This window comes from Cellulosimicrobium sp. BMG9.22, from assembly GCF_059159975.1.
Map to the genome: position 1 here is coordinate 57039 of NZ_JBZGBY010000001.1, position 56514 is coordinate 113552.

Below are 56514 nucleotides of genomic sequence, written 5' to 3' on the forward strand. Positions count from 1 at the left end.
GTCACCGGTGCGTCGGCGCCGGGAGTGGTCCCCGCCGTCGAGAGCGAGCCGTCCCCGGTGACGGTGGCGCCCACGTCGACCGCGCCGCCGCTCGGCAGCGTCGAGCCGACCGTCACGCTCGTCCCGGCCGCGATCTCGAGCCCGCCCCCGACGGCGAGCATCACGGCGCCGTCGGGCGGTGTGATCTGCGACCCCCCACCGACGGTCCCGACGCTGAAGTTCCCGGGGTGGTCGATGAGCGCGTCACCGGCCACGACCAGCAGGCCCTCCGACTCCGCGGCGCTCGCCGTGGCGTGGTAGTCGCCGCCCGAGTACACCGTGACGTTCTGGTCGGTGAACAGCGGCGGAAGAGGGCCGATGTCGGGGAAGTCGTCCGGGTCGGGGCAGAACCCGATCGCCGCAGCCGCCGGCCGTGCCTGCGGCCCGGCGACGAGCACCACCGCGCCGACGAGCGCGAGCGCCGCGGCGAGGAGCGCGGCGACCAGCCGCCGCGAGCGGTCCAGGGCGACGGTGCGGGCGGGCGGGCGAGGGGTCATGCCGTGCTCCAGGGTCGGACGACGTCGGGCCGACGCGCCGGGCGGCGCGCCTCTCACAGTACGAGACACCCCCCTGCGGGCAGCATGACGCGACACGCCGGGAAGTGCCCGTCGTGGCCCCGGCGCAGGAAGGTTCGGCGACGGCCGCGGTCGGGCTACGGTGGCGGTCGGAGGTGTCTCCTTGTCCACCCGCGCCCGCACCACCTGGATCGTCGTCGCTCTCGTCGCGACCCTCGTCGCGGTCGCCGCAGTGGCCTGGTACGCCACGCGTCCGGCCTCGGCCCCTACGCCCACCCCCGGCGCGTCGACCGCCTCGCCCGACCCGTCGCCGTCGGGCACGCCCCCGACACCCTCCACGCCGCCCGCGGACCCGCTCGCCGGGTGGACGCTCGAGCAGAAGGTGGGGCAGCTCTTCATGGTCGGGGTCGACGTGCGCGCGCCGCAGCAGGTGAGCTACGACGCCGTGACGCAGCTGCACGTCGGCAACGTGTTCCTCGCGGGGCGCTCGCAGGCGGGCATTGGCCCGACGGCGGACCTCGTCGCGGGCTTCACGTCGCTCGTGTCCGAGGAGACGACGCGCGGCACGCCGCTGTTCGTCGCGACGGACCAGGAGGGCGGCCTCGTGCAGGTGCTGCGCGGCCCGGGCTTCTCCGACATCCCGACGGCGCTCGACCAGTCGCGCGTCGATCCCGCCACCCTGCAGGGACAGGCGACGACGTGGGGCTCCGAGCTTGCCGCGACGGGCATCAACCTCAACCTCGCCCCCGTCCTGGACCTCGTGCCCGAGGGCTCGGCGGCCCAGAACCCGCCGATCGGCGCGTTCGACCGCAGCTACGGCTTCACGCCCGAGTCGGTGACCGCCCACGCGAACGCGTTCACCGCGGGGATGGTCGCCTCGGGCGTGGACGTGACGATCAAGCACTTCCCGGGCCTCGGCCGCGTCACCGCGAACACCGACACGGACGCGTGGGTCACCGACGACGTGACGACGCGCGACGACCCGTCCGTCGCCGTGTTCGCGTCAGGGATCGAGGCGGGCGCGGCGTTCGTCATGACGTCCACGGCGATCTACACACGGATCGACCCGGCCCTCCCCGCGGCGTTCTCGCCCGTCGTCGTCGACGGGATGCTGCGCGGCGACCTCGGCTACGACGGCGTCGTCATCACCGACGACGTCTCGGCCGCCGCGCAGGTGCAGCAGTGGTCGCCCGCCGACCGCGCCGTCCTGACGATCGACGCCGGCGGGGACATGGTGCTCGCCTCGGCCGACCCGGGCGTCGTCGCCGAGATGGTGGGGGCCGTCGTCGAGCGCGCGTCGAGCGACCCGGCGTTCGCGGAGAAGGTCGACGCGGCCGTGCTGCGCGTGCTCGCGGCGAAGGTGCGGCTCGGCTGAGCGCCCGACGACGCGAGGCACCGGTATAACTGACGGCATGGCAGCCCGACGCCCCGAGACCCGCCCGACCCTCGAAGCGGTCGCGGCCGTCGCGGGCGTCTCCCGCGCGACGGTGTCACGCGTCATCAACGGCGTGGCGACCGTCGACCCGGCGATCGTCGCGGTCGTCGAGAAGGCGATCGAGGAGACCGGGTACGTCCCGAACCTCGCCGCACGGACGCTCGTCACGCGACGCACGGGCTCCGTCGCCCTCGTCGTCTCGGAGCCGACCGAGCAGCACTCGACGAGCCCGTTCCTCGAGCGGCTCTTCACGGACCCGTACGTCGGCCGGGTGACGGCGGGCGCCCAGCAGGTGCTGCGCCCGCGCGACATCCACCTCGCGATCCTGCCCGCCGACCCGCCCGCCCACGACCAGGTCGTACGGTACGTCCGCCAGGGGCACGTCGACGGCGTCCTGCTCATCACGTCGAGCACGGGCGACCCCCTGCCCCGGCGGCTCGCCGCGCTGTCCACTCCGGTCGTCATCTCGACGCACGTCGAGGGCGCCGACGAGTCCGCCGGGGTCAGCCGCATCGACCTCGACCAGGCCGCCGGCGGGCGGCTCGCCGCGGAGCGCCTCGTGACCACGGGACGCACGCGCCTCGCCACGGTCGCCGGGCCGTCGGACGTGCCCTTCGCGCGCGAACGGCTCGACGGCTTCCTCGAGGTCGTGCGCGCCGCCGGACTCGCGGAACCCCTCGTCGTCGTGGGGGACTTCACGCGCGCGGGCGGCGAGGCGGCCGCGCGCGAGCTGCTCGCGGCCCGGGCCGACGTGGACGGCGTGTTCGCGGCGAGCGACCTCATGGCCGACGGCGCGTCGATCGTCCTGCAGGAGGCCGGCCGGCGCGTGCCCGACGACGTCGCGGTCGTCGGGTTCGACGACTCGACCGTCGCGGTGCAGGCGCACCCGCCGCTCACGACGGTCCGCCAGCCGGTCGAGGAGATGGCGAGCGAGATGGCCAGGCTCCTGCTCGCGGCGATCGACGACCCCGACGCCGAGGCGCGCTCGACGCTCTTCACGCCGACCCTCGTGGTGCGCGACTCCGCGTGACCCCCGCCCTCGCTGAGTGCATGAAATAGTCGCGGTCGAACCGTTTCGACCGCGACTATTTCATGCACTCAGCGGGTGGGGGCGGTGTCAGTGGCCCCCGCCGGCGACGAACGCGATGCCGACCGCGATGGCGATGACGACGATCGCGAAGCACACGGCCGCCCCGATCTGGCGGCCCCGGGACGCGCGCTCGACGCGCACGGTCCGGCCGTCCGAGGTGAAGCGGCCGTCGGCCGTGCCGACCTCGACGGGCGCGGTGCGGCCCGCCGCGAGGCGGACCCCGAGTGCGAACAGGGCGGGCAGCCCGGCCCCGACGACGAGGCCGGCGACGACGACCTTGAGCAGCGAGTCGATCTCGACGAGCACGGTTTCTCCTTGGTCTCGGAACAGCCCGGGTCAGACGCCCGCGCGCTGGCGCGAGGCGTGGGGTGCGGTGCCGGACGAGGTGACGGGCGGGGTGACCGACGGGGCGGCGGCCGGCGGGGCGGCGGCCGGCGGCGCGGGCTCCGCGAAGGGGTCGGCGTCGTCGATGCGACGCTCGAGCCGGGCCTCGCGGGCCTCGACGGCCTCGGGCTCGAGGCCGGTGTCCACGGCGCCCTCCTCCCAGGCGTCGTTGACGTTGCTGTGGTCGACGGGCTTGCGGCGCGAGGCCACCCAGATGGCGACCGAGGCCGAGACGAGGATCGCGAGCACGGCGAGGGTCCCGCCCGTCCCGCCGATCCAGTGCTGCACGCCGTAGCACGCGGCACCGACGAGGCCCGCCGCCGGGAGGGTGAGCCCCCACGCGGCGAGCATGCGGCCCGCGACGCCCCAGCGGACCTTGGCGCCCGGCATCCCGACGCCGGAGCCGAGGATCGAGCCCGTGGCGACGTGCGTCGTCGAGAGCGAGTAGCCGAAGAGGCCGGACATGAGGATGACGGCGGCCGACGACGTCTCCGCGGCCATGCCCTGGCGGGTGTCGATCTCGACGAGGCCCTTGCCGAGCGTGCGGATGATGCGCCACCCACCGAGGTACGTGCCGAGCGCCATGAAGAGCGCGCACGAGAGGATCACCCAGAACGGCACGCCCGAGTCGGCGGGGACGGCCCCGGCCGCGATGAGCGCGAGCAGGATGATGCCCATCGACTTCTGTGCGTCGTTGGTGCCGTGCGCGAGGGAGACGAGCGAGGCGGAGCCGACCTGGCCCCAGCGGAACGCGCGGGTCGAGACGTCCTCGGGGACGTCGCGGGTCAGCCGGGCGACAGCCCACGTACCGACGCTCGCGACGCCGACCGCGACGAGCGGGGCGAGCAGCGCCGGGATGAGCACCTTCGCGGCGACGCCGCTCCAGATGACGCCCTGCGTGCCGACGGCGGCGAGGACCGAGCCCACGACGCCGCCGATGAGGGCGTGCGACGAGCTCGACGGGATGCCGAACAGCCACGTCAGCAGGTTCCAGGTGATGCCGCCCACCAGACCGGCGAGGACCACCTCGAGCGTGATGACGTTCGCGTCGACCAGGCCCTTGGCGATGGTCGCGGCGACAGCCAGGGACAGGAATGCCCCGACCATGTTGAGGACGGCCGACAGGGCGACGGCGGTCTTGGGCTTGAGGGCCTTGGTGGCGATGGACGTGGCCATCGCGTTGCCCGTGTCGTGGAAGCCGTTGGTGAAGTCGAAGGCCAGTGCGGTCACGACGACGAGCACCAGCAGGAGCGTCTCGGTCACGTACTCCATGGTGGGGTCACCATCGACGGGTCCACGACCATCCTGTGGATTCTTCGGCCACTGTTCACCGACAGTTCATCCGGCGTTCGAAGCGTCCGTTCGAACGACGGGCGAAGGTCCCGAGCGGGGACGGGCGAAGGTCCCGCGAGCCGCGGGATCCCGGCCCTGACGCGGCGTCAGACCGCCAGCTCCGCGAGCGTGTCGTCGAGGTCCCCGACGACCGTCGCGACGGCCTCGCGGCGCGCGCGCGCCCGCTCGTCGTCGGCGGCGACCGCGGCCCGTGCGGCGGCGAGGTCGCGGTCGAACCGCTCCGCCTGCGCCTGGGCGTCGACGCGCTGCGCGCGGGCCCGCCGGTCGCCCGTGAACCATTGCCACCCGGCGACGAGCGCGGCGCCGATCCCGACCACGAGCCACGCGGGCGCGACGGCGATCCCGAGCACGACGCCGAGAAGGGCCACGGCCCCGACCCCGCCGACGACCCCCCACGAGACGCCGTCGACCGGGCGCGAGAGGTGCTCCGCCCGCGCCGTAGCGGCGAGCGCGGCGCCGTCGTCGGCCGGGGTGACGGTCACCGTGCGCCCTGCGAGGCGCAGCGACCGGGACGGTGCCGGCGCGGCGGCGAGCTCGGCGGCGCGCCCGTTGATGGCGGCCCGCAGGTCGCCTCCCAGGAGCGGGGCGACGAGCGCGACCCGGCCCGCGGCGTCGCTCCGCGCGTCCGCGACGACGAGGTCCACGACGCTGCCGGCCGGGGCGCCCCAGGCCGGGCCGTCGTCGTCCGGCGCGCGCCCGACACGCTCATCGAGCACCTCGGCACGCCGCAGGAGGTCGCGCTCGACGGGAGCGCCCTCGTCGACCAGGGACGTGACGACGCGCAGCAGCGCGTCCCGCACGGAGACCGGTGCGCCCGCGGTGCCCGGGCCGGTCTCCGGCCCGGCCGACGGCGTCGGCACGACGAGCTCACCCGCGACGACGGCGCGCGACCAGCCGGCCCAGGCGCGCAAGGTGTCGAGCGGGTCCCGCCCGCCCGCGGGCGTGCCCCACTCCGAGCTGTCGCCGGGCAGCGTGGGCGGCTCGACGAGCAGGACCGTGCGCAGCCGCGTCCGCGCGGCGTCGTCGAGCAGGGCGAGCCGCTCCGCGAGGCCGGTCCGCACGACGTCGGCGCCCTCGCCCCCGAGGAACCCGTCGGCGGCCGCGACCCACAGCGCCCGCTCCGCGCCCGTGACGAGCACCTCGGCCGGGGTGCCCCCGGAGGCCGCGCTCCCGTTCGCGCCCGCACCGCCGTCGGCGCTCCCCCAGCCCGCGCCGGGCTGGACGGGCGCGTCGAGGACGGACGCCGTCCACGCCGCCGCGAGCGCCGGCTGGCCCACGAGCGTGCAGACCGCGACGAGGAACGTCGCCGCACGGCGCCGGTCGCGCAGGAGCGCCTCCTGCGCGGCGTCGGCGTCGAGACGCCCGGACGCGACGTCGGCGACGGCGAGCGCCGCGGGGACGAGCCAGTAGCCGTGGACGTCGACGAGGTCGGGCGAGCGGCGCAGGTGCGAGACGTCGCCCTCGCCCGTGACGACGGCGCGCGTGAGGGCGCGGGCCGCGTCGCGTGCGCGACGGGCCGGAGTGAACAGCGCCAGTTCTTCACGCACCTCGCCGAGCTCGATGAGCGCGTTGACGAGCCGCGTGAGGACCTCGACGCGGCTCGAGAGGTCGCCCTCGAGGGAGCGCAGCCGCCGGTTGAGCGCCGACTCGCGCGAGCGCGCCATCGCCGTCTGTGCGGCGAGCTCCTCGGACAGTGCCGTGAGGTTGCCGTGATCGCTGCGCCACACGCTGTAGGTCGACATGCGCGCGAGCGTAGTGCCCGTCGCACCGCTGTCGAGGGGGAGAACTCCCCCGCCCGATCCCGCCGAACCCGGGGTTACCGCTAGATCGGGTGGCCGATCGACCGGTAACCCCGGGTTCGGCACGGCGGGCCGTCAGGGCCGGGGACGCATGAGCGGCGGGTCGAGGACAGCGGGGACGCTCGCGGGCGCGTCGTCCGGATCGCTCGCCGAGCCCGGGGTTACGGGTCGTTCGTGTCCCCAATCCGCCCGTAACCCCGGGTTCGGCGTCGTCCCGGCCGTGCGGTAGAGGGCCGCGGGGCGGCCCGTGCCGCCGGACGTCGTCCGGCCCGTGTCCTCGAGGAACCCCGAGGTGCTCGTGGCCTTGCGCGAGAAGTTGCGTGGGTCGAGCGGCACGCCCCACACGGCCTCGTAGACGCGGCGCAGGTCCGCGATCGTGAACGCGGGCGGGCAGAACGCCGTCGCGAGCGCGGAGTACTCGAGCTTGGCGCGGGCGCGCTCGACGCCGTCGGCGAGGATCCGGTCGTGGTCGAACGCGAGGCGCGTGCCCGACGGCGTCCGCCCGCCCGACGGCGTCGGCCCGCCACGACCCGGTCCTGCCGCGAGCAGCGGCTCGACGGGGTGCCAGTCCGCGGCCCCGGCGTCCGACCCGGCACGGACGACGCCGAACTCGGGCGCGAGCAGGAGGTACGCGACGGACAGCACGGGCCCGCGCGGGTCGCGGTCGAGCGGGCCGTAGGTCCGCAGCTGTTCGAGGTGGCCCGGGGGCGCGACGCCGGTCTCCTCCTCGAGCTCGCGACGGGCCGCCTGCGCGAGCCGCTCCCCCGGCAGGACGAAGCCGCCGGGGAGTGCGAGCGCACCACGGTACGGCTCGACGCCGCGCTCGACGAGGAGCACGTGCAGCGCGCCGGCGCGCACGGTCAGCGCGACGACGTCGGCGGTGACGGGCAGCGACGCCGCGTCGGGCGGGACCGTGCTCGCAGGGCCAGGCGGGACCGCAGGGACCGGGCACGTGGAAGTCGGGGCCATCCGTTCATGCTGCCACATTTCGCGTCAGGTTGACGAGAACACCGGCCGGGCCTAGCCTGTTCTTATCGTCACAGTGACGATAACGAGAGGAGGGCCTGACATGGCCACCATCCGCAGCTACCCCTGGACCCGGCACTTCCTCGGCAGCCCGACGGGGCACGTCGTGCACCTGCGGCGCGGCCGCGTCGTGCACGAGGGCGTCGGGCAGGCGTTCTGGTTCCGTCCCACCACCTCCGTGCTCTCGGAGATCCCCGTCGACGACCAGGAGCTGCCCGTCTTCTTCCACGCCGTGACCGCCGACCACCAGGACGTCACCGTCCAGGCCGGCGTCACCTACCGGTTCGTCGAGCCGGTGACCGTGTCGCAGCGCCTCGACTTCGCCGTCGACCCGCGCACCGGCGAGACGAGCACCGCGGGTCGTGACCAGGTGACGAGCATGGTCGGTCGCCTCGCGCAGAGCCGGGCCGCCGACGCGCTCGCCGCGATGCCGCTCGCCGACGCCCTCACGACCGGCGTGCCGCGCGTGCGCGACGTGCTCACCGAGGCGCTGACCACGGACCCGCGCCTCGACGCGACGGGCATCGTCGTCGTCGGGGTCCAGGTGCTCGCGGTCCGGCCCGAGAAGGACGTCGAGCGCGCGCTCCAGACGCCGGCCCGCGAGCACGTCCAGGCCGAGGCCGACCGCGCGACGTACGAGCGGCGGGCGCTGGCCGTCGAGCGCGAGCGCGCCATCTCGGAGAACGAGCTCGCCAGCAAGATCGAGCTCGCGACCCGCCGCGAACGCCTCGTCGCCCAGGAGGGCGCGAACGCCCGGCGCGAGGCCGAGGAGAAGGCCGCCGCCGCGCTCGTCGACGCCCGCGCGACGGCCGAGCGCGCGCAGCTCACGACCGCGGCCAGGGCCGAGCAGGTGCGCGTCGTCGGAGCGGCCGAGGCCGCGGCCGAGCAGGACCGCATGGACGTCTACGCGACGGCGGGCCAGGGCACGCTCCTCGCGATCGCGCTGCGCGAGGCCGCCGGGTCGCTCCCCGCCGTCCAGAACCTCACCATCACCCCCGACCTGCTCACCGGCGTCCTGTCGACCCTCGTGCGCGGGATCGGGCCCGACGACGGCCCGGGCGCGGCCGGGAAGGCAGCCTGACGATGCTGCGGCGACGCGCCGTCGTCGTGCACCGGCGGACCGAGCTCGACGACCTCCTCGACCGGCACGGCACGCGCGGGCAGGCGGAGTTCTTCCTCCGCTCGCGCGGCCGGTCGCTCGCCGAGGTCCAGGCGCGGCACGACGCGCTCGCGGCGGCGCGCGACGCCGTCGTCGCCGCGCTGCCCACGGGCTGGGCACGGGCGGACGTCGAGCGTGCCGACCTGTCGCGGTTCCTCGTCGCGCCGGAGGACGTGGTGGTGGTCGTCGGGCAGGACGGCCTCGTCGCGAACGTCGCGAAGTACCTGCACGGGCAGCCGGTGCTCGGCGTCGACCCCGAGCCGGGCGTCAACGCCGGGGTGCTCGTGCGGCACTCGGTGCCGTCGGCGGCCGCCCTGCTGCGCGGCCTCACGCCCGACGACGGCGGTGCCGCGGGAGGCGCACCCGACCCGGCGGCCCTGCTGCCCGTCGACGCGCTCACCATGGTCCGCGCCGACCTCGACGACGGCCAGCACCTCACGGCGCTGAACGAGGTGTTCGTCGGGCACCCGAGCCACCAGAGCGCGCGCTACACGCTGCGGTGCGCAGCGGGCGAGGAGCGGCAGTCGTCGTCGGGCGTGCTCGTCGCCACGGGGACCGGCGCGACCGGCTGGTGGGCGTCGCTCGCGCACGACCGCGGCGGACGTCCCGCGCCGGCGCCCACCGAGCACCGGCTCGGCTGGTTCGTGCGCGAGGCGTGGCCGTCCCCCGCGACGGGTGCGAGCCTCACGGAGGGCTACGTCGAGGACGGTGCCGACGTCGCGCTCACCGTCGCGTCCGACCGGCTCGTCGTGTTCGGCGACGGCGTCGAGGACGACCGCCTCGTCGCCTCGTGGGGCCAGACCGTCACCGTGCGCACCGCCGCCGAGCCGTTGCGGCTCATCCGTCCCTGAGCGCTCGGCGCCTCTCGTCGCGGTCGTCGGTCCGAGCGTCGTCCCGGGCATCGCGTAGGAGGTGAAGGAGAGCTTCGCGCCCCGGTACGCCGGACGCAGCGCGCGCACCACGTAGACGAACGACAGCGCGGCGAGCGGCCACGACGCGCACCCGAGGAACCACGCGGCCGGTCCCGCGATGGGTGCGAGGCACACGACCAGCAGGGCCACCACGCCCCCGCTCACCGTCTCGCCGTCGACCTCCCACATGGGCGGCACCTCGGTCCCCCGGACGACCTGCACGACCCCGAGCCCGGCGTACGCCGCGAGCAGGAACAGCCCGATCGCGGTCCACACCAGACCGATCGTCAGGTAGCCCAACGGGCGGAGCACCAGCGCCGCCGCGCCCGGGGGCGTCGCGTCGCGGGCCACGTCAGCGGGCCGCCAGGCCGAGCACGTCGAGCACCCACGCGTCCTCGTACGCGACCTCGCGCCAGCCCTCGTACCGGCCGGAGACGCCGCCGTGCCCGGCGTGCATCTCGATCTTCAGCAGTGCGGGCGCGCCGGCGGCGCGCAGGCGCGCGACCCACTTGGCGGGCTCGACGTAGAGCACGCGCGTGTCGTGCAGCGACGTCACGGCGAGGATGCGCGGGTAGTGCGCGGCGTCGTCGGGCACGTTCTCGTACGGCGTGTACGTGCGCATGTACCGGTACACCTCGGGGTCGTGCAGGGGGTCGCCCCACTCGTCCCACTCGACGATGGTCAGCGGGAGCGACGGGTCGAGGATCGACGTGAGCGCGTCGACGAACGGGACCTGGGCGAGCACGCCTGCGAACAGCTCAGGGGCGAGGTTCGTGACCGCGCCCATGAGCAGCCCGCCCGCGGAGCCGCCCTGGGCCACCATCCGTTCCGGGCTCGTCCACCCCGTGCCGACGAGGTGCCGCGCCGCGGCGACGAAGTCCGTGAACGTGTTCCGCTTGGCGAGCGTCTTGCCGTCGTCGTACCAGCGCCGCCCCATCTCGCCGCCGCCCCGCACGTGCGCGACGGCGAACACCACGCCCCGGTCGAGCAGCGACAGCCGCGAGACCGAGAACGCCGGGTCGATGCTGATCTCGTACGACCCGTACCCGTACAGCAGCAGCGGCGCCGGCTCCGCGCCCGTCCCCATGGCGTCGAGCCCGACGGCGGCGCGCCGCCACACGAGCGACACCGGCACCTGCGTGCCGTCCTCGGCCGTGGCCCACTCGCGGCGCTGCACGTAGTCCGCGGCGTCGTACCCGCCGAGCACGGGCTGCTGCTTGAGCAGCGTGAGCTCGCCGGTCTCCACGCGCAGGTCGTACACCGTCGACGGCGTGACGAAGCTCGAGTACGACAGCCGCACGTTCGGCTGGTCCCACTCGGGGTTGCCGCCGAGCGCGGCCGTGAAGAGGGGCTCGTCGAACGCGACCTCGTGCACGTGCCAGGGGGCGGCCGGCACGGGGGTGTCACCGGTGCGGATCGGCGACGGGAGACCGGCCGGGCGTGGCGGCTCGGCCGCGGCGAGGTCGAACACACCGACCCGGGACAGCGCGTCGCGCCGGTAGGACACGACGAGGTGGCCGGCGAACGCGTCGACGGCCTCCAGCCGCGTCTCCGGGTCGTGCGGCAGGACGACGGTCGCCTCCCCCGGGCCGCGCGTCCCGCCCGGGTGCGCCCCGCCGTCGGGCAGGCCACCCTCGGCGCCGCCAGAACCCGGCACCTCCGTGACGACGAGCTCGAAGTTCTCCGCGCCGTCGTTGTGCAGCACGAGCAGCACGTCGCGCCGGTCCCCCGCCGAACCCGAGGTTACTGTCGTCGTGTCGGCCTTTCCGGCACTTTCCTCGTGCTCGGCGGCGTCCAACCACGTGTTCGGCAGGACGGCGTGCTCGACGGTGTACTCCACGCCCTCGCGGCGCGGCCACACGACGCGCGGCGCGCCCGTCGGGTCGTCGGCGTCGATGAGCCACGTCTCGGACGTGATCTTCGACCCCACGTCGATCTGCACGAACCTCTGCGAGCGCGAGACGCCCACACCGACCCAGTACCGCTCGTCGGGCTCCTCGAACACGACGACGTCCTGCGTCGCGGGCGTGCCGACCTCGTGGCGCCACACGCGCCAGGGCCGCCACGCGTCGTCGACCGTCGGGTAGAACACGTACCGGCCGTCCGGGGAGAAGACGGCGCCGGGGAACGTCCTGGGGACCTCGTCGGGGAGGTCGGTGCCCGAGTCCAGGTCGCGGATGCGCAGCATGAACCGCTCGTCGCCGACGACGTCGACCGCGTACGCGAGCCGCGACCCGTCCACGGACACGTCGAACGAGCCCAGCGAGAAGAACTCGTGCCCCTCGGCCTCGACGTTGTCGTCGAGCAGCACCTGCTCGCCCGGCACGGGGACGCCCGGCTCCAGCACGGGCGGCACCCACGACGACGGCGCGTCGCTGCCGAGGCTCGCGTCGATCGGCGCGCGCGCCCGGATCGGGTACTGCGACCCCTCGACGGTGCGCGCGTAGTACCAGTACGCGCCCTGGCGCACCGGGACGGACAGGTCGGTCTCGAGCGTGCGGGCCTTGATCTCGTCGAAGATCCGCTCGCGCAGGTCGGCGAGGTGCGCGAGCCGCGCCTCGGTGTACGCGTTCTCGGCCTCGAGGTGCGCGACGACCTCGGGGGACTCCTTCTCGCGCAGCCACTCGTAGTCGTCGACCACGGTCTCGCCGTGGTGCGTGCGCTCGGCGGGGCGGCGGGGTGCGACGGGCGGCTCGGGCGCCGCCGGGGCCTTCGTGGTGACGGGCTCGGACGGGTGCGTGACGTCGTCGGGCATGCTCGCCAGGGTAGTGCGGCCCGACGGCGCGCGGTCACGCCCGGGCCGCCGTCCCGCCCGTCCGGACGGCGTGGCTCGGTACGCTCGGGCCGTGACGGACGAGCACGCGCACCCGACGCTCACGAGCGGGGAGATGGTCCGCGCGTCCGGCCTGTCGATCAAGGCGCTGCGGCTCTACGACGCGAACGGTCTGCTCGTCCCGGCAGCCGTGGACCCGCGCACCGGATACCGCGCCTACGCGCCCGAGCAGGTCGAGCGGGGCCGCACGATCGCACTGCTCCGCCGGCTCGACGTCCCCCTCGCGCGCGTGCCCGAGATGCTCGACGCCGACCCGCGCGACGTGCGCGACGTCCTCCTCGGGTGGTGGGACGAGCGGCGGCGAGAGCTCGCCGACCAGCGAGCGACCGCCGAGGAGCTCGCCCGTCGGCTCGCCGCGGGTTCCACCGGGACCACGCGCGCAGGCGCGGTGGGCGACGCACCCGTCGCTGCGGGCTCCGCCGACGCCGCGCACGGGCAGGCCGAGGTCCGCCGGCGCGACGTCCCGGCGTGCACGGTCGCGACCATCACCTCGTCCACGACGCAGGCCGACCTCGTCCCGACGTTCACGGCGGACGTGCTCACGCTCCGCGCGCACCTCGTGGCGGCGGGCGCCGACGCGGGCGCCGGGCACTTCGTGGTCTACCACGAGCCCGTCGGACGCGACGTCCCCGGGCGGGTCGAGACGTGCGTCCCGTACCGGGGAGCCGTCGTCCCGGCCGGTCCCGTCGTGCTCCGCGAGGACCCGGCGCGCTCGGAGGCGTACGTCGAGGTGCCGTCGCGCGACTGCCGGTTCCCGCAGATCGTCGGCTACCACGACGCGCTGCGCGCCGCGACGGGACAGGTTCACGTCCCCGCCCGCGAGGTGTACGCGGTCCCGTGGTCCGACGAGCCCGACGTGATCGTCGCGGAGGTCGCGATCCTCGTCCCGGCCGCACCTGTCAGCACCCCACGGGCCCCCAGGTCCGCCCAGCGCTGACAGCTGCGGGCACGGTGCTTGACCCTGCCCCAAGGGCGGGCCCGAGGGTCGACCCATGGACCTCTCCCGCTACGCCTTCCACAGCCCGTACTCCGACCCGCGGCACCACGCGACACTCCTCGCCGCCGTGCCGCCCGACGCGGCGAGCCTGCACGCCGCGTTGACGCGCGCCGTCGTGCACTACCGCGCGGGCGCGACGGCGCCCACGCCGGACCAGCTCGCCGACGTCGACCGGCGCTGGGTACCTGACATCCTCGACGCAGCGGTCCGGCGGGCGCCCGGACCCCTCGACGAGCCCCGGTCCGCGGACGCCCAGGTCGGCGGGTGCTGCCGCGACCACTCGCTCCTCGCGGTCGCGATCCTGCGCGAGCACGGCATCCCGGCCCGCACCAGGCTCGGCTTCGCGGACTACCTCGGTGCGGACGCCTTCCGCCACGACCACGTCGTCGTCGAGCGGCACGACGGCGAGCGCTGGGTGCGCTCCGACCCGGAGCTCGAACCCGGCTCGCGCCCGTTCGACCTGAGCGACATGCCGACCGGCGAGAGCGCGCCGTTCGAGACCGCCGCGGAGGCCTGGCTCGCGTACCGGGCCGGCCGCCGGGACCTGTCCGACCACGGCGCCGGGCCGGACCTCGGTTGGCTCGGCGGGCCGGGGTTCGTGCAGCGCTACGTCCTCGGCGACCTCGCCCACCGGCAGCGGACCGAGCTGCTGCTGTGGGACCTGTGGGGCGCGTCGACGCCGCCCGGCGCCACGCCCGACGAGGCGACCGTCGCGCTCACCGACCGCGTCGCGGACCTCACCGTGCGGGCCGACGGCGGCGACGCGTCCGCCGAGGACGAGCTCGCCGCGCTGTGGGCGGGCGACGAGCGGGTGCGCCCGGCGCGCTACGTGAGCACGTGGTCGCCGTCGGGACGGCTCGGCTGGACCGACCTCGAGACGCGTACGACGGCCTGGGCGATCCTCCCGCCGGGCATGGTGCCGGGCCTCGGCTGACGCCACCGGGTGGACGCGGCCGGTCAGCCGAGCCGCGTCACCGTCGCACCGTCCCAGCTGAGCAGACGACCCTGCACCGGGACGAGCGACGCGTGGTCGAGCCCGACGGCGCTCTCCCAGACAACCGCGCCGGACGAGAGCTCGAGCGCGACGGCGCGATGGCTCTGCCCGGTCGTCGTGTCGACGAGGACGAGGATCGCGCACCGGCCGTCCGTGAAGGCCTGCGTCACCATCGCCGACCGCCCGGGGTTCTCGCTCCCGAGCTCGTCGACGAACCGCGACCAGAGGCGCTCACCGGTCATCGAGTCGAGCCCCACGACGGTGTTCCCCGTGCCGACGACGGCCGTCCCCGCCGCGAGCACGTGCACCGCCTCGGGGACGCGGGCGCCGTCGTAGGTCCACAGGCGGGCACCGCTCCCGTCGTAGGCCCGCAGCTCGAGGCCCTCCCGGACGAACAGCACGCCGGGCGCGGGGTCGTCCGTGGACCGGGGGTCGAGCACCTCGCCGGGTGCGTCGAGCACGAGGGTCCCGTCGGGCGCGAGGACCCGGTCGGCCCGGAGCGCGCCCGACGAACCCTGCCGGTCGGCGTCGACGAGGACGCGGCCTCCCGCGAGCGGCACGGCGCCGTCGGTCGGCAGGTCCGGGTCGTCGAGGCGGGTCCCGTCCGGGGCGAACGACGCCGCGATCCCGCAGCCGGCGACGTCGACGACGCCTTCGGTGCTGAAGACCCCGAGACGCTCCGCGTCCACGGTCTCGTTCCCGGTCTCCTCGTCCCACGCCGTGCAGGACCAGGGCACGTCCTGGAACGGGAGGTCGCGCCGCCAGCGTCCGGCGCCCGTCACCGCGTCCTCGAGCGTCACCACGACGTCGCGCCCGCGGACCCCGTCGACGGTCTCGCCCGCGCCAGGGTCGACCGCGATCGGGGCACCCGTCGGCTCGCCCGGTTCACCGACGCGCTCGACGCGCACCAGGCCGCCGTCGGGTCCGGGCGCGAGGACCGTGTCGGGGTCCGTCGCGACGGATCGCGCCCGGACGACGCCGCCCGCGGCGTCGAGCACCGTGACCGTCGCGGACCCGTCGGGGCGCGGAGGCGTCGGGCCGGCGTCGAACCAGAACGGCACGAGCGCGACCCCGGCGACGCACACGACCGAGCGCGAGGCGGCGGTCGTGAGGTCCCACGGGCTCCACGAGCCGCACACCGCGTCGTCTCCGACAGGCGTGCGCCACGCCTCCTCGCCGGTGTCGAGGTCGAGCGCGACCGCGTCGTCCCCCTCGACCGTGACGAGCAGGCCGGGCAGCACCACGACCCCCCGGTCCGTGGACGCGGTCGTCGTCCACAGCTCCGCGGGCGCGCGGTCGAGCTGGTGGAGTGCTCCGCGCGCCGTGTCGAGGCGGTGCTGCGCGTCCCGGCCCGTCACGGCGTCCACGACGAGCATCCCGGCGACCAGCACGACCACCGTGCCCGCCGTCGCGGCGACGAGCCGTCGGCGACGGCCCCGCGGGGAGCCCGACGGGCCGGACGCCGGTGGTTCGCCGACCGGTCCGCCCGACGGCGGTCGGTCGGTCGGCGGTCCGTCGGGCAGCGGGGGCTCACGGAGCAGCACGGTGCGCGGCGCGTCGAGGACGTCCGGGTCGTCGTCGAACCCGGCCGACTCGACGAGCTCGAACGTGCGGCGGTCGTCGCCGCCGTCTCGTCGTCGGAGCGGCACACCCCCAGCGTAGGACCCGCGCGGCTCACCCCAACCGCGTGAGCGTCGTCTCGTCGAGGCTGAACAGGCGGCCCTGGAGCGGCAGGAGCCACGCCTCGTCGTACGGCTCCCCCTGCTCCGTGTGCCAGCCCACGCTGCCGTCGACGAGGTCGACGGCGACGAGCGTCGTCGCCTCGGACTCCCAGTCGGACACGACGACGAGCGCGCGCTCCCCGTCGGTGTACACCGTGTCCATCGACCACCCCGCACCCTCGCTGGCCGGCATGCCGGTGCTCTCGCGCAGCACCTCGTCCTCGAGCGTCCACCGCGTGCGCCCCGTGACGACGTCGAGCCCGACGAGGTCGGAGCCCGGCTGCGGGACGACCACGACCCCGCCCGCGACGACGGCGACGCGGTCCGGGTTGCCGGCGTCCGTCGTCCGCCACAGCTCCTCGCCGGAGGTGTCGAACGCGACCAGCTCGATGCCGTCGCGAACCAGGACCACGCTGTCGCTCGCGTCCGTGGACTGCGGGACGTACGCCGGCCCGGGGAGCTCCCAGCGGAGGGTGCCGTCGGGGTCGAGGATCGCGGGCGCGAACGCCCCCTCGGGGTCGAACGCGGTGGGCCAGCCCGTGCCGGCGGACGTCGGGTCGCGGTAGAGCGAGCCGTCGGCGAGGGGCGTGATGCCGTCCGCGGGGTTGTCCGGGTCGTCGAGGCGCGTCCCGTCCGCGGTGAACCACGCCGAGACCCCGCACCCCTCGACGCGGACGATCCCGCCCGCGGTCACGGCCCAGACGTTCTCGAGGTCGGCGTACGCGTCGTCCATCGTCCCGCTGTCACCCCAGCGCACGCACCCGCCCGTGCCCGGCGCGAACTCGAGCTCGTGCTGCCACCGGTCCTCGCCCGTGAGGGCGTCCTGCACCGTGACGACGACGCCGCGACCGGTGGGCAGGTCCGTCGCCATCCCCGTGCCCGGGTCGATCTCGACCTGGCGTCCGTCCCCCGAGGGGGGCTCGCCCACCCGTTCGACGAGGACCAGGCCGCCCGCCGGCCCGGCGGCCGCCAGCGCACCGCCGCCCGCGAGGTCGCGGCGACCGAGGACGTCGCCGGACGCGTCGAGGACGGTGACGCCCCACGACTCGGGCACGACGTCCGTCGCGCCGCCGACCTCCGGAGCGGGCGGCTCGGGGTCGGTCGTCCCGTCGTCGGTGCGCGGCGCCAGGCAGACGAGCGTCGGGTCCGGCTCGCCGCTCGGCAGCGTCCAGTACGCGAACCCGCCGCACGAGGTACCGTCCTCGACCGCGGTACGCCACCGGACGTCCCCCGTGTCGAGGTCGCGCGCCACCACCGCGCCGTCCTCGACCGTCGCGAACGCGCCCGGGAGCAGCGCGAAGCCCGCCGTCAGCTCCGCGTCCACCGTCCAGAGCGCGTCGGGCGCGCCGGAGAGTGGCTCGACGGCGCCCGGCGCGGCGCGCAGCCGTGCGAGGTCCGCGCGTGCGCGCACCGCGTCGACGCCGAGCATGCCGACCGCCACCACGGCGAGCGCCACGACGCCCGCGACCACCGTGCGACGGCGTATCGGCCGGACGCCCGCTCGCCGGGGCGAGGGCTCCGGCTCGCCGTCCGGGCCGTCGTCGTCCGCATGGGAGGCGGTGCCCGTGCCAGCGCCGTCCGGCGGTCGGGTCGCGCGCGGAGGGCCCGCCCCGAGGTCCGGGGCGTCGTCGTCGGACTCCACGAGCTCGAACGTGAGCCGTCGGTCGCGGGCGTCTCCTCGTCGGAGCGGCACCCTCACAGCCTAGGACCTTGCGGCCTCAGCCGAGACGCGCCATCTTCGCGTCGTCTATCCGCAGCAGGCGCCCCTGGAGCGGCACCGTCCAGGTCCGGCCCTCCTCGGACGTGGGCTCGGTCTGCCACGCGACGTGGCCGTCCGCGAGGTCGAGCGCGACGCGCGTCGACCGGCTCCCCTCCCAGTCCGAGAGCGTGACCATCACCCGCGCACCGTCGGTGAAGGCGGCACCGCCGATCCATCCCGCACTCGTCTCGCCGGCGGCACCCTCCACCTCCTCGCCGCCGAAGGACCAGCGCTCCCGACCGGTCGCCGCGTCGAGGCCCAGGATCACGCCGCCGATGCCGTTCGCGACGACGACCGTCTCGCCTGCGACCGCGAGCACGGCCTCCGGGGTGCCCACCTCGGACGTGCGCCACAGCTCGGTTCCCGCGTCGTCGAGCGCGACGAGGTCCAGGCCGTCCCGGACGAGGACCGGCGCCGGGCGGCCGTCCGTCGCCGTCGGCACGAGCACCGGCCCGGGCGGCTCCCAGCGCACCGACCCGTCGGCGTCGAGGATCGCCGGCGGGTCGGTCGCGTCGTCCGTCGGCGCGTACCCCCAGCCGTACCCGCCGTTCGTCGGGTCCCGGTAGTAGCTGCCGTCCGGCAGCGCGACCACCCCGTCGCGCGGGTTGTCGACCTCGTCCAGGCGCGTGCCGTCGGGGGTGAACCACGCGGCCACGCCGCACCCCTGGACCACGACGAGCCGCGGCTGGCTCACCGCCCACAGGTTCTCGAGCTCGGCGCGGACCGACGGGGCGGTCCCGTCGGACTCGTCCCCCGTGACGCACTGCCCCGAGCGGTCGACGAACGGCAGCTCGGCCTCCCACCGCGCCTCGCCCGTGAGCGCGTCCTCGACCCGCAGGACGGCGCCGCGCCCCGTCGGGATCGCCACCGGCTCTCCTGTGGCGTCGTCGAGCTCGATCTCGGCGCCGTTCCCCTCGGGCACCTCGCCGACACGCTCGGCCCGCACCACCGTGCCGCCCGGGCCGGGCGACGGCAGGCCATCGTCCGCGGCCGTCTCGCGGCGCGCGAGCACCGACCCGTCCTCATCCACCACCGTGACGGTCCAGGACGAGGCGTCGACCACGCGGCCGGTCGTCGGGTCGATCGTGAGCTCGACGCCCTCGAGGGGAACGCCCGCCTCGTCCTCGACGACGGGCGCGACGCAGACGAGCGTGCTCTCCGGCTCGCCCGAGGGCGGCGCCCAGAAGCCGAGGTTCCCGCACGTCGCGTGCTCGCCCACTCCGGCGCGCCACCGCTCGTCGCCCGTGTCGAGCGAGCGCCCCACGGCCTCGGCCCCCTCGACCGTGACGAGGGTGGCCGGAAGCAGGCTGACACCGCTCACGGAGCCGACGTCGGCCGTCCACCGTTCGCGCGGCACCTCCGGCAGCGGCTCGAGCGCCCCCGGCGCCCCGCGCAGCAGGTCCAGGTCGGTGCGGGTCTGCCACGCGTCGACGGCGAGCATCCCGCCCAGCACGAGCACGACGGCGGCCGCCACGACTCCGACGGTCGCCTTCCGGCGCGGCCTGCGCCGGACCTCGGGCCCGAGGACCGGCGCTCCGTCCGAATCGTCGTCCGCGCCGGGCTCCGCCCCCGGCTCGACGTCGTCGCCGTCGTCTCCCGCCGACTCGACCAGCTCGACGGTCAGTCGGTCCCGGGCGTCACGGCGTCGGATCGGCACGCCGTCAGCCTAGGGGCTCGCCGAGGTGACGACGTCGTGAACTCTCGTGGAACATTGCCCGCGTTCACCTCCCGGCCACCTCGCGTGCCGCCACACTGCGTTCTGTGCACGACGAACTCACCGAGCTGGCGCACCACACCGCGATGCGTCCTGCCGCTCGCGCGACGGGTCTCGTCGCCGATCTCTCCCGTCCCGTCCTGACCGTCGGGTCGTCCATGCCCGTCGGCCAGCTCGAGGTCCTCTTCCGCAACCCCGACGTGGCGTGCGTCGTCGTGGCGGACGACGAGCGCCCCGAGCGGCACGGCGTCGTCGTGCGCTCGAGCCTCACCGCCGCGCTCACCGGCCGGCTCGGCTACGGCCGTGCGGTCCTCGAGCGCCGCCCGGTCGCGAGCGTCACCGACTGGTCGGCCCTCGTCGTCGAGCCGACGGCGGCCGTGTCAGCCGTCGCGACGCTCGCCATGTCGCGCCCGGCCGACCGCCGCTACGACGACGTCCTGGTCCGGGGTGCGCACTGGGCGAGCGTGAGCGCGGCCGAGCTCGTGCACTCGCTCGTCGGCACGCTCGCCGAGCGGTCGACCCACGACGCGCTCACGGGTCTGCCGTCCCGGCGCAGCACGTGGCACTCGCTCTCGCGGCGCTGCGCGCTCGTCGCGCGCGGCCGCACGCGCGTCGTCCTCATCCTGCTCGATGTGCAGGACATGGGCGGGATCAACGCACGGTACGGCCAGGAGGCGGGCGACGCGATGCTCGCGGCGGTCGGGCAGCACCTGCGGTCGTGGCTGCCCCGCGGGTGCGAGGCCGGCCGCGTCGACGGCGACCGGTTCGCCGTCCTCGCGACGCTCCCCGGGATGGGGGACGTCGAGGCCGCCGCGAGCGCCGAGGCGCTCCGTCAGGAGGTCGTGACGTGCCTTGCCGCCCCGGCCGGGCCGGTCCGGCCGGCGTTCCGCACGTCGCTCACGTGGTCCGTCGCCGGCGCGGCGGACGCCGACGAGCTGGTGCGCGAGGGCGAGGCCCGCCTCGCCCTCGCGCACGCTCTGGTCTGACGCCTCTGCTCGGACCTGCCGCCTCAGGCGACGCCGAGGTACGCCTCCTTGATGCTCGCGTCGGCGAGCAGCTCCTTGCCGCCGCCGGTCTGCACGACCTCGCCGGTCTCGAGCACGTAGGCGCGGTCCGAGCGCGAGAGCGCCTGCTGAGCGTTCTGCTCGACGAGCAGCACCGTGGTCCCCTGCGCGTTGATCTCCGAGACGATGCGGAAGATCTGCTGGATGACCATCGGCGCGAGCCCCATGGACGGCTCGTCGAGGAGCAGGAGCCGCGGGCGGGCCATGAGTGCACGGCCGATGGCGAGCATCTGCTGCTCGCCGCCGGACATCGTGCCGCCCACCTGGTCCTTGCGCTCGGCGAGGCGCGGGAACAGCTCGAAGACCCGGTCGACGGTCTCGTCGTGCTCGGCCTTGGACTCGAAGGTGCGCGCGTAGGCGCCCATCTCGAGGTTCTCGAGGACGGTCATGCCGGGGAAGATCCCGCGGCCCTCGGGGGCCTGCACGATGCCCTCGAGCACGCGCAGGTGCGCCTTCATGCGCGTGATGTCCTTGCCGTCGAAGAGGATCGTGCCGCGCGAGACCGGGCGGATGCCCGAGATCGCACGCATCGTCGTCGTCTTCCCGGCGCCGTTCGCCCCGATGAGCGTGACGAGCTCGCCCTCCTCCACCGTGATGGAGATGCCCCGCACCGCTTCGATGCGCCCGTAGGCGACGGTCATGTCCTGCAGCTCAAGCAGAGGCATCGCCACCGCCTCCTTCGGTCGTGCGGCCGGCGGTCGAGGTACCCGTGCTCCCCGTGCCCCTGGTCTCCTGGCCCGGCTCGGCGACGGCCGCCTGGGCGGCCAGCTCGTCGTCGGGCACGCCCAGGTAGGCCGCGATGACCTTCGGGTCGCTGGTGACCTCGTCGGGCGTGCCGTCCGCGATGACGCGCCCGAACTCGAGCACGACGATCCGGTCGGTCACCCCGCGCACGAGCCGCATGTCGTGCTCGATGAGCAGGACGGTGTAGCCGTCGTCGCGGATGTGGCGGATGAGGTCCATGAGGGACTCCTTCTCCGCCGGGTTGAAGCCCGCCGCCGGCTCGTCGAGGCACAGCAGCTTGGGCTCCGTCGCGAGGGCGCGCGCGATCTCCAGACGGCGCTGGTCGCCGTAGGAGAGGTTGCGCGCCTTCTCGGTCGCGCGCCCGCCCACGCCTACGAACTCGAGCAGCGCCATCGCCCGGTCGATCGCGTCCCGCTCCTCGCGGCGGTGCCGCGGGGTGCGGAACAGCGCGCCCGGGACGGACGTGCGGTGCCGCGCGTCCGTCCCGACCACGACGTTCTCGAGCGCCGTCATCTCGTTGAAGAGACGGATGTTCTGGAACGTGCGCGCGATGCCCCGCTGCGTGATGCGGTACCGCTTGAGCTTGCCGAGGGGAGCGCCGTCGAACACGACCTCCCCCTGGGTGGGCCGGTACACGCCCGTCATCGCGTTGAACGCCGTGGTCTTGCCCGCGCCGTTCGGACCGATGAGGCCGAGGATCTCGCCGCGCCGGATCTCGAACGTCACGTCGTCGAGCGCGACGAGGCCGCCGAACTGGACGGTGACGTTCTCCATGGACAGGAGGGGCTCGCCGACCTTCGCCCGGACGGACCGGTCGGGGGCGACCATCGCGTCGACGAGCTCCGGGTTGGCGAGCTCGGGACGCACCGCCGCGACGTCGACGATCGCCGGCTCCTCCAGGACCGCGCCGGGCATGTACGCGTCGGCCCGCGAGGAGTCGACGCGGCCCGAGGACCCGAGGTGCTCGTCGCCGTGCTCGCCGCCCGCCCCGATGCCGCCGGGGTCGTGGGTGCTCATGAGGTCTCCTTGCCGCTGGTCGTGCTGTCAGGCCTTCGGGCGAGCGACTGCGTGGCCCGACGCGCCGCCACGTAGATCTCCCGACCGTACGCGAGCAGCTTCTGCCGGACGGGTATGAGTCCCTGCGGCCGGAAGATCATGAGGACCACGAGCGCGACGCCGAAGAACAGGTAGCGGTAGCTCGCGATCTCGTTGCCGTTGATCGCGATGCCGAAGACCTCGGTGCGGCCGAGGAAGAAGTTCGGCAGGTACACGATGATGAACGCGCCGAGGATGACGCCCAGCTTGTTGCCCTGGCCGCCGAGGACCACGGCGCACAGGAAGAGCACCGAGTTGATGACGTTGAAGTTCGTCGGGATGACGAACTGCACCTGGCCCGCGTAGAGCGCGCCCGCGACGCCACCGATCGACGCGCCGATGATGAACGCCCACAGCTTGAAGCGGAACGTGGGCACGCCCATGATCTCCGCCGCGTCCTCGTCCTCGCGGATCGCGACCCACGCGCGCCCGACGCGCGAGCGCTCGAGGTTCCCCACGAACAGGAGCGAGATGACGATGAAGACGAGGCTGAGCCAGTACCACCAGACGCCCGAGTTGAGCGTGCCCGCCGCGTTGCCCGCGGAGAAGACGCCGTTCGGCAGGTCCTCCGTGACCCCGAGGCGGGGGTAGGCGACGCCGCGCAGACCCTGGCCGCCGCCCGTCAGCTCGTCGAGGTTGTCCGCGAGGAGGCGGACGATCTCACCGAATCCGAGGGTGACGATCGCGAGGTAGTCGCCGCGCAGGCGCAGCGTCGGCGACCCGAGGATCAGGCCCGACAACGCCGTGATCGCGACGGCGATCGGCAGGGCCGCGAGCCACGCCCACTCGGTGGACAGCCACTCGTCCGTCTGGTTCCAGGGGCTGTCGGGGCTCGTGAGGATCGCGACCGTGTAGGCGCCGATCGCGTAGAAGCCGACGTACCCGAGGTCGAGCAGGCCGGCCTGGCCGACGACGACGTTGAGGCCGATCGCGATGAGCGCGATCATGCCGAACTGCGCCATGACGCCACCGAAGTTCGTGCCCACGGTCGTGAGCACGGGAATGTTGAGGATCGGCACCAGGGCGATGAAGAGCAGGAACGGCACGCCGATCGCCCACTGCGTGGGCCGGGCCTGCGCGTCCCACCACAGGCGGAACCGGTCGCCGACGCCGCCGTGCGGGCGGTCCTTCGTCGCGACCCGGCCCGCGGGCGGCATCGACGTGGGCACGCCCTCGCGCGCGGGCTGCGGTGCAGGTGTGGACGTGCTCATGCGCGGGCCCTCCCCAACGACTCCCCGAGGATGCCCGTCGGGCGGAACATCAGGACGACGATCAGCAGGACGAACGCGACGACGTCGCGCCACTCCGTGCCGAACAGGACCTGGCCGTAGTTCTCCATGACACCGAGGATCAGACCACCGAGCAGCGCGCCGCGCAGGTTGCCGATCCCGCCGAGCACCGCGGCGCAGAAGGCCTTGATGCCGAGGATGAAGCCACCGGAGTAGATGATGCCGTTCGGCACGCGCAGCGTGTACAGGAGTGCCGCAGCGCCGGCGAGGATGCCGCCGATGAGGAACGTCAGCATGATGACGCGCTCGCGCGAGACGCCCATGAGCGTCGCGGTGACCGGGTCCTGCGCGACGGCGCGGATGCCGCGACCGAACTTCGTGCGGTTGATGAACAGGTCCGTCGCGAGGGCCAGGACGAGCGCCGACAGGATGATGATGATCGTGACGTTCGTGACCGACGCGTTGCCGATCGTGAACTGCACCTCGGGCTGCACGAGCCGGATGGGCTGCTGCGCGTTGACGCCGCCGAGCGTCCCCCCGGTGAGCCTCGGCAGCACGAAGTGCACGAACTCCTGGAGGATGAACGACATGCCGATGGCGGTGATGAGGAAGACGAGCGACGGGGCTCCGCGCTTGCGCAGCGGTCGGTAGGCCACGCGTTCCAGCCCGACGGCCGTGCCGCCCGCGACGAGCATGCCACCCAGCATCGCGATGCCCAGGTAGAGGATCGTGAGGGCGATGCCCTTGTCGTACGCGTCCCCGCTCGGGAAGAAGCCCAGGAGCATGAGGGTCGCGTACTGCCCGAACATCCCGAGCATGAAGACCTCGGAGTGGGCGAAGTTGATGAGGCGCAGCACGCCGTAGACGAGCGTGTACCCGACGGCGACGAGCGCGTAGATCGCGCCGTAGGTGAGGCCCTCGATGGTGAGGCCCCAGAAGTTGCGGCCGAGGCCGGCGAGGTCGAAGTCGATGAGCGACTGGTGGACGAGGGGTCCGGCGGTCGCGCTGTGCATCAGCGCGTCAGCAAGAGCGGGCATGACGCTCCCTGGTTCTCATGGCGGATCGTGCGGAGGTCGTGGTCCACGACGGGGCGCCCCGCCCGGTGCCGCGCTCACCCTGAGGTGGGCGGCACGAGGCGAGGCGCCCGTCGTCGTCGGACTACTGGACCTCGTAGATCCAGATGAGCGCGGAGGCGAGCTCGCCCGTGTCGTCCCACTCGTAGGTGCGGGCGAGGCCCTCACCGGAGTAGTTCGCCACGTGCTCGATCATCGCCGCGCGGTCGGCCACGCCGGAGGCGATGCCGGTGAGCATGATCGTCGCGAGGTCGTAGCCCTCGACCGAGTACACGCCCGGCGCCTGGCCGGCCGACTCCTCGTACATGGCCGCGAAGTCGTCCGGCGCGGGGCCGCACGGGCAGGAGAGGATCGCGCCCTCGGACGCGGCACCCGCCTGCGAGACGAACTGCGGGTCGTTCGTGCCGTCCGCCGAGACGAACGGGATGTCGACCCCACCGTCGCGCAGGCCCTGCACGAACGGCGCGGCCTCCGCGTAGTAGCCGGCGTAGAAGACGGCGTCGGCCTCGGCGCCCGAGATGATCTGGACGGCCGCGGAGAAGTCCTTGTCGCCCGTCTTCACCTCGGCGGCGCAGTCGGCGTTCGCCGCGTCCCCCAGGCCCTCGGTGATCTGCTGGGCCAGGCCGATGCCGTAGTCCGAGTTGTCCGAGACGACGCAGACGCTCGCGAACTCCATCGTGTTCACGAGGTACTTGGCGACCGACGGACCCTGGACGGCGTCGTTCGCGAGACCGCGGAAGAAGTTCGTCCAGCCGTTGCCCGTGAGGTCGGGGTTCGTGGCCGACGCCGTGAGCGAGAGCAGGCCCGCCTGGCTGAACACGTCGCCCGTGGCCGCCGTCTCCCCGGAGAACGCCGGGCCGAGCAGGCCGATCACCGACGTGTCGCCGACGATCTGCGGCGCGACCTGGGTCGCCTTCTGCGGGTCACCCTCGGTGTCGAACGGCTTGAGGGTCACCTGGCAGCCGGGGTTCGCCTCGTTGAAGGCGTCCACCGCGACCTGCGCGCCGTACTGGATGTTCAGGCCGAGCGCGGCGTTCGGGCCCGTGAGGGCACCGGCCATCGCGATCGACGTGCCCTCGGCGCACTCGGCGCTGCCGTCGCCGGCCGGGTCGACCGGGTTGCCGGCCTCCGTCGCCTCGACCTCGGCGCCCTCGATGTCGACCTGGACCGACGGGACGATGCTCAGGTCGGCCGAGCCGCCGCCGCTGTCCTCCGTCTCGGTCGAGGTGCCGGTCGTCTCGTCGTCGCCGCCCTGGGACTGGGGTCCGCAGGCGGTGAGGACGAGAGTGGCCGCCAGGAGCAGGGCAGCACCCCCGCTCGCCCGTCGTGCTGTGCGATGCATGCCAACCTCCGTGGTCCAGATCCCCCGCGGGGACGGCCCGAAGCCGCACTTCTCCGCGGTCGATCGCTGAGTTCAACACTGAATAGCGTGCTGAATAGTGACACAGGTCACGGGGGGACGAAAGCCGCCCGCCGACGCGCCGTCCGGAGCTCCCCGCGGCATCTCGGGGAGCTCCGGACCCACGAATCCGCGAGAGGAGGCGCTCCCTGCGTTCCTGGGTGACGTGAACGTAGGCCGATCGCGTTTCGCGGGACGCCCGTAGTTGTTACCGACTCGTAACGCAAGGGTCTCGTTTCGTTCCGCGGACGGTACGAGCGGCCGGTCCGTTCGCCGGCTCCGCGGACGAGCGCTGGTGGTGCGGCTCCCTCCCGCCTAGCGTGGAGCGATGGGCCTCGTCTCCACCCTGCTGCACACGCGCTGGTTCGTCAGAGCGCCGGTCGGTCTGTTCCGCGCGGGGCTCGGAGGGCTCGCCGGTGGCGACCTGCTCCTGCTCGTCCACCGCGGACGGTCGAGCGGGGAGCCGCGCTACGCGGTGCTCGAGATCTCCGGACGGCCCGCTCCCGACCGGACGGTCGTCGTCGCCGGCCTCGGCCCGCGCTCCCAGTGGTACCGGAACGTCCTCGCCGAGCCTCGTGTCCTCGTACGGACCGGGTGGCGCCCCGCCGCGCGGGCCGTCGCCCGCACGCTCCCGCCCGACGACGCCGTGCGCGCCCTCGAGGAGTACGCGGGACGAGCGCCTCGGTCGTGGTCGGTCTTCGTCCCGGTGCTGCGCGAGTGGGCCGACCCCTTGGCCGCCGAACGGGGCGAGACGGACTGGCGGCGGGTGGTCCCGGTCGTCGAGCTGACGACGCTCTGACCGTGACGGCACCGGCGGATCCGGGCAGGTGGGGCAGCGCGAAAAAGTCGGTGGAGAACCCGTGGCCAACCCGGGGCATACCATGTACGGTTGTTCCCGAGATTGCAGTGCCTCGCTTGTCCTCGCGTCGACGTGACCACCACCCGGTGGGTGCCCGGCGGACCTTGTTACCCAAGAGTTGACGACGAACACCGTGATGTACTCCCCTGCGCCCGCGGGGGGTGTTTCCACACTCTTGAAGGAGTAACAATGGCTACCGGAACCGTGAAGTGGTTCAACAGCGAGAAGGGCTACGGCTTCATCGCCCCCGAGGACGGCTCCGCCGACGTGTTCGCGCACTACTCCGCGATCCAGTCGCAGGGCTTCCGCACCCTCGAGGAGAACCAGCGCGTCGAGTTCGACGTGACGCAGGGCCCCAAGGGCCCGCAGGCGGAGAACATCCGCCCCGTCTGATCTCCCCGGTCACCGCTCGCCTCGGGTGAGACGACCGGTCGACCGACCGCCGAGTGCCCCTGACCATCTGGTCGGGGGCACTCGTGCGTCCGGAGACCTGCGCCGAACCCGGAGTTGTCGGCCACACCGCCCGCCGAACCCGGGGACACGGGTGAGATGGGCTCCCCATCGACCCATAGCCCCGGGTTCGGCAGGAGGCAGGGTCGGCGCGGCGGGGTCGGGGCGTCAGGGTCGAGGCGGAACCGGCGGGGTCCGTGCCTCGTTGGTCCGGGAGTGAGCCCTACCCGGCCACGACACCCGAGCGAGCGCTCGGCGCCCCGCCACCACGCACCGGAGGACGACACATGGGATTCCTGGACCGGCTGCTCGGCCGCGAGCCGCGCGACCCCTACGGCGCGCCGCAGCAGCAGAGCGGCTACCCGAGCCAGTACCCCCCGCAGGACTCGACCGGGCCCGCGTACGGGAGCGCCCCGCAGGACGCGCGGACGGCGGCCCGCGGGCCGAGCGCGCCCCGCACGCCCGACCAGGTGGCGATCGACCGCTACCGGTACCTCCTGCGCACGGCCCCGCCGGACGCCGTCGAGCAGGCCCACGCCGAGGCGTTCGCCCGGCTCACGCCGGAGCAGCGCCGCCAGGTCCTCGCCGAGCTCGGCGAGCAGGTCCCGGCGGCCGAGCGCGCGCAGACGGACACGCCGCAGGACCTCGCGCGCATGGCGACGCGCGCGGAGATGCGTCAGCCGGGCACGCTCGAGCGCACGTTCGCCGGTCGCGGCGGCCCCGGAGTCGGCGGCCCGGCAGGCGCCGGTGGACTCGGGTTCGGCGCGATGGTCGGTTCGAGCCTGCTGGGGACGATCGCGGGTGTCGTGATCGGCTCAGCGGTCGCGAACGCGATGTTCGGGCCCGCCTTCGGCGACCCGAGCACGCCCGTCGTGGAGGACGCGGCGGCGGGCGGCGACCCGGGGTCGGAGGCCGGAGCCGAGGGCGGCGGCGACGCCGGCGAGGCTTCGGGCGCGGATCCGGGCGCGGACGCCGGTGCCGACGGCGGATTCGGAGACTTCGGCGGCGGTGGCTTCGAGGACTTCGGCGGCGGCTTCGGCGAGTTCTGAGCCGGCGTCGTCGCGAGCGGCGAGCGCGGGTCTCCCCCAGCGGCCGAGCGCACCGGTGACGTCGTCCGTCGCCGCGCTCGCCGCCCGGCTACTCGCCCGGCGCGCCGAGGCCGAGGAACGCGCCGAGCTCCTCGAGGCCGCGTGGCGAGTGCGGGAGCAGGTCGGTGAGCCAGGGCGAACGCACGACGACGGCCGTCCACTGCGCGCGCGAGACCGCCACGTTGACGCGGTGCCGGGACAGCAGGAACCCGAGCCCGCGGGACACGTCGCGGCCGGACGACGCCGCGAGCGTGACGATCACGACCGGCGCCTCCTTGCCCTGGAACCGGTCGACCGTCCCGACCTCGACGTCGGGGTACCCGGCGGCGGCCAGCGCGGACCGCACGGTCCACACCTGCGCGTTGTACGCCGCGACCACGAGCACGTCGCGCTGGTCGAGCGGACGCTGGACGGGGACGCCGTCGACCGTTGACGTCCAGCCGCGGCCGAGGAAGCGTGCGACCTGGCGGACGACCTCTGCCGCCTCCTGCGGTGAGCGCACGGCGTTGCCCTCGTGCTCGACGAGCACCTGCTCGACCCCCGGTGGCACGCCGTCGAGCGAACGCTCGGCCGCGACGGGGTGCGCATGCAGCCGGTCCTCGTACGACAGCGTCGACACGGCCGCGGCGAGCCGTGGGTGCATCCTCCAGGTGACGGGCAGGAAGTAGCCGCGTTCTGCCGGGAGCACCCCGTGGCCGTCGGTGAGCCACCCGAGCGCGGACCGGTCCACGGGCTCGGGGTGCTTGCCCTGGCTGACCTGGGGAAGCTGCTGGGGGTCGCCGAGGAGCAGCAGACGCCGCGCGGCCCGCGAGACGGCGACGGTGCTCGCGAGCGAGAACTGCCCCGCCTCGTCGACGACGAGCAGGTCCAGCGCACCCTCCGGGAGACGTTCGGACGCGAAGTCCCACGCGGTCCCGCCCACGACACGCGGCCCCGGCCCGAGGGCGAACTCGGCCAGGTGCGCGCCGTCGAGCTCGGCGCACACCGCTCGCGCCGACGGTCCGTCCCCCGCGAGCTTCTTGGCGACGATCTCGGGCGGCACGCCCGCCCCGAGCACGACGGCTCGCAGCATGTTCTCCACCACGGCGTGCGACTGCGCGACGACGCCGACGCGCCACCCCTGCGCGACGAGCCGCGCGACGACGCGCGAGCCGACGTACGTCTTTCCCGTCCCAGGCGGCCCCTGCACCGCGACGTAGGAGTCGTCGAGCCGTTCGAGCGCCGTCGTGACGGCCCCGACGACGTCGCCGTCGACGACGGCGGGCAGCGCGCCGGGCCGCTCTCCCGCGCCGGTCGGGACGAGCCGCGGCGGACGCCGGAGCAGCAGGTCGGAGCCGGCACCGGACGGGAGCTCGCCGGTGGTGCGCCAGGAGTCGAGCGCACGCCGGGCCGCCGTCTCGGTCGCGGCCTCGAGCGGCTTGGTGCCCGGTCCGGGCGAGGGCGTGAGCGCCACCGGGACCGCGTCGAACGGCTCGGCGGTGCTCGGGAGCTGCTCGCGCACGAGCAGCACGTCGCGCTCGCCGCGCGGGGTGGCCTGACGCCCGGCCTCGACGACGGTCGCGCCCGTCAGCCAGCCGCGCACGCCGTCGGCGGACGTCTTGGCGCACGGCGGCAGCGGCGGGTCGTAGAGCACGTACGGCGCGACGCCGACGCGCAGGTCGCTGCCCTCGGGCAGCCTCCCGACCAGCTCGAGCCGGCGCGACCACGTCCGGCGCCCCGGCTCGACCTCCCACCCGGACACGACCTCGGCCTGCTCCACGAGGAACGCGTTGCGGCGCCCGAGCCACTCGTCCGGCGGCAGCGAGAGCCGCGAGTAGTGCTCGTGCCAGAACGGCTTGGCCTCCCGCCGGTAGTACCCGACGGCCGCGCCGTACAGCGCGAGCGCCTGCGCGACGTCGTCCCGCCGCGCCCGGTCCTCCCCGACGACCCCCCGGATCTCCTCTTCGAGCAGCACCCCGGCCGACCGCTCCCGCCCGACCTCCCCCTCGGCGCGCCCAGTGGTTGCGTCCGCGGGCGGTGCGAGGTCGGTGCTCGGGCTGGCCGCGCCGTCACCCTGGTCGTTCGGCTGTCCGTTCGCGAGCGCGGCTTCTACGCCCTTCGCATCCGACCCCGCACCCCCCGCTCGTCCGTCGGCCCGCCCCAGGCGTCCCGACGGACCGGACCCAGCCGCCGCCGTCGACGCGGACTCGACCACGGGAGCGGTGACGGCCGACGCTGCACTCCCGGCGGCCGCCGTCGTCGCGGACCGGACACCGGGAGAGGTGACGGCTGCAGCGGGGTCGGGGGACGTGCGCGCCGTCGTGGTCGGGTCTGGCGGGAGCGCCGCGAGGGACGAGCGGCGCGGATGGTAGACGGCGCGCACGTCCCCCGACCCCGCACCCAACCCAGCCCCGAGACCCGACCCCGCACCCAACCCAGCCACGGCACCGCGAAGGAACTCGGCGAGACGCAAGGTCGACACGCAGTCGTACCGGTTGTAGTCCGCGATCCCGCGCAGGAGCTCGTCGGCCTCGTCGTCACGCCCGGCGTCGCGCAGCGCCGTGTACTCGGCGTACGCGACGACGGACGCGGCGGCGGTGGTGACGTCACCCGTGCGCAGCTCGTCGCCCATGTAGAGCGGCTCCAGCTTCTTGAGGGAGCGCGACTTGTCGGAGACGTGCAGCGCCTGCCGGACGACGGTGTAGAGGTCGACGAGGACGCCGTCGCGCAGGAGGTCGTCGACCTCCTCCTCGTAGACGCCGTGCCGTGCCGCGATGGCGAGCAGGTGGGCGCGCTCGTAGTCGGCGTAGTGGTAGACGTGCAGGCCGGGGTGCACGCGGCGGCGTGCGTTGACGTGGTCGACGAACGCGACGAGGGCGTCGCGCTCGGCGGCGAGGTCGTGCGCCCACAGGGCGTGGAACGGCGGGCGGTCTTCCGGGGTGGCGGGGCGCTCGACCCAGCCGAACAGGTAGTCGATGCCCCAGCTCGACCCGCCGGCGTCGGTCCAGAGCGGGTCGCCCTCGAAGTCGAAGAAGATGTCCCCCGGGTCGGGCGCGGGCAGCGCGAGCACGGGTGCCGGGTCGTCGAGGCGCCACGAGAGCTCGTGCGGGCCGGACGCGTCGGCCCACACGACGGTGCCGTCGGACGGACCCGTGCCGAGCTGGAGGGCAGCCTGGCGCCGCACGCGCTCGAACGTGGACGCGCTCATCCCGTCGGGTGCGGCGGCGTCGTCCGGCACCGCCGCGAGCTCGTCGACCGTACGGATCCCGGCGGCGTGCAGGCGCGCGCGCTGCCCCGCGTAGACGCCACCGACGAGCAGGACGTCGCGGTGCGCCGCGATCTGCTCGCGGCACCGGTCGCAGCGTCCGCACGCACGCACGTCGGGGTGGTCCCACGGCGCGCGACCGTCGCGCGCGAGGTGGTCCGCCGTGAGCCGCAGCAGGTGCGCGCGGCGGTCGTGGAAGACGGGCAGGAGGTCGGCGAGGCGGTGGGTCGTGCGCTCGCGCGTGCCGAGGACGAGGGACACGTCGGGGTCGACCGGGACGCCCGCGCCGAGGAGCTGGTCCGCGTAGGCCGCGAGCTGGAGCAGGGCGGGAACCTTCGCGCGACGCGCGAGCTTGGTGTCGACGACGGTGTACCGCGCGGCCCCGGCGTCGTCGGTGCCCGTGCGCACGAGGAAGTCGGCGCGCCCGTGGAACGTCCCGTCGAAGAACGCGGCCTGGTGCACGGCGTCGGCGCCTGCCTCGAGAGCCCCGAGGGTCCGGGCCTGCGCGGCGACGAGCTCGTCCCACGACAGGTGGCGCGGCGGCTCGAGGCGCACGACCCCGCGTCCGGTGGCGGGGTCGAACGGCCCGTGCTCGGCCTCGTACCGCGCGAGGACCTCCTGCTCGTGGCGATCCCCCAGAGCGGCGGTGCGCGCGAGCATCGCGTCCTCGACGGGCTCGCCGCGCGGCGCGCGGCCGAGCTGCTCGTCGAGCCGGGACAGGAACCGGAACTCGCAGTCGGCGGCCACGACGAGGTCGCTCGCCGAGTGCACGACGACGTCGGTCCGTGGCGCGGGCTGGTCGACGAGGAACATGCCTGCCGTTCTACCAGCGACCACCCACGTCGACGGGGTCCGCCGTCTCCGGCGCACGCGACCGCTCGGGCGGTGCGCCCGCGCCGTAGACCACCACGGCCACGTCGTCCCGGGCACCGCTGCCCACGAGCTGGGCGACGAGGGCGTCGGCGATGTCCTGCCGGGCGCGCGTGCCGACCACCTCCACGGCGGTCGCCGCCAGCCGTGCGAGCCCGGTCCGCAGCGACTCCTCACGGCGCTCCACGAGCCCGTCGGTGTAGAGCAGCACGACGTCCGTCGCCTCGAGGTCCACGCGCTCCTCCGTCCTGCCCGCCGACGTGGAGAGCGTCAGCGGAGCTCCGCGGGCGCCGTCGAGCCAGTGCGCCTCGCCGCCGCGGACGAGGAGGCCCGGCGGGTGCCCGGCCGACGAGTAGGTCAGCGTGCCCTCCGTCTCGTCGACGATGCCGCAGAACACCGTGGCGTACTCGGCACCCGGCAGCTCGGCGGCGAACCGGTCGAACCCGCTGACGGCCGCGGCGGGGCCCGCATCGGCGAGCAGGAGCGCACGGCCGGCGCTACGGAGCTGCCCCATGAGCGACGCCGCGTGCAGGCCGTGGCCGACGCAGTCGCCGACGAGCAGCGCCCAGCGCCCGGGCCCGAGGGGGACGACGTCGTACCAGTCGCCCCCGACCGTGAACCGGTCGTCCGCCGGCCGGTAGCGCGTGGTCCAGCGGTGCGAGGTGAGCTCGTCGGGCAGCATCGCCCGCTGCAGCGCGTCGCTCGCCGACCGCAGGTCGCGGAGCTCCCGCTCGCGCGCGACGGCGTCGCTCACGGCGGCCGCCAGCGTCGAGACCAGCAGCTGGAGGAAGGCGACCGCGGCGGCGTCGAACGGCCGGTGCGCGCCCGGCTCGAGGACGACCGCGCCGACGGGCGGCTGCGGGCCCGGGCCGGGCAGCGCGGCGACGAGCGCCGACGCGGTGGCCCGGGCCACGCCGTCCGACAGGACGAGGCGGACCAGGTCGTCGGGCACCGCGTCGGTGACCGGGACCAGGCGCCCGGGCTCGTCGCTGGAAGCGACGAGGGCCGGACCCCCGGGCGTCGCGAACCACACCCGGGCGCGCACGACGTCGGTGCTGCCGCGGAGCACGTCCACGGCGTCCTGCGCGATGCGCGCCGGCGAGCTCCCGTGCTCCTGCACGGCACGGGAGAGGCGGCTCAGCAGCGCGAGGCGACGGCGGTCGACGACCTGGTCGGTCGTCTCGGTCGCGATGTCGAGGACCCCGCGCACCACCCCGTCGTCGTCCCGCAGCGGGCTGTAGGAGAACGTGAAGTAGGTCTCCTCGACGTACCCGGAGCGCTCCATGTAGAGCAGCTGGTCGACCGTCCAGGTCGGCTCGGCCGACTGCTGCACGGACGCGAACAGGGGACCGATGTCGTCCCAGATCTCCGCCCACACCTCGCTCACCGGGGCGCCCATGGCACCGGGGTGCTTGTCGGTGCCGAGCATCGGGCGGTAGCCGTCGTTGTAGATCATCGTCAGCTCCGGCCCCCACGTGATCAGCACCGGGAACCGGGTGCTGAAGCACAGGTCGACGGCCGAGCGCAGCGCAGGGGGCCAGGTCGACGGCGGACCGAGCGGGGTCGCCGCCCAGTCGACCTGTGCGGCGAGCTCGCCGGCGGGTGTCGCCGCGGTCGCGCGGACGAACCATTCTGGTCTCACCGCGCAAGAGTAGGGGCACCGGACGACCCTCGCGCGGGCCGGGCGATTCGTCCCCCGGGCCCTGCCTGCTCCATAGTGTTTCCCGTCGATTGCCTCGTGATCCCGCGCGACAGCGCGCGTTCCCCGTCGTTCGCGCCCTCGCGGTGCCGAAGGAGGTCCCATGGCCGTGCGGTTCGTGCCGCCTCCCGGGTGGCCCGTGCCCCCGGGTTTCACCCCGACGACCGACTGGCACCCCGACCCGTCGTGGCCACCGCCCCCACCGGGCTGGGTGTTCTGGGTGGACGACGACGGGGCCGCGGCCTCCGACGCTCCCGCGCCCGTGCGACGATCGATGCGGGAGCGCGCCCCTGTCGACGACCACCCCCAGGTCGGGTCGACGATGGTCCTGCCCGCTCTGGCCCTCGCGGAGACGACGGCACCGGCCGGCGCGCCCACGCCGAGCGTCCCGCCGCGGTCGGCACCGCCGCCGGTACCGGCGGCGCGCGCGAGCCGTGCCCAGCCTGCGGGCCTGGGCCCCTTGGCGCTGCCCGCGGCGGACGACGACGGCGACCACGCCCCGGACCGCGGCCGCCGGTGGCTCGTCCCGGCCGCCGTCGGGCTCGCGGGCGTGGCCATCGGTCTGCTCGTGGGCATCGGTCTCACGCTCTCCGCGCAGGGCGAGGCGGAGGAGGCGAAGGCGGAGGCGCAGCGGGTGCAGCAGGAGGTCGCCGCGGAGCGCGCGCAGCTCGAGAGCGAGCGTGCCGACCTCGACGCGCAGCGCGCCGAGATCGACGCGGCGGCGACGGCGCTCACCGAGCGCGAGGACGCCGTCGCGAAGGCCGAGAAGGACGCCGCCGACCGGCAGAAGGAGCTGGACGAGCGGCAGTCGGACCAGGGTGGCCAGCAGAAACCTGGGAACGGCAACCAGAACGGCGGTCAGGACGGCAACCAGGACGGGAACGACGACGGCGGGTCGGGCGGGGACGACGGCGGCTGGGGCTGGGGCGACTGGGGCTGGGGCGGCTGAGCGCGGCGGTCGCACCGGGCGCCGTCCGCACGCCGGTTCCTACTTCTCCGGCTCCGGGTGCTCGGCGAGGAACGCGTAGCGGCTGAGGATCCGGGGCCAGTGGGCGAACCGTGACCGTGCCCGCTCGCTCCCCGGCGTCCACCCGCCGTGCTCGAACCGGAGCGCGGTCCCGGTGCCGGTCGGTCGCAGGTCCAGACGGACGAGCGAGGCGCGACCCGGCGGCTGGGCGAGCGTGAAGGTGTGGGCGAGGTGCGCCGTCGGCTCCCAGAGCGTGACGCGCCCCCACACGTCGTCCTCGTCCCCGTGGTTCGCGACGACCCGGCCGCCCACCTCGGGCTCGACGACGAGACCGCGGAACGATGCGGCGTCGGACGAGTACCCGGGCGGCCACCACTCGCCGATCCGGCCGACGTAGGTGTCGAACGCGACCTCGACGGGGCAGGCCAGCCGCAGCTCGTGGACGATCGGGGCGAGGCTCAAGGGGTCCTCCCGGCACATCCCGGATGCTGCGACGACTCGGTGACGACACGTTCACGAGCATTGAACTGCGCGCGGGCTCGCGCCGCTACCGGTTGCCCACGGCACGCTTCCCCCGGCGGCCGCGGTGGGTGCGCGCGGTCTCCACGAACGTCTCACGGACACGTCACCGCTTCCGGTCGCGGGACGCACGTCGCACACCGAAGGTGGGTACTGTGCTGACACGATCCACCACCTCCCCGACGCCCGACAGCGAGACCCCCATCTACGACGCCCTCGTGGTCGAGCACGAGGACATGCTCCCGCTCGTCCACCTCGGCAGGGCGCTGAGCGGCGAGATGGTGACGGTCGCACGCCCCACGGGCCTCTCGCCCCGGCTGCTCCCGGGCCACGAGGCGCCCGCGCTCCCCCGCCGACGCCGCGCGAGCTGAGCCGACCGGCCCTCCCGCGCCCCGCGAACCCGGGGTTGTGGGTCTCGGGAGCGCCGAACCCGCCCGCAACCACGGGTTCGGCGACCGACCGAGCCCCTACAGCACGTGCGCGAGGAACGACCGCGTGCGCTCGTGCTGCGGGTCGCCGAGCACCTGGTCGGGCGTGCCCCGCTCGACGATGACGCCCTCGTCCATGAAGACGACCGTGTCCGCGACCTCGCGCGCGAAGCCGATCTCGTGCGTCACGACCATCATCGTCATGCCCGAGCGCGCGAGGTCGCGCATGACGGCGAGCACCTCGCCCACGAGCTCGGGGTCGAGGGCTGACGTCGGCTCGTCGAACAGCATGAGCTCGGGGTCCATCGCGAGCGCACGGGCGATCGCGACGCGCTGCTGCTGGCCGCCCGAGAGCTGCGCCGGGTAGTGGTCGGCGCGGTCGGAGAGCCCGACGCGCTCGAGCAGCTCGGCCGCCCGGGCCCGCGCCTGCGCCCTGCTGAGCCCGCGCACCTGGACCGGTGCCTCCATGACGTTCTCGAGCGCCGTCCTGTGCGGGAAGAGGTTGAAGCGCTGGAAGACCATGCCGATGCGTGAGCGCTGCCGTGCGACCACGCGCGGGTGGAGGCGGTACAGGCGCGAGCGCCCGTCCTTCGTGACCTCGCGGTAGCCCATGAGCTCGCCGTCGACGCGGACGCGGCCGCCCGTGATCTCCTCGAGCTCGTTGATGCACCGCAGGAGCGTCGACTTGCCGGAGCCCGACGGCCCCAGCACGACGCACACCGAGCCGCGCGCCACCTCGAGGTCCACGCCGCGCAGCACGTGCACGTCGCCGAACATCTTGTGCAGGCCCTCGACCTGGACCATGGGCTGCACGTCGTGCGTCCCGCTCACGGGGTCACCTCCAGGAAGGGGTCGCGCTTGATGGTGCCGGACGCCGCGATGAGCTCCTGCTTGCTGGGCTCGCGCCGACCGCCGCCCGGGCCGCCGGGCCCGCGCCCGCGCCGTCGGGCACCCGTCTGCGTGCCGAAGCCGCGGCCGTAGTACCGCTCGATGTAGTGCTGGCCGATCATGAGGATGCTCGTGATGAGCAGGTACCAGATCGCGGCGACCATGAGGAGCGGGATCGGCAGGAACGTGCGGTTGCCGATCGCGTTCGTCGCGAACGTGAGGTCGAGCGTGAAGGGCACGGCGAGGACGAGGGACGTCGTCTTGAGCATGGAGATCGTCTCGTTGCCCGTGGGCGGGACGATGACGCGCATGGCCTGCGGGAGGACGATGCGCGTGAGGATCTTGCCGTCCTTCATGCCGAGCGCCTTCGCGGCCTCGGCCTGGCCCGGGTCGACCGACCCGAGGCCGGCGCGGACGATCTCCGCGAGGTAGGCGGCCTCGTTGAGCGCGAGACCGAGCATCGCCGCCCAGAACGCGGTGATGACGTCCTGGGTGCGGAACTCGAAGAACTCCGGCCCGAACGGGATGCCGAGGCTCAGGCGCGGGTAGAGCACCGCGAGCAGGCCCCAGAACACGAGCTGCGTGTAGATCGGAGTGCCGCGGAAGAACCAGATGTACGCCCAGCTCACCGACGTCATGACCGGGTTGTCGGACCGCCGCATGACCGCGAGGAGCACGGCCAGGACGATCGCGATCACCATCGACCCGAACGTCAGCACGAGCGTCCAGCCGACGCCGCGCACGATGTTCACGTCGCGCAGGTACAGCCAGACGACGTCCCACCGGAACTTCTCGTTCGTCACCAGCCCGTGGACCGCCATCGCCCCGAGGACGAGCAGCACGGCGGCGGAGATCCACCGCCCGGGCCGGGGGACGGGGCGTGCGTGGATACGGTCGGGCACGGGGTCGGACGTCGTGCCGTGCTGCGTGTCGTGCGCAGTGTCGCGGACGGGATCGTCGACCGGGTCGGGTCGGGCCATGGTCCACCTCGGGGTCTCGGGCTCCGGACAGGAGCGGCCGTCGCGGGAGCGCCGTCGCGCCCGCTGACGACCAGTGTGCCGGTCGCGGGCGCCCGTTCTCGTGCCGGGCGCCCGCGACGGGCGGGTCAGGGTCGGATCGTGGTCAGGTCGGGTCAGCCGACCGACGGGTTGATCTCGGCGGTGTCGAGGGCCGCGTCGCCGCTGCCCCAGCCGTCGAGGACCTCCACGAGCTGCCCGCTGTCCATGAGGGACTGCAGCGCGGCCTGGATCGCGGCGGCGAGGTCGGTCGCGTCCTTCGCGACGACGATGCCCTGCGGCGCGGAGTCGAACACGTCGCCGAGCTGCTCGATCTGCCCGCCGGTCTGCTCGATCGCGTAGCCGACGACCGGGGAGTCCGCGTACATGACCTGCGCCTTGCCACCGACGAGGTTCGTCGTGGCGTCGGCCTGGTTGTCGTACTGGAGGATGTCGATCGCCTCCTCGCCGGCCGCCTCGCACTCGTCGCTCTGCACGGCGATGTCGTCGTCCTGGACCGTCCCGGTCTGGACGGCGACGGTGACGCCGCACAGGCTCTCGGGGTCGATGTCGTCCGGGTTGCCCGACGCCACGGCGTACGCGGAGCCCGCGTTGAGGAAGGAGATCATGTTGGCCTCCTGCATCCGCTCCTCGGTGATGGTGAACGAGGAGATGCCGGCGTCGTACTTGGTGCCGAGCGCGGGGATGATCGCCGGGAAGTCGGCGGACTGGATCTCGACCTCGAGGCCGAGCGTCGCGCCGACCGCCTTGATGACGTCGATGTCGAAGCCGACCGGCGTCGTGCCGTCGTCGCCGATGAACTCGGCGGGCGCGTACTCCGTGTTCGAGCCGACCGTGAGCGTGCCCGCGGACGCGATGTCCTCCGGGAGCAGCGCGGCCGCGGCGTCGTCGACCTCGATCGTCGAGGGGTCGAACGAGGGGGGCGCCGACGTCTCGCCGTCGGTGCCGCCGGTCGCGTCGTCGGTCCCGGTCTGGGACGCGTCGGTGCACGCGGTGAGGAGGAGGGCGCTCGTCGCGGCGAGCGCGACGAGACCGGTGAGGGGAAGCTTGCGCGGGGTCGTACGCATGGGATCTCCGATCGGGGGTGGTCCGGGCAGGGGCAGCGTAGACACCGATCGTCTCTGTCGTGTTACGTCGGCACCCTGCCGCGGACGGCAGGGGAACGTACGGGGAACAGAGGACCCGGCGGTGCGCAGCACCTGCGCACGAGTGTGCGGGAACGGTGCCCGTGTCACCAAACCCGGGCGCGCATCGGTGCCGAACCGTGACGATCCCCGGTCGGCGGCTACGTGTCGCGCTCGAGGGGCGCGACGTCCTCGCGGGGCTCGTCCTCACCGCCCCGTGGGAACTCGGTGCGCTCCGGCTGCGCACGCAGCCGCAGGATCGCGGCGACGAGCCCACCCCAGACCACGACGATCGCGAGCACGAGCAGGACCACGGCCGACGCGCTCATCGCGCCACCTCCTCGTCACCGGGTCGGGCTGTCCCGGTCGTCCCTCGTGTCCCGGCGGCCCGGGTCGCGCTGGTAGCCCCGGTCGCGCCGCCCGACGGCGTCCGGCGGCGTCCGGTGTCGGGGTCGCCCGGCGGGTAGGGCGGCCAGGGCACGAAGTCGTCCGGGCTGCGGCGCCAGCGCATCGCGGTGAGCACGAGCGCGCCGAGCACGACGAACGCGATCGTGCCCCAGCCGACGAGGGCCAGGTACCAGGCGGGGTAGCCCTCGTAGCCGTCGACGAGCAGCGTGACGATGCGCGACACGAGCATGTACCCGAGCACGAGGGGGGCGAGCACGGCGACGAGCACCTGCCACCACGCGCCGAGGCGGAACGTCGAGACAGCGTTGAGGTGGTACCGCAGCTCGGGCCCGCGCCGTAGCACCCACAGCACGAGGATCGTCATGAGGACCGCGGAGCCCACGATGCCGATGTTGTTCGCCCACTGGTCGGCGGTGTCGAGCGCGATGAGCCCGGTCGTCGTGGAGAAGAGCAGCACCGAGATGATGGCGCTCACCACGCCGAGGCGCACCGACGCCTGGCGCGGCGACCAGCCGAACTTCTCCTGGAAGCCCGCGGACACGACCTGCAGGATCGACAGCAGGGACGTGAACCCCGCCATCGCGAGGGACCCGAAGAACAGGGCCCCGAAGATCGGCCCGCCCGGCATCTGCGACACGATCGCGGGGAACGTGACGAACGACAGGATGGGGCCGCTGATGCCCTCGAGCTCCCCCACCGCGATGCCCTGCTCGTGCGCGAGGAAGCCGAGCGTCGCGAACACCCCGATGCCGGCGAGGATCTCGAACGACGAGTTGGAGAACGCGACGACGAGGCCCGGCGTCGTGAGGTTGGCGCGCCGCTTGCGGTAGGACGAGTACGTGATCATGATCCCGAACGCGATGGACAGCGAGAAGAAGATCTGGCTGTACGCGGCGATCCACACGTTCGCGTCGCCGAGCGCCGCCCAGTCCGGCGTGAACAGGGCGTCCAGCCCCTCCGCGGCGCCCTCCAGGAACAGCGAGCGCACGACGAGCACGAGGAAGGCGACGACGAGCAGCGGCAGGAACACCGTGTTGGCGCGCTGCACGCCCTTCGCCACGCCCAGCGCGAGCACGACGATCGTCACGACCCACACCGCGACGAGCGGGATGAGCACCCCGGGCACGAAGTCGAGGCTCACGCCCGGGTCGGAGAGCTGGAGGTAGTCGCCCGTGAAGAAAGCCGCAGGGTCGTCGCCCCAGCGCAGGTCGAACGAGAAGACGAAGAAGCTCACCGCCCACGCGATGACCGCGGTGTAGTAGAGCGCGATGACGAAGCAGATCATCACCTGGAACCAGCCGAGGCCCTCGAGCCAGCGCGCGAGCCGCCGGAACGCCGTCGGGGCGGAGCCCCGGAACCGGTGCCCGATCGCGTAGTCGAGGAACAGGATCGGGATGCCCGCCGTCAGGAGGGCCACGAGGTACGGCACGAGGAACGCGCCGCCCCCGTTCTCGTACGCCACGCCGGGGAAGCGCCAGATGTTGCCCAGCCCCACGGCCGAGCCGATGGCCGCGATGATGAAGCCGACCTGGCCGGTCCACTCCTCGCGCGGCTGCTCCGTCCTCGGTGTCGACGACGCTCCGCCGGTCGTTCCGGTCGCTGCCACGGTCCTCCTCGGTGCCGTGCTCGCGCACGTCGCGCGCGGGCGGCGCGTCGGCGAGCCTGTCAGGTGCTCGTTCGACCGTAGCGACGACGTGGGTCCCGTGCGAGCCGAACGCCCGGCGTCGTTGCCGAACCCGGGGTTGCGGGCGGACTCGGCCTCGAGCCGACGCACTTCCCCGGGTTCGGCGTCGGGGCTCAGCCGGCGAGCAGGCGCTCCACGTAGCCGCCGAGGAACCGTCCCTGCGGGTCGTAGCGCTGCGCGAGGACGCCGAAGTGGTCGAACCGCGGGTAGAGCGTGGCGACGGAGCCCGGGTCGTGGACGAGCGCGTGGGAGAGCTTGCCCCAGTGCGGGCGCGCACCCAGCGGCAGGAGCGCGGCCTCGACGTCGGGCAGGACGCGCGCGACGTCCTCGGGCAGGGGCTTCCACGTGAGGTGGACGCCGACGGTCGGGCCGTCGAACGGGCTGAGCCACAGCGGCACGCGGTCGGCCGCGACGGACCGGATCTCGCCGACCTGCAGCAGCGGCGTGACGCGCGGCCCGAGGTCGCGCATCGCCGCGAACGCGTCCTGCGCCTTGTGGCGGGGCACGAGGTACTCGGACTGCAGCTCGTCGCCGTTGCTCGGCGTGACGTCGAGCCGGAAGTGCGGCAGGCGCTCGTTCCACGGGCCGGGCTCGCCGAGCTGGGCCGTGCAGTGCACGGGGTCGACGCCGGGGAGCGGGTGCAGCGGCGTCGTCGCGGCCGTCGCCCCGAAGAGCTCGGCCCGCGCCGCCCCGGACTCCCCCGGCGCGAGGCGCGACTTGCGCCACACCTGCTGCACGCCGTCCGGCCCCCAGTCGGTGAAGAGGCTCACCGAGTACGCCGACGCGGTGAGCTCGTCGTAGTGCGCGGTCACCGCGTCCCAGGGCAGCCCGACGTGCACGTCCTGGCGCACGTCGAACGTCGGGACGGTCGCCAGCTCGACCCGCGTCACGACGCCCAGCGCCCCGAGTGCCACCACGGCGCCGGGGAGGTCGTCGTCCCCGCGGCGCAGGGCGCGACGCTCCCCGTCGCCCGTGACCAGCTCCAGCCCGACGACGGCGCTCGCCAGCGAGCCGACCGCGTCGCCCGAGCCGTGGGTCGCCGTCGCGACGGACCCCGCGACCGAGATGTGCGGGAGGGACGCGAGGTTCTCCAGAGCACGGCCCGCAGCCTGGACGTGGCGCGTCACGTCGCCGTAGCGCAGGCCCGCCGCGACCGACACGACACCCGTGCCGGCGTCGACCTCGACGGGCGGGCGGCCGTCGTCGTACCGGTCGAGGACGACGTGCGTGCCCGTCGTGTCCGCGACGTCCCCGAACGAGTGCCGCGACCCGAGCGCCTTGACGCGCGGCGAGCGCCGCACGACCTCGACGAGCTCGTCGGGCGTCCCGGGGTGCACGACCTCGGCGGAGGAGTACGTGAGGTTGCCCGCCCAGTTCGTGGGGCGCGAGGGGTCAGGCGTCGTCGTCACGGGACCACCCTGCCACCTCCCCCGCCGAGCACGACATGAGTGTCGTCAACCGGCCGTTGCCGACCTCCATGTCGTGTTCGAGCGCGCGCAGCGTCGTGCTCGGGTGGCCGGACGACGGGGGTTGTCCCCACCCGGCCCGGGGGGCGCGCAGGGCTCCGCCGGGTCGGACGCGCCGGTTGGATCGAGGCATGACGACGAGCGCACGCCCCCGACCCGAGCCCCTGACGACCCGCCGCCCACCGGCCCACCCGGCCCCAGCCGGTTCGCCCGGACCGAGCGGCCCGCGCGGCTCGTTCCGCGGCGGCCTCGGGGTGTTCTGGGCGCTCGCGTTCGCGCTGGCCTGGGTCCCGTGGGGCGCCGCATGGCTGCTGGGCGGCGACATCGCCGACCCGGCCGTGTTCACGCTCTACGCGATCGGTGGGTTCGGGCCGAGCCTCGCGGCGGTCGTGCTGTGGTGCACGGGGCGCCGCAGCCCCCGAGCGATGCGTTGGGGCGCCGTCGGGCGCTGGCTCCCGGCCGCCGTCGGGATCGGTGCGGCCCCCGCCGTCGTGGCGACGCTCGTCACGCCGCTCCTCGGCGGCCCGACGGCGGACCTGTCCGCCGGTGCCGCCGCCGTCGCCTCGGCGGGCGGGCCGCTGATGTTCGCGCTCGTCTCGCTGTTCGCCGGCCCGCTGTCCGAGGAGCTGGGGTGGCGCGGCTACGCGCAGCCGCGACTGCGCCGTCGGCTCTCGCCGCTCGCGACGTCCGTCGTGCTCGGAGCGATCTGGGCGGCGTGGCACCTGCCGCTGTTCTTCCTCACGGGCACGTTCCAGTCGGAGCTAGGGCTCGCGAGCGTCGCAGGGGTCGTGTTCCTGTTCGCGATGATCCCGCTGTCGGTCACGTATTGGCTGGTCAGCGAGCGCCTGCGCGGCGGTGTGCCCGCCGCGGTGGCGCTCCACCTCGCGGGGAACGTCGCGCTGACGCTCCTGGCGCTCACGTCGCCCGTCGCGATGTCGGTGTACGTCGGCGTGGTCGCGCTGGCCGCGGTGGTCGTCCACCTCGTGACGCGCCCGACGACCGCCTGAGACGCCGAGAAGTGAGCATCCGCCCCGGATCTGCTCGGATCCGGGGCGGATGCTCACTTCTCGGCTCTACCGGTCGACCTGCCGCGCACGGGCAGCCCCCAGTGCTCCGCGACGGCGGCGACCTGCTCGTCGAACGCCGCCACCTCCGCAGCCGTCGGCTCGCGGCGCCACTGCGGCTCGACGACGACGTCCCGCGCCCCGACGACCCACCTCCACCGGCCGACCACGACCCCGTCGACCGCGAGCCCGTGGATGAACGAGCCGAGCCGGTCGCCGAGGTCGACCCCCTCGCCGACGACGAGCGCGCGGGTCTCGAGGTACGACATGAACAGCTCGTCGTAGCTCTGCAGCAGGTCGACGACGGGCCTGTCGGGGTCCCCGTCCGGCGCGACCGCGCGCGCGTTCGGCTCCGGCTCGAGCACGCGTTGGCCCGGCTCGGCGAGGCGCCACAGCGTCAGTCCGTCGAGCGCCCCGGAGCCGGGCACCGGCACGACCTCCCCGCCGAGCAGGCCGAGCGCGTGCCGCACGTCGGTGAGCGTGAACCCCGACCACTGCGCCACGTCCTTGACGGTCGCGTAGGCGCGGCTCGCGAGGTAGCGGCGCAGCAGCTCGACGAACGCGGCGTCGCGGTCGAACCGCTCGCCGAGCGGTCCGTAGCCCGGCGGGACGCGGTCGTCGAAGGCCGCGTAGGTCTGCTGCTTCCCGTCGAGGGGCCCGCTGATCAGCAGCCGGTCGAGCTCGGCGCGCATGAGCACGTACCCGAGCGCCATGCCCTCGAGTGGCCGCCCGTGCGCGGCGAGCAGGGCCGCCAGCTCACGGCGTGTCCGGGGCCGCTCCTGCGCGGCGGCGACGACGAGGTCGATCTCGGCGGTGTGCCCCGCCGTCCCGACCTGCCGGTACATCGTCCCGTTCGCCCGGTGCACCCGGGGTGCGCTGAGCTCGACGAGCCAGCGGGCGTCGTCGGGCCGCACGAGGTGCCACGTGGGGCGCAGGACGTGCGTGCGCAGCACCTCGCCGCGGTCGCACGCGGCGACGGCGCCCGCCGCGCCGGGGCGCGCGGCCGGGTCGAGCCGACGCGTCAGCCCCCACAGCGACGGGTGGAACTCCTGCCCCTGCACGGCCACCAGGTGCCCGACGGCGGACGGCACGTCCGGCAGGTCGGGCGCCCGCAGCCGGTGGGTCGCCAGGCGAGCGGCCAGCACGTGACGCTCGTCGACCGGCGGCGCGCCCGCGGCCGGGTCGGGCGCGGCGGTCACGACGCCACCAGGTCTCCGGCGACGACGTCGGTCCCCGTCACGCCGACGCGCACCCCGCCCTCGGCGACGGCGACGGACTCGAGCGTGACGCCGTCGGGCAGGTCGAGCGGGACGCGCAGGTCGGAGAGCGCGCGGGTGATCCCGGACGGGAGGTCGTCGACGGACACGACCCCGAGGGCGGTGCGGACCGCGACGACGTCGACCGCGAGCTCGGCCGGCCCCGCGACGCGCGGCGTGACGTCGACCGTGATCTCGGCGCCGAGCAGGTCGAACGCGAGCGCGAGCACGTCCCCGGACGCGGTGACGCCGACGTCGAGCCCCGACTGCTCCGCGACGATCTCCTGGAGCGACCCGTCGGCGATGACACCCGACGCCGTCCCGGACGCGATGCGGTACGGCTCCGACGTGCTCACGCCGTCCGCCTCGACCTGCAGGTCGGAGATGGCGTACCCGCCGAACGACGCGGTGTCGGCGGAGCCCGTGACGTGGGTGAGCTCGCCGCGCGCGAGCTGGGTGAGGAACGGGAACCCGGTGATGTCGAGCTGCGCGCCGGTGACGTCGTCGGCCTGCTGCTCGAACGCCGTCACCGCGCCGCCCTCCGCAGACCGGACGGCGACCCGGTCGACGACGACCGCCACCACGACGAGGACCACGAGCGTCACGAGCAGGCCGACCAGTCGCTTCATGCGCTCACCCTAGGCGGCCGGGTACACCGAGGTCCGCCGAACACGACCTTGCTGTCGTCGCCAGCCCGATCGCGGGACGAACCTCGTGCTCGCGGGCGACTGTCGTCGTGCTCGACCGGGACGTAGATTGCCGGGCATGACCTCTCCCCGGCACCCCTTCCGCATCGGTGTCCAGCTCCAGCCCCAGCACGCCGACTACGCCCAGCTCCGCGACGCCGTCCTGCGTGCCGAGGACCTCGGCGTGGACGTGATCTTCAACTGGGACCATTTCTTCCCGCTCTCCGGCGACCCCGACGGCAAGCACTTCGAGTGCTGGACCATGCTCGGCGCCTGGGCGGAGCAGACCGAGCGCGTCCAGATCGGCGCGCTCGTCACCTGCAACAGCTACCGCAACCCCGACCTGCTCGCGGACATGGCCCGCACGGTCGACCACATCAGCGGCGGCCGGCTGATCCTCGGCATCGGTGCCGGCTGGTTCGAGAAGGACTACGACCGGTTCGGGTACGAGTTCGGCACCGCCGGGTCGCGCATCGCCGACCTCGCGGAGGCCCTGCCGCGGATCAGGGCGCGCTGGGCGGAGTCGAACCCCGCGCCGACGCGCGAGATCCCCGTGCTGATCGGCGGCGGCGGCGAGCGCAAGACGCTGCGCATCGTGGCCGAGCACGCGGACGTGTGGCACTCGTTCGGCGACGCCGAGACCCTCGCGCGCAAGAGCGCGGTCCTCGACGAGCACGGCGCGGCCGTCGGTCGCGACACCGCGGCGCTCGTCGAGCGCTCGGTCGCGGTGTCCAGGCCGCCGTCGGAGTCGGCGGAGGCGCTCGTCGCCGCCGGCGCCACGCTGCTCACCGTCGGCACGAGCGGCCCCGACCATGACCTCACGCTCGTCAAGGAGTGGGTCGCCTGGCGCGACGCGCAGGGCTGACCCGGAGGTCTCAGCATGTGATCGCGTACGGCGTCCCGGAACAGCGCCGTCGGTCGCGGGGTTGCGCCAGTCATGGCCCCCACGCCCCCCGCGACACTCGCGCCGACCGCGCCCGTCGCGACCGCCTCCGCTGAGCTGCCCGTCGCCACCGAGCCGGCAGCCTCGGCACCCGCGGACCGGTCCACGAGGCCCGCGCGCATCAGCGCGGGCCTCGTGCTGCTCCTGTCCGCCCTCACCGCGATCGGCCCGCTGACGATCGACCTCTACCTCTCGGCGTTCCCGCTCATCGTCGACGAGCTGGGGACGACCGCGTCGCGCGTCCAGCTCACGCTCACGGCGACCCTCGCCGGGCTCGCGCTCGGGCAGCTCCTCATCGGCTCGGTGTCCGACGCGATCGGCCGCCGTGCCCCCCTGCTCGTCTCGCTCGCCGTCTACGTCGCCGCATCGGTCGGGATCGTCTTCGCCGGCTCCGTGGCGATGCTCACGGGGCTGCGGTTCGTGCAGGGCCTGGCCGCCGCGGCCGGGATGGTGCTGTCCATGGCCATCGTGCGCGACCTGTTCGACGGCATCCAGATCGGCAAGGTCATCGCACGGCTCATGCTCGTCGTCGGCGTCGCGCCGATCCTCGCGCCGACGATCGGCGCCCAGTTCCTGCGCTTCGGCTCGTGGCGCGGCATGTTCGTCGCGCTCGCCGTCGTCGGGGTCGCGCTGTTCGTCGTCGTGCTGCTGCGGCTGCGCGAGTCGCTCCCCGTGGAGCGGCGACGCACGGGCGGGACGACGGCGGCGCTGCGCTCGTACGGGTCGCTCGTCACCGACTGGTCGTTCATCGGCCTCGCGCTCATCTCCGGCTTCTACATGGCCGCGATGTTCACCTACATCTCCGCGTCGACGTTCGTCTTCCAGGACTACTTCGGCATGTCGGCGCAGCAGTACGCGGTCGTGTTCGGGATCGGCGCGGTGTCCGTGACGGCGGGCAGCCAGATCAACGGCGCGCTCGTCGGCCGCGTGGCGCCCGAGCGCATCCTGCAGGGCGCGATCGCCGCCGGCTTCGTGCTCTCGGGCGCGCTCCTCGTCGCCGCGCTCGCGGGCGGCGGGCTCGCGTGGCTCGTCCCGCTCATCGTCCTCACGCTCGGAACCGCGGGCTTCGTCATGCCGTCCGTCCCGGCCGTCGCGCTCGAGCGCAACGCGCACCGCGCCGGCAGCGCGGCGGCGCTGCTCGGCGCGCTCCAGTTCGGCGTCGGCGCGGTCGTCGCCCCGGTCACGGGTCTGCTCGGCGGCTCGCCGCCGGTGACCATGGCCGCGGTGATGTTCGGCGTGGTCACGGTGGCCGGCGCGCTCCTGCTCGGCGTCCGACGCACGTTCGGCGCCCCGATCACAGCCGACGACGCGGTGCCGCCCGCAGTCGCAGCGGCCGTCGCCGACGCCCGCGCCTGAACCACCCGCCCGACAACCACCCGCCCGACCACGACTCTGCGCGCGGTCGAGCACGACGTTGCTGTCGTCATCCAGCGAATGACGACGGCAACGTCGTGTTCGGCGCGGAAGATGGGGATGTGATGCCCGACCCGACTCCGGACGACCCCGCCTTTCCGCTCGCGGCCCGCGAGGCGCCGACGCTCGCGGCGCTCGACGCGCACCTCGTCGAGTGCCGCGCGTGCCCGCGCCTCGTCGCGTGGCGCGAGCACGTCGCCGAGGTCAAACGTGCGTCGTTCCGCGACGACGACTACTGGGCCCGGCCCGTGCCGGGATTCGGGGACGAGCGCGCGGGGATCGTCGTCGTCGGCCTCGCGCCCGCGGCGCACGGTGCCAACCGCACCGGGCGCATGTTCACGGGCGACCGCAGCGGCGACTTCCTCTTCGCCGCGCACCGCACGGGCCTGGCGAGCCAGGCGACGTCGGTCTCCGCCGACGACGGCCTGCGCCTCAGCGGGATCCGCGTCACCGCGCCCGTCCGGTGCGCCCCGCCCGACAACAAGCCGCTCCCCGAGGAGCGGCGCCGCTGCGGGCCGTACCTCGAGCGCGAGATCGAGCTCCTCGACGCGACGGTGCGCGTGGCAGTGGTGCTCGGAGGGTTCGGGTGGCAGGCGCTGCTGTCCACGCTCGCCGAGCAGGGATGGGACGTCCCGCGGCCCCGCCCGCGGTTCGCGCACGGCGCGGAGGTGACGCTGCGCCGTCATTCACCCGGGCGCGGCGTGCCCGACGACGCCCCTGCGGCCGGGGCGCAGAGCCTCACCCTCCTGGGGTGCTTCCACGTGAGCCAGCAGAACACGTTCACCGGGCGCCTCACACCGCAGATGCTCGACGACGTGCTGTTACGGGCGCGCGACCTCGCCGACCTGGGCACACCCGCCCGACCGACCGCCGAGTGATGCACTTCCGTTCGAGTGATGCACGCGAGAGTGCATAGCTCGAACGGAAGTGCATCACCCGGTCGGTGCTACCGGGCCGCCGTCGCGGTCGACTGGCGGCGCGGGGCGTCCGCCCAGCGGCGACGCTCGGCCACGCGCGGCGCGACCCGCCCCACGAGCCGGAGCTGTTCGCGGCGCTCGATGACCTCCATCCGCCGCAGCTCACGCTCGAGCGGGGACGATGCTGCTGACATGCTGATCTCCTTCGACGGCACCGGGCGTTCCTCTCTGCCCGCGGCGGGCGTCCACCCGTCCATGACGCGCGACGCCCCCCAACCGTTGGGTCGCCCTCCTGCCCCCGCAGGAGAGACTGCCGAGCCGCCGTTTCGTGACACGGCGTCGGCGTGGCGGCGCCCTACGCCGTGGGGCGCGCGGAAGGGTCGTACTGGTCCGCGAAGTCCTCGGTCGGCGGGATCGGCGTGATGACGTCGATCAGCACGCCGTTCGGGTCGGCCGTGATGAAGTGCCGCTGGCCGAACGCCTCGTCGCGCAGGGTGCGCAGGACCGGGAGCTCGGCGGCCACGAACCGTTCGTGGACGGCGTCGACGTCCTCGACCTCGAAGTTCAGCAGGAGGCCGGCGACGCGCCCGCGCCCGACCTCCGGGATCGTCTCGTGGTCACCGTCGAGCACGGCGAGGTTCACCGACTCGTCGTGGGTGGACTGCAGGTGCACGTACCAGTCGCTCGTGAAGAGCGGCCGGAAGTCGAGGTGCTCGACGTAGAACGCTGTGGTCCCGGCGACGTCGCTCGTCATGATCACCGGGTAGTAGCTCGTGATGCGCATGGTCTCGTCCTCTCGTCCTCTCGGCCGGGCGGCTGTCGGGCCGGCATCGGCGCTCATAAACATACAGCCTGTCTGTAGATCGATACTGACGTACAGTCTGTCGGTATGCAAGAGGTCCGACGCACCAATGTCGAACGCACCCGCACGACGCGCGCCGCGCTGGTCGCCGCCGCGCGCGAGCTCTTCGTCGCGAACGGGTACGCCGCGACGTCGACGCCGCAGATCGCCACGGCCGCGCGCGTCACGCGCGGTGCGCTCTACCACCACTACGTGGACAAGCAGGACCTGTTCCGCGCGGTCGTCGAGGCGGAGGCCGCCGCCGTCGCGACCGAGATCGAGCACCGCACGGGATCCCCGGGCGCCGACGACCCCGACACCCTGGACGCTCCAGGCGCCGACGACCCCGCCGCGGCCCGGCGCGGACTCGTGGACGGCGCGCGCGCCTACCTCGACGCGATGGGCGTCCCGGGACGCACCCGGCTCCTGCTCGTCGACGCCCCCGCCGTGCTCGGCGCCGCGGAGGTCGACGCGCTCGACGCCCGCCACGCACGCCGCACGCTGCGCGAAGGGCTCGGCGCCGCGCTCGGCGAAGCGACGCGCGAGCCGGGGGCCGAGGCGCCGCGCGTGCGGAGCGACAGGGGGCCGGACGACGCGCGGCTCGACGCGCTCACGCTCCTGCTCTCCGCGGCGTTCGACCGCGCCGCCCTCGCGATCGAGACGGGGAGCGCGCCGGGCGCGGTCCGGGCCGCCGTGACGGAGCTCGTGGAACGGGTGTGCGCACCACCTCCCGCGGGACGACGCGAGGACGCACGGGGCGGGCTGCGCCCCTGATCGCGGTCCCGCGTGCGGGTGAGCCTGGTCCCCTCGGCGGGTGATCCTCCGGCGTCCGGCGCGAGCCACGGTGGAACCACCCACCACTGGAGGAGACATGGCCGCACCGCGCACCACACCCCACCCCCCGCCGTCCGCAGCCCCAGAGGGCACGGCCACCGCACCCGGTGCGCCGGTCGCGGTCGGCCGCCGCCTCACGGTTGCCTCGCTCGCCGCGTCCGCCGCGACGACGGCGCTGCTCGCCGTCTTCGTGGCACGCCCCGACCTCGATCCGCTCCAGGAGGAGGGCGTGCTCGGGCAGGCGCTGCTGTCGGGCAGCGCCCTCACGTGGGCGCTGCTCGCCGTCGGGCTGCTCGGCGTCGCGACGGCGGCCACCCTCGTGGCGCGCCGCGACCGTCCGCTCCGGCGCGGGGCGACTCGCGTCGTCACGGCCGTCGCGGCGCTCCAGGTCCTCGGCTTCGGCTTCCTCGCGCAGGGGTCGGGGACGCTGAGCGTCGCGGGCTATCTCACGTCGCTGCTCGTGCCGTTCCTCGTCGTGGTCGTGGCGGTGCAGGTGTTCCGCACGCGTCCGTCGTGGCGGGTGCCGGTCGTGATCGGCGGGGTGCTCGCCGTCGTCGGCGTCGTGGTCGCGCGCGACGCGTTCGGGACCTGGTTCGACAACGTCACGGCCGCACTGTGGCGCGATCGCTGGCCCGTGCTCGGCGTCGTCCTCACCCTCACGACCGCCACCGCGTGGGCAGGCCTCCTCGCGGTGCGCGCCTGGCAGACCGGCTCGCTGCGCGGCGCCACAGCGTGGGTGACCCGGCACCGACGTCTCTTCACGATCCTCGCCGCGCTCGGCCCGCTGCCGTACGCCCTGGCTCGTCTCACCTGGATCACGCCCTGGCCGCAGGCCGGCGGTGAGGGCCTCGAGCTGTCCGTCCGGATCCAGGGCCTCGCCCTGTCCTCCGGGGCGTGGCTCGGGTTCGTCCTCACGCTCGGCCTGATCCTCCCCTGGGGCGAGCGGTTCCCGCGGTGGTTCCCCGGCCTCGCGGGCCGGTCCGTCCCGCCTGCCGCGGCGATCGTCCCGGGCGCCGCCGTCGCCGTGATGCTCTGCGGCGCCGCGATCCCGCTGCTCGCGCTCATCGGCCCCCTCGGTGCGCTGCTCTTCCCCGCCTGGTTCTGGGGACCGATGCTCGCCCTCGCCGTCTGGGGGTACGCCGGCCACCGTGCCGGCGTGCTGGAGCGCGACGACGCGGCGGGGACCGGCGGAGGTGCGCGGCGGACCTGGGCGGCGAGCGTCTCCGCAGGTCCGGACGCCGCGCGGTAGGCTCCCCGTGCGCGCCCGGGTCCGGTGCGCACGGACCCGGCGCAAGGAGGCACTCGGTGGACAGGCGGACGCTCGACCTCGCGGTACCGATGGTGTTCGGCGCTCTCGTCGCATGCTCCGCGATGTGGTTCCGTGGGGCGCTCGTGCCGATCTGCGTCGTCGGCGGGATGCTCACCGGCCTCTACTGGTCCGCGCTGCGCCAGAAGCTCCCGGTGGAGAACCCGCCGCGCGGGTCGGCGACGTACGGCCCGGGAGCGCAGGACGCGCCGACCGCGCCGGAGCCCGGGGACCGCACGCGGGACCGCCCGGCCCGCGACGACGACCCGCCGTACGGCTCCGCCTGACCGACGTCAGCGCACGCCGACGACCTCGATGGGGCCGGCCGGCGCCCCGCTGCGCACGACGGGCAGGCGCCCGCCCATCCCGATCATCTCGAGCAGCTCGACGATGCTCGGGGACGGGTCGCGCAGCACGACCTCACGCCCCTCCTCCTCGCCCATCATGTAGAGCTGGATGATGAACGCGATGCCCGAGGAGTCGATGAAGGTCACGTCCGCGACGTCCACGACGACGCGTCCCCGCGTGTCGATGACGTAGGACATCGCCTCGCTCGCACGATCGCGCAGGGCGGCGTCGACCTCTCCCCACATCGAGACCACGACGCCACCGTCCGCCGGGGCGTAAGCGATCCCGCTCGTCCGGTCGATCGCGCTGCCTGAGTCCGTCACGGTCCAGCTCACCGTCTTTCGAGTCGTCCTGCGTCTGCCGCCGGTCCTCCTCGGGCAACGCCCGGTGCCGACGGCGTGTTCCCCGCGCGCCCCGCGGGACTCCTCCGGGCCACCTGTCGACGGTCGACCACGACCGGAGCACCACGAGTGTGCACCCGTCGCGCCGCGCGCACCACCCCCCGGAAGCAGGGTCTGCGACCTTCCCGAAACCCTCACATCCGGGCGGCGGGAGCGACGCGCGTGGGCGTCACAGCGGCTCGGTCACGTCCGCGACCTGCGCGTCGAGCGCCCCTACGAGCTCGCGTCCGTCGACGGTCGCCGCCACCCCGTGCGCGCCGGCGCCGATCGAGACCGGGTGCCCGACGCCGTCGGGCGCGATCCGCGCGTCCGCCACGACAGGCCAGGCCCGGGTCGCACCGAACGGGGTGATGGTCCCGCGCTCGTACCCCGTGACGTCGCGCGCGACATCCTTGTCCGGCATCGACAGGCGCGAGACGCCGAGCAGCGTCCGGAGCTTCGGCCACGAGATCTGCCGGTCGCCCGGGACGAGGACGAAGAGGAAGTCGTCGTCCGCGCGGCGCACGACGATCGTCTTGAGGACGCGCGACGGCTCCACGCCGCGCGCGGCCGCCGCCTCCTCGAGCGACCCGACGCGCCCGTGCCGCGTGATCGTGAACTCGATGCCCGACGCCTCCAGCGCCGCGACGGCGCGCTCGCTGCTCATGCCTCGACCCTAGCCGGGCGCAGGTCACACGTCGTCGAACTCGGTGACGACCGTGCGCCAGTACTCCGCGCCGTCGCGCGTGCGGTGCACGAGGCCGGCGTCGACCATCGCGCGACGCAGCGACACCGGGTCCGCCGCCCGGGACGCGAGGCGCTTCGTCAGGGTGAGCTCGGTGACGGGCTCCTCGAGCGGGAGCACCTGGGCCGCGAGGTACCGGACGACGAGCTGCCGGTCGCGCAGCCGCTTCGGGCTGCGCAGGAGGCGACCGTCGGTGAGGAAGCGCTCGGGGCCGCTGGGCTGCGGGGACGGCGTCGTGGCCAGCAGGGCGGCGAACCGCTCGGGCGCCGCGCGGAGGAACCCGGCGTCGTCGCGCACGACGACCCCCGCCGCGAGCAGCGGCGCGAGCCGGCGCCGGTCGTCCGTGGACAGGGTCGCCTCCGCGGGCCCGTCGGTCACGACGCGCGCGAAGAGCTGCAGCCGGTCGGCGTCGGCGAGCGACGCGACGACTTGCTTCCACGTGTTCTCCTGCTGACGTGCGATCTCCGGCTCTCGGTCCACACCCACGACCGTAGGCGCCGCCGGGCACCGGGGGCCAGCACGTTGTCAGCGCCCCACGGACCCCTGGACCCGCTCGGTGCTGACAGGCCGTACGGGCCGCGAGTTGTCAGCACTCCACGGGTACACAGGCCCGCGGAGCGCTGACGCGGCCGGGCTCACGCGAGATGCACGACGGCGCCGGTCCAGCGCCGTCGCAGCCACCGGTCGTGCGACGCCACGACGACGGCGCCCGGCCAGTCCTCGACCGCGTCCATGAGCTCGCCCGCGAGCGTGAGCGACACGTGGTTCGTCGGCTCGTCGAGCAGCAGGACGTCCGGAGCCTGGGTGACGAGCATCGCCAGGACCACGCGACGGCGTTGTCCCACCGACAGGTCCGCGAGGGGCCGCCCGAGGTCGCGGGGCGCGACGAGCCCGTGCGCGTCGACCTGCGCGTCGCGCGCGTCCGCCGGGTCGACCCCCTGCACGATGGCGAGCAGCTCGCGGGGCGTGCGGGCGTCGTCGTGCAGGTGCACGTCCTGCTCGAGCAGACCCACGCGAGCGCCGCGCGCCCGGCCGACCGTGCCGGCGTCGGGCACGAGGTCGCCCGCGAGCAGGTGCAGGAGCGTGGACTTCCCGGCGCCGTTGGCACCCGTGACGAGCAGCCGGGTGTCCCGGGAGACCTCGATCGAACGGACCCCGGACCTCACCATGTCGAGCCGGTCGGCCCGCTCGCCCGTCCCGGCGTCCGGTCCCGAGTGCCCGTCCCCGTGCACGACGACGTCCCGCGCCCACGCCACGAGGTCGCCCCCGCCGAGCGTGCCCAGGCTCCGCGGCGGTGCGAACCGCAGCGGCGCGGGAGGCTTGCGCACCTGCACGCGCTCGAGCGTGTCCAGACGCAGGCGCGCGTTGCGCACCCGCCGCGCGACCTGGCTCTGGACCCGCTCACCCTTGAAGTCGTAGAGGATCTTCGCCTGGTTGCCGCGCTCACGGTCCTTGCTCACGTCGCGCGCCGTGACCGCGACGGACCGGCGCAGCTCGGCGAGCTCCGCCTGCTCCGCGACGAAGCGCTGCTCCCAGCGCTCGCGCTCGACGCGCTTGGCCTCGAGATAGTCGCTGTACGTACCGCCGTAGAGCGTGGCCGTGCCGCCGGGTCCGGTCCCGTCCGCGCGCCCGCCCGCACCGGGGGCGCCCGTCGACCCGGGACGCAGCGGCTCCGCGACGGGGTCGAGGTCGAGGATCTCGGTGCACACCTCGTCCAGGAACACGCGGTCGTGGCTTGCCAGCACGACGGCGCCCGGCAGGGCGCGCAGCGCGGCGGCCAGGAACTCGGCGGCCTGGTCGTCGAGGTGGTTCGTGGGCTCGTCGAGGAGCAGCGCGCCCGGCTGGCGGACGAGCAGCGCCGCGAGGCCGAGCCGCGTGCGCTGCCCGCCCGAGAGCGAGCCCACCGGGCGGGTCGCGACCCCGTCGACGTCCAGGCCGAGGCCGGCGAGCATGCGCGCGGCGCGCGCGTCGGCGTCCCACACGTCCGCGAGCTCGGCGCGGGCGAGGGCCCGCGCGTACACGTCCTCGGTATCGGGTCCGGATGCCCCGGAGGTGCTCGACGACGACGCCGACAGCGCCGTAGCCGCTGCCTCCAGGTCGCGCTCGATCGCCCGGACCTCGGCGAGCGCGTCGTCGACGACCTCCCGCACGGTGCTCGACGGCGGGTACGGGAACTCCTGGTGCAGGAACCCGAGGTCGGGCGGCCGGGTGACCGTGCCGCCGTCGGGCACGGTGACGCCTGCGAGGACGCGCAGGAGCGTGGACTTGCCGACGCCGTTCTCGCCGACGAGGCCCGTGCGGTGGCCGGGGTCGACGGCGAGGTCGACACCGCGGAGGACAGGTCGGCCGTCGTAGGACACGCGGACGTCGGACGCGCGCAGGACGGGGGTACGGGGGGCCATGGGGGGATCACCTACCTGGTGCCCGGCGGGCAGCGGGCGCGCGCGGTCCGAGGGACGTGCGGCGCGGGTGCCTCGGCGACGGGCTCGACGGGACGGAGCGGTCGGGGCAGGTGAGGATCACATCGTCGTCGAGGCTACGCGTCGCCGAGTCATGGCGTCACGCGAATTACCGCCCGCCCGCGCGCGCTCCGGCAATCGACATGTGCGGACGACCACGACGTCAGTGAGCCGGCGTCTCCGTGACCGCGTCCGTCGGCGCCGACGTCTCAGGCGCGTCCCCCGTCTGCGGGTCCGTCGGTTCGACAGGCGGCTCGGTCGGCGGGTCCGTCGGTTCGA

General features: G+C 74.5%; 51 protein-coding genes (2 of these 51 running past the window's edge). 19 read left to right on the forward strand and 32 right to left on the reverse strand.

The window, feature by feature from the left end:
• Nucleotides 1-536: the start of a DUF5979 domain-containing protein gene (locus AC4H2H_RS00250; RefSeq protein WP_494368804.1), read on the reverse strand. Its footprint begins 2716 nt before the window's first position; only the first 536 of its 3252 coding nucleotides appear in the window; its start codon is at nucleotides 534-536; its stop codon lies off the left edge, out of view.
• A gap of 181 nt (nucleotides 537-717) precedes the next feature.
• On the opposite strand from AC4H2H_RS00250, the gene AC4H2H_RS00255 reads away from it, so the two are divergent.
• Nucleotides 718-1929, forward strand: coding sequence for a glycoside hydrolase family 3 N-terminal domain-containing protein (locus AC4H2H_RS00255; protein WP_494368805.1), 1212 nt, complete (start codon nucleotides 718-720; stop codon nucleotides 1927-1929).
• Nucleotides 1930-1966: 37 nt separating this feature from the next.
• Complete coding sequence (locus tag AC4H2H_RS00260) at nucleotides 1967-3019, forward strand: LacI family DNA-binding transcriptional regulator (RefSeq protein WP_494368806.1); 1053 nt, start codon at nucleotides 1967-1969, stop codon at nucleotides 3017-3019.
• A gap of 87 nt (nucleotides 3020-3106) precedes the next feature.
• Here the strand turns inward: AC4H2H_RS00260 and AC4H2H_RS00265 are convergent, their stop codons facing one another.
• The 4 genes from AC4H2H_RS00265 to AC4H2H_RS00280 all read right to left on the reverse strand — a co-directional run bounded on the left by AC4H2H_RS00265 (nucleotide 3107) and on the right by AC4H2H_RS00280 (nucleotide 7584).
• On the reverse strand, nucleotides 3107-3385 hold the full coding sequence (locus AC4H2H_RS00265) for a hypothetical protein (RefSeq protein ID WP_494368807.1): 279 nt from the start codon (nucleotides 3383-3385) through the stop codon (nucleotides 3107-3109).
• A gap of 30 nt (nucleotides 3386-3415) precedes the next feature.
• Nucleotides 3416-4735 (reverse strand): inorganic phosphate transporter, encoded by a 1320-nt coding sequence (locus tag AC4H2H_RS00270; RefSeq protein ID WP_494368808.1) that lies wholly within the window; start codon nucleotides 4733-4735, stop codon nucleotides 3416-3418.
• Nucleotides 4736-4902: 167 nt separating this feature from the next.
• Nucleotides 4903-6558 carry a hypothetical protein gene (locus AC4H2H_RS00275; RefSeq protein ID WP_494368809.1) on the reverse strand — a complete coding sequence of 552 codons (1656 nt, stop codon included), beginning with the start codon at nucleotides 6556-6558 and terminating at the stop codon, nucleotides 4903-4905.
• Nucleotides 6559-6690: 132 nt separating this feature from the next.
• Nucleotides 6691-7584, reverse strand: coding sequence for an NUDIX hydrolase (locus tag AC4H2H_RS00280; protein WP_494368810.1), 894 nt, complete (start codon nucleotides 7582-7584; stop codon nucleotides 6691-6693).
• Nucleotides 7585-7684: 100 nt separating this feature from the next.
• Here AC4H2H_RS00280 and AC4H2H_RS00285 point away from each other — a divergent pair, with 100 nt between their 5' ends.
• Both AC4H2H_RS00285 and AC4H2H_RS00290 read left to right on the forward strand, forming a co-directional pair.
• A complete protein-coding gene (locus AC4H2H_RS00285) occupies nucleotides 7685-8722 on the forward strand; it encodes an SPFH domain-containing protein (protein ID WP_494368811.1) in 1038 nt (345 codons plus the stop codon).
• Nucleotides 8723-8724: 2 nt separating this feature from the next.
• Nucleotides 8725-9651 carry a diacylglycerol kinase catalytic domain-containing protein gene (locus AC4H2H_RS00290; protein ID WP_494368812.1) on the forward strand — a complete coding sequence of 309 codons (927 nt, stop codon included), beginning with the start codon at nucleotides 8725-8727 and terminating at the stop codon, nucleotides 9649-9651.
• 412 nt (nucleotides 9652-10063) lie between these two features.
• On the opposite strand, the gene AC4H2H_RS00295 is transcribed toward AC4H2H_RS00290, so the two are convergent.
• A complete protein-coding gene (locus tag AC4H2H_RS00295; RefSeq protein WP_494368813.1) occupies nucleotides 10064-12466 on the reverse strand; it encodes a S9 family peptidase in 2403 nt (800 codons plus the stop codon).
• A 91-nt stretch (nucleotides 12467-12557) separates the two neighbouring features.
• Here AC4H2H_RS00295 and AC4H2H_RS00300 point away from each other — a divergent pair, with 91 nt between their 5' ends.
• A complete protein-coding gene (locus AC4H2H_RS00300) occupies nucleotides 12558-13481 on the forward strand; it encodes a MerR family transcriptional regulator (RefSeq protein WP_494368814.1) in 924 nt (307 codons plus the stop codon).
• A gap of 55 nt (nucleotides 13482-13536) precedes the next feature.
• Nucleotides 13537-14475 (forward strand): transglutaminase-like domain-containing protein, encoded by a 939-nt coding sequence (locus tag AC4H2H_RS00305; RefSeq protein WP_494368815.1) that lies wholly within the window; start codon nucleotides 13537-13539, stop codon nucleotides 14473-14475.
• Nucleotides 14476-14498: 23 nt separating this feature from the next.
• Here AC4H2H_RS00305 and AC4H2H_RS00310 read toward each other — a convergent pair whose 3' ends face one another.
• The 3 genes from AC4H2H_RS00310 to AC4H2H_RS00320 are packed head-to-tail and all read right to left on the reverse strand — an operon-like array spanning nucleotide 14499 to nucleotide 19672.
• Nucleotides 14499-16184, reverse strand: coding sequence for an outer membrane protein assembly factor BamB family protein (locus AC4H2H_RS00310; RefSeq protein WP_494368816.1), 1686 nt, complete (start codon nucleotides 16182-16184; stop codon nucleotides 14499-14501).
• A 25-nt stretch (nucleotides 16185-16209) separates the two neighbouring features.
• Nucleotides 16210-17949 (reverse strand): outer membrane protein assembly factor BamB family protein, encoded by a 1740-nt coding sequence (locus tag AC4H2H_RS00315; protein WP_494368817.1) that lies wholly within the window; start codon nucleotides 17947-17949, stop codon nucleotides 16210-16212.
• Between the two features lie 25 nt (nucleotides 17950-17974).
• Entirely contained in the window at nucleotides 17975-19672 is a 1698-nt protein-coding gene (locus AC4H2H_RS00320) for a PQQ-binding-like beta-propeller repeat protein (protein ID WP_494368818.1), read from the reverse strand.
• Between the two features lie 104 nt (nucleotides 19673-19776).
• Here AC4H2H_RS00320 and AC4H2H_RS00325 point away from each other — a divergent pair, with 104 nt between their 5' ends.
• Entirely contained in the window at nucleotides 19777-20715 is a 939-nt protein-coding gene (locus AC4H2H_RS00325; RefSeq protein ID WP_494368819.1) for a GGDEF domain-containing protein, read from the forward strand.
• Between the two features lie 23 nt (nucleotides 20716-20738).
• Here AC4H2H_RS00325 and AC4H2H_RS00330 read toward each other — a convergent pair whose 3' ends face one another.
• The 5 genes from AC4H2H_RS00330 to AC4H2H_RS00350 form a co-directional block, all read right to left on the reverse strand.
• Nucleotides 20739-21458, reverse strand: a complete 720-nt coding sequence (locus AC4H2H_RS00330) for an ABC transporter ATP-binding protein (RefSeq protein WP_494368820.1) — start codon at nucleotides 21456-21458, stop codon at nucleotides 20739-20741.
• Complete coding sequence (locus AC4H2H_RS00335) at nucleotides 21445-22452, reverse strand: ABC transporter ATP-binding protein (RefSeq protein WP_494369111.1); 1008 nt, start codon at nucleotides 22450-22452, stop codon at nucleotides 21445-21447. Before AC4H2H_RS00335 ends, AC4H2H_RS00330 begins: the two co-directional genes overlap by 14 nt.
• A gap of 98 nt (nucleotides 22453-22550) precedes the next feature.
• Complete coding sequence (locus AC4H2H_RS00340; protein WP_494368821.1) at nucleotides 22551-23843, reverse strand: branched-chain amino acid ABC transporter permease; 1293 nt, start codon at nucleotides 23841-23843, stop codon at nucleotides 22551-22553.
• Complete coding sequence (locus AC4H2H_RS00345) at nucleotides 23840-24898, reverse strand: branched-chain amino acid ABC transporter permease (protein ID WP_494368822.1); 1059 nt, start codon at nucleotides 24896-24898, stop codon at nucleotides 23840-23842. The genes AC4H2H_RS00340 and AC4H2H_RS00345 overlap by 4 nt, the downstream gene beginning before the upstream one ends.
• Nucleotides 24899-25019: 121 nt before the next feature.
• Nucleotides 25020-26276 (reverse strand): branched-chain amino acid ABC transporter substrate-binding protein, encoded by a 1257-nt coding sequence (locus tag AC4H2H_RS00350; protein ID WP_494368823.1) that lies wholly within the window; start codon nucleotides 26274-26276, stop codon nucleotides 25020-25022.
• Nucleotides 26277-26661: 385 nt separating this feature from the next.
• On the opposite strand from AC4H2H_RS00350, the gene AC4H2H_RS00355 reads away from it, so the two are divergent.
• The 3 genes from AC4H2H_RS00355 to AC4H2H_RS00365 all read left to right on the forward strand — a co-directional run bounded on the left by AC4H2H_RS00355 (nucleotide 26662) and on the right by AC4H2H_RS00365 (nucleotide 28691).
• Nucleotides 26662-27132: a nitroreductase family deazaflavin-dependent oxidoreductase gene (locus tag AC4H2H_RS00355; RefSeq protein WP_494368824.1), complete on the forward strand. Its 471-nt coding sequence runs from the start codon at nucleotides 26662-26664 to the stop codon at nucleotides 27130-27132.
• A 249-nt stretch (nucleotides 27133-27381) separates the two neighbouring features.
• On the forward strand, nucleotides 27382-27585 hold the full coding sequence (cspE, locus tag AC4H2H_RS00360) for a transcription antiterminator/RNA stability regulator CspE (RefSeq protein ID WP_009861351.1): 204 nt from the start codon (nucleotides 27382-27384) through the stop codon (nucleotides 27583-27585).
• Nucleotides 27586-27929: 344 nt separating this feature from the next.
• Nucleotides 27930-28691 (forward strand): hypothetical protein, encoded by a 762-nt coding sequence (locus AC4H2H_RS00365; RefSeq protein ID WP_494368825.1) that lies wholly within the window; start codon nucleotides 27930-27932, stop codon nucleotides 28689-28691.
• 88 nt (nucleotides 28692-28779) lie between these two features.
• On the opposite strand, the gene AC4H2H_RS00370 is transcribed toward AC4H2H_RS00365, so the two are convergent.
• The gene (locus AC4H2H_RS00370) at nucleotides 28780-32787 is read right to left on the reverse strand and encodes a TM0106 family RecB-like putative nuclease (RefSeq protein ID WP_494368826.1); all 4008 of its coding nucleotides are present in this window, start codon (nucleotides 32785-32787) and stop codon (nucleotides 28780-28782) included.
• 10 nt (nucleotides 32788-32797) lie between these two features.
• Complete coding sequence (locus AC4H2H_RS00375) at nucleotides 32798-34486, reverse strand: PP2C family protein-serine/threonine phosphatase (protein WP_494368827.1); 1689 nt, start codon at nucleotides 34484-34486, stop codon at nucleotides 32798-32800.
• Nucleotides 34487-34646: 160 nt separating this feature from the next.
• Here AC4H2H_RS00375 and AC4H2H_RS00380 point away from each other — a divergent pair, with 160 nt between their 5' ends.
• Nucleotides 34647-35492, forward strand: coding sequence for a hypothetical protein (locus tag AC4H2H_RS00380; RefSeq protein WP_494368828.1), 846 nt, complete (start codon nucleotides 34647-34649; stop codon nucleotides 35490-35492).
• Nucleotides 35493-35531: 39 nt separating this feature from the next.
• Here the strand turns inward: AC4H2H_RS00380 and AC4H2H_RS00385 are convergent, their stop codons facing one another.
• A complete protein-coding gene (locus tag AC4H2H_RS00385) occupies nucleotides 35532-35972 on the reverse strand; it encodes an SRPBCC domain-containing protein (RefSeq protein WP_494368829.1) in 441 nt (146 codons plus the stop codon).
• Between the two features lie 212 nt (nucleotides 35973-36184).
• Between AC4H2H_RS00385 and AC4H2H_RS00390 the strand changes: the two genes are divergently transcribed.
• A complete protein-coding gene (locus tag AC4H2H_RS00390) occupies nucleotides 36185-36400 on the forward strand; it encodes a hypothetical protein (RefSeq protein ID WP_494368830.1) in 216 nt (71 codons plus the stop codon).
• A gap of 96 nt (nucleotides 36401-36496) precedes the next feature.
• On the opposite strand, the gene AC4H2H_RS00395 is transcribed toward AC4H2H_RS00390, so the two are convergent.
• From AC4H2H_RS00395 to AC4H2H_RS00420, 6 genes are all read right to left on the reverse strand, one after another.
• Entirely contained in the window at nucleotides 36497-37261 is a 765-nt protein-coding gene (locus tag AC4H2H_RS00395; protein WP_494369112.1) for an amino acid ABC transporter ATP-binding protein, read from the reverse strand.
• A 23-nt stretch (nucleotides 37262-37284) separates the two neighbouring features.
• Entirely contained in the window at nucleotides 37285-38325 is a 1041-nt protein-coding gene (locus AC4H2H_RS00400) for an amino acid ABC transporter permease (protein WP_494368831.1), read from the reverse strand.
• A 152-nt stretch (nucleotides 38326-38477) separates the two neighbouring features.
• Complete coding sequence (locus tag AC4H2H_RS00405) at nucleotides 38478-39428, reverse strand: ABC transporter substrate-binding protein (RefSeq protein ID WP_494368832.1); 951 nt, start codon at nucleotides 39426-39428, stop codon at nucleotides 38478-38480.
• 218 nt (nucleotides 39429-39646) lie between these two features.
• Entirely contained in the window at nucleotides 39647-39814 is a 168-nt protein-coding gene (locus AC4H2H_RS00410; protein ID WP_494368833.1) for a methionine/alanine import family NSS transporter small subunit, read from the reverse strand.
• Nucleotides 39811-41499, reverse strand: a complete 1689-nt coding sequence (locus AC4H2H_RS00415; protein ID WP_494368834.1) for a sodium-dependent transporter — start codon at nucleotides 41497-41499, stop codon at nucleotides 39811-39813. The genes AC4H2H_RS00410 and AC4H2H_RS00415 overlap by 4 nt, the downstream gene beginning before the upstream one ends.
• Nucleotides 41500-41690: 191 nt before the next feature.
• The gene (locus AC4H2H_RS00420; protein WP_494368835.1) at nucleotides 41691-42986 is read right to left on the reverse strand and encodes an FAD-binding protein; all 1296 of its coding nucleotides are present in this window, start codon (nucleotides 42984-42986) and stop codon (nucleotides 41691-41693) included.
• Nucleotides 42987-43174: 188 nt separating this feature from the next.
• On the opposite strand from AC4H2H_RS00420, the gene AC4H2H_RS00425 reads away from it, so the two are divergent.
• The gene (locus tag AC4H2H_RS00425; RefSeq protein ID WP_494368836.1) at nucleotides 43175-44050 is read left to right on the forward strand and encodes a CPBP family intramembrane glutamic endopeptidase; all 876 of its coding nucleotides are present in this window, start codon (nucleotides 43175-43177) and stop codon (nucleotides 44048-44050) included.
• Nucleotides 44051-44103: 53 nt separating this feature from the next.
• Here AC4H2H_RS00425 and AC4H2H_RS00430 read toward each other — a convergent pair whose 3' ends face one another.
• Nucleotides 44104-45306, reverse strand: coding sequence for a DNA glycosylase AlkZ-like family protein (locus tag AC4H2H_RS00430; protein WP_494368837.1), 1203 nt, complete (start codon nucleotides 45304-45306; stop codon nucleotides 44104-44106).
• Nucleotides 45303-45992 carry an LmeA family phospholipid-binding protein gene (locus AC4H2H_RS00435; RefSeq protein ID WP_494368838.1) on the reverse strand — a complete coding sequence of 230 codons (690 nt, stop codon included), beginning with the start codon at nucleotides 45990-45992 and terminating at the stop codon, nucleotides 45303-45305. The genes AC4H2H_RS00430 and AC4H2H_RS00435 overlap by 4 nt, the downstream gene beginning before the upstream one ends.
• A gap of 136 nt (nucleotides 45993-46128) precedes the next feature.
• Between AC4H2H_RS00435 and AC4H2H_RS00440 the strand changes: the two genes are divergently transcribed.
• The 3 genes from AC4H2H_RS00440 to AC4H2H_RS00450 all read left to right on the forward strand — a co-directional run bounded on the left by AC4H2H_RS00440 (nucleotide 46129) and on the right by AC4H2H_RS00450 (nucleotide 49283).
• Nucleotides 46129-46914 (forward strand): LLM class F420-dependent oxidoreductase, encoded by a 786-nt coding sequence (locus AC4H2H_RS00440; protein ID WP_494368839.1) that lies wholly within the window; start codon nucleotides 46129-46131, stop codon nucleotides 46912-46914.
• Nucleotides 46915-46986: 72 nt separating this feature from the next.
• On the forward strand, nucleotides 46987-48348 hold the full coding sequence (locus tag AC4H2H_RS00445; RefSeq protein WP_494368840.1) for a multidrug effflux MFS transporter: 1362 nt from the start codon (nucleotides 46987-46989) through the stop codon (nucleotides 48346-48348).
• Nucleotides 48349-48470: 122 nt separating this feature from the next.
• Complete coding sequence (locus AC4H2H_RS00450; protein ID WP_494368841.1) at nucleotides 48471-49283, forward strand: uracil-DNA glycosylase; 813 nt, start codon at nucleotides 48471-48473, stop codon at nucleotides 49281-49283.
• Nucleotides 49284-49351: 68 nt separating this feature from the next.
• Here the strand turns inward: AC4H2H_RS00450 and AC4H2H_RS00455 are convergent, their stop codons facing one another.
• Nucleotides 49352-49516 (reverse strand): hypothetical protein, encoded by a 165-nt coding sequence (locus tag AC4H2H_RS00455; RefSeq protein WP_494368842.1) that lies wholly within the window; start codon nucleotides 49514-49516, stop codon nucleotides 49352-49354.
• A 161-nt stretch (nucleotides 49517-49677) separates the two neighbouring features.
• A complete protein-coding gene (locus AC4H2H_RS00460; protein ID WP_494368843.1) occupies nucleotides 49678-50106 on the reverse strand; it encodes a VOC family protein in 429 nt (142 codons plus the stop codon).
• 105 nt (nucleotides 50107-50211) lie between these two features.
• Between AC4H2H_RS00460 and AC4H2H_RS00465 the strand changes: the two genes are divergently transcribed.
• The 3 genes from AC4H2H_RS00465 (at nucleotide 50212) to AC4H2H_RS00475 (ending at nucleotide 52590) form a co-directional block, all read left to right on the forward strand.
• Nucleotides 50212-50937, forward strand: a complete 726-nt coding sequence (locus tag AC4H2H_RS00465) for a helix-turn-helix domain-containing protein (RefSeq protein WP_494368844.1) — start codon at nucleotides 50212-50214, stop codon at nucleotides 50935-50937.
• A gap of 97 nt (nucleotides 50938-51034) precedes the next feature.
• On the forward strand, nucleotides 51035-52246 hold the full coding sequence (locus AC4H2H_RS00470) for a hypothetical protein (RefSeq protein WP_494368845.1): 1212 nt from the start codon (nucleotides 51035-51037) through the stop codon (nucleotides 52244-52246).
• 56 nt (nucleotides 52247-52302) lie between these two features.
• Nucleotides 52303-52590: a hypothetical protein gene (locus AC4H2H_RS00475; protein WP_494368846.1), complete on the forward strand. Its 288-nt coding sequence runs from the start codon at nucleotides 52303-52305 to the stop codon at nucleotides 52588-52590.
• A 6-nt stretch (nucleotides 52591-52596) separates the two neighbouring features.
• Here the strand turns inward: AC4H2H_RS00475 and AC4H2H_RS00480 are convergent, their stop codons facing one another.
• The 5 genes from AC4H2H_RS00480 to AC4H2H_RS00500 form a co-directional block, all read right to left on the reverse strand.
• On the reverse strand, nucleotides 52597-52974 hold the full coding sequence (locus AC4H2H_RS00480; RefSeq protein WP_494368847.1) for an STAS domain-containing protein: 378 nt from the start codon (nucleotides 52972-52974) through the stop codon (nucleotides 52597-52599).
• 247 nt (nucleotides 52975-53221) lie between these two features.
• Entirely contained in the window at nucleotides 53222-53698 is a 477-nt protein-coding gene (locus AC4H2H_RS00485; RefSeq protein ID WP_494368848.1) for an aminoacyl-tRNA deacylase, read from the reverse strand.
• 24 nt (nucleotides 53699-53722) lie between these two features.
• A complete protein-coding gene (locus AC4H2H_RS00490) occupies nucleotides 53723-54256 on the reverse strand; it encodes a DUF2087 domain-containing protein (RefSeq protein ID WP_494368849.1) in 534 nt (177 codons plus the stop codon).
• A gap of 155 nt (nucleotides 54257-54411) precedes the next feature.
• Nucleotides 54412-56178 (reverse strand): ABC-F family ATP-binding cassette domain-containing protein, encoded by a 1767-nt coding sequence (locus tag AC4H2H_RS00495; RefSeq protein WP_494368850.1) that lies wholly within the window; start codon nucleotides 56176-56178, stop codon nucleotides 54412-54414.
• A gap of 220 nt (nucleotides 56179-56398) precedes the next feature.
• Nucleotides 56399-56514, reverse strand: the 3' end of a protein-coding gene (locus tag AC4H2H_RS00500) for a M15 family metallopeptidase (protein WP_494368851.1). The gene runs 1906 nt beyond the window's last position; the window shows 116 of its 2022 coding nt (coding positions 1907-2022); its start codon lies beyond the right edge, outside the window — the gene reads right to left on this strand; it ends in the stop codon at nucleotides 56399-56401.

Excerpts from the sequence above, each read along its gene's own strand:
- AC4H2H_RS00350 (WP_494368823.1), bottom strand. The coding sequence starts at position 26,276 with ATGCATCGCACAGCACGACGGGCGAGCGGGGGTGCTGCCCTGCTCCTG.
- AC4H2H_RS00455 (WP_494368842.1), bottom strand. The coding sequence starts at position 49,516 with ATGTCAGCAGCATCGTCCCCGCTCGAGCGTGAGCTGCGGCGGATGGAG.
- AC4H2H_RS00485 (WP_494368848.1), bottom strand. The coding sequence starts at position 53,698 with ATGAGCAGCGAGCGCGCCGTCGCGGCGCTGGAGGCGTCGGGCATCGAG.
- AC4H2H_RS00345 (WP_494368822.1), bottom strand. The coding sequence starts at position 24,898 with ATGCCCGCTCTTGCTGACGCGCTGATGCACAGCGCGACCGCCGGACCC.
- AC4H2H_RS00290 (WP_494368812.1), top strand. The coding sequence starts at position 8,725 with ATGCTGCGGCGACGCGCCGTCGTCGTGCACCGGCGGACCGAGCTCGAC.
- AC4H2H_RS00295 (WP_494368813.1), bottom strand. The coding sequence starts at position 12,466 with ATGCCCGACGACGTCACGCACCCGTCCGAGCCCGTCACCACGAAGGCC.
- AC4H2H_RS00305 (WP_494368815.1), top strand. The coding sequence starts at position 13,537 with ATGGACCTCTCCCGCTACGCCTTCCACAGCCCGTACTCCGACCCGCGG.
- AC4H2H_RS00340 (WP_494368821.1), bottom strand. The coding sequence starts at position 23,843 with ATGAGCACGTCCACACCTGCACCGCAGCCCGCGCGCGAGGGCGTGCCC.
- AC4H2H_RS00450 (WP_494368841.1), top strand. The coding sequence starts at position 48,471 with ATGCCCGACCCGACTCCGGACGACCCCGCCTTTCCGCTCGCGGCCCGC.
- AC4H2H_RS00460 (WP_494368843.1), bottom strand. The coding sequence starts at position 50,106 with ATGCGCATCACGAGCTACTACCCGGTGATCATGACGAGCGACGTCGCC.
- AC4H2H_RS00270 (WP_494368808.1), bottom strand. The coding sequence starts at position 4,735 with ATGGAGTACGTGACCGAGACGCTCCTGCTGGTGCTCGTCGTCGTGACC.
- AC4H2H_RS00280 (WP_494368810.1), bottom strand. The coding sequence starts at position 7,584 with ATGGCCCCGACTTCCACGTGCCCGGTCCCTGCGGTCCCGCCTGGCCCT.
- AC4H2H_RS00440 (WP_494368839.1), top strand. The coding sequence starts at position 46,129 with ATGACCTCTCCCCGGCACCCCTTCCGCATCGGTGTCCAGCTCCAGCCC.
- AC4H2H_RS00400 (WP_494368831.1), bottom strand. The coding sequence starts at position 38,325 with ATGGCCCGACCCGACCCGGTCGACGATCCCGTCCGCGACACTGCGCAC.
- AC4H2H_RS00260 (WP_494368806.1), top strand. The coding sequence starts at position 1,967 with ATGGCAGCCCGACGCCCCGAGACCCGCCCGACCCTCGAAGCGGTCGCG.
- AC4H2H_RS00495 (WP_494368850.1), bottom strand. The coding sequence starts at position 56,178 with ATGGCCCCCCGTACCCCCGTCCTGCGCGCGTCCGACGTCCGCGTGTCC.
- AC4H2H_RS00370 (WP_494368826.1), bottom strand. The coding sequence starts at position 32,787 with ATGTTCCTCGTCGACCAGCCCGCGCCACGGACCGACGTCGTCGTGCAC.
- AC4H2H_RS00445 (WP_494368840.1), top strand. The coding sequence starts at position 46,987 with ATGGCCCCCACGCCCCCCGCGACACTCGCGCCGACCGCGCCCGTCGCG.
- AC4H2H_RS00330 (WP_494368820.1), bottom strand. The coding sequence starts at position 21,458 with ATGCCTCTGCTTGAGCTGCAGGACATGACCGTCGCCTACGGGCGCATC.
- AC4H2H_RS00275 (WP_494368809.1), bottom strand. The coding sequence starts at position 6,558 with ATGTCGACCTACAGCGTGTGGCGCAGCGATCACGGCAACCTCACGGCA.
- AC4H2H_RS00405 (WP_494368832.1), bottom strand. The coding sequence starts at position 39,428 with ATGCGTACGACCCCGCGCAAGCTTCCCCTCACCGGTCTCGTCGCGCTC.
- AC4H2H_RS00355 (WP_494368824.1), top strand. The coding sequence starts at position 26,662 with ATGGGCCTCGTCTCCACCCTGCTGCACACGCGCTGGTTCGTCAGAGCG.
- cspE (WP_009861351.1), top strand. The coding sequence starts at position 27,382 with ATGGCTACCGGAACCGTGAAGTGGTTCAACAGCGAGAAGGGCTACGGC.
- AC4H2H_RS00470 (WP_494368845.1), top strand. The coding sequence starts at position 51,035 with ATGGCCGCACCGCGCACCACACCCCACCCCCCGCCGTCCGCAGCCCCA.
- AC4H2H_RS00380 (WP_494368828.1), top strand. The coding sequence starts at position 34,647 with ATGGCCGTGCGGTTCGTGCCGCCTCCCGGGTGGCCCGTGCCCCCGGGT.
- AC4H2H_RS00335 (WP_494369111.1), bottom strand. The coding sequence starts at position 22,452 with ATGCCCGGCGCGGTCCTGGAGGAGCCGGCGATCGTCGACGTCGCGGCG.
- AC4H2H_RS00465 (WP_494368844.1), top strand. The coding sequence starts at position 50,212 with ATGCAAGAGGTCCGACGCACCAATGTCGAACGCACCCGCACGACGCGC.
- AC4H2H_RS00395 (WP_494369112.1), bottom strand. The coding sequence starts at position 37,261 with ATGGTCCAGGTCGAGGGCCTGCACAAGATGTTCGGCGACGTGCACGTG.
- AC4H2H_RS00365 (WP_494368825.1), top strand. The coding sequence starts at position 27,930 with ATGGGATTCCTGGACCGGCTGCTCGGCCGCGAGCCGCGCGACCCCTAC.
- AC4H2H_RS00410 (WP_494368833.1), bottom strand. The coding sequence starts at position 39,814 with ATGAGCGCGTCGGCCGTGGTCCTGCTCGTGCTCGCGATCGTCGTGGTC.
- AC4H2H_RS00285 (WP_494368811.1), top strand. The coding sequence starts at position 7,685 with ATGGCCACCATCCGCAGCTACCCCTGGACCCGGCACTTCCTCGGCAGC.
- AC4H2H_RS00425 (WP_494368836.1), top strand. The coding sequence starts at position 43,175 with ATGACGACGAGCGCACGCCCCCGACCCGAGCCCCTGACGACCCGCCGC.
- AC4H2H_RS00435 (WP_494368838.1), bottom strand. The coding sequence starts at position 45,992 with ATGAAGCGACTGGTCGGCCTGCTCGTGACGCTCGTGGTCCTCGTCGTG.